Annotated in this window: 53 protein-coding genes and 2 riboswitches; of the genes, 7 read left to right on the top strand and 46 right to left on the bottom strand. The window is 55.9% G+C overall.

Features of this window, described 5'->3' with window-relative positions; genetic code table 11:
- Positions 1 to 46: 46 nt before the first annotated feature.
- From VLY20_07510 to VLY20_07495, 4 genes are all read right to left on the bottom strand, one after another.
- Positions 47 to 610, bottom strand: a complete 564-nt coding sequence (locus VLY20_07510) for a YaeQ family protein (GenBank protein ID HUK56489.1) — start codon at positions 608 to 610, stop codon at positions 47 to 49.
- A gap of 399 nt (positions 611 to 1,009) precedes the next feature.
- Positions 1,010 to 1,840: an ABC transporter permease gene (locus tag VLY20_07505; protein HUK56488.1), complete on the bottom strand. Its 831-nt coding sequence runs from the start codon at positions 1,838 to 1,840 to the stop codon at positions 1,010 to 1,012.
- 239 nt (positions 1,841 to 2,079) lie between these two features.
- Entirely contained in the window at positions 2,080 to 3,003 is a 924-nt protein-coding gene (locus VLY20_07500) for an ABC transporter permease (protein HUK56487.1), read from the bottom strand.
- On the bottom strand, positions 3,000 to 4,592 hold the full coding sequence (locus VLY20_07495) for a peptide ABC transporter substrate-binding protein (GenBank protein ID HUK56486.1): 1,593 nt from the start codon (positions 4,590 to 4,592) through the stop codon (positions 3,000 to 3,002). The genes VLY20_07500 and VLY20_07495 overlap by 4 nt, the downstream gene beginning before the upstream one ends.
- Positions 4,593 to 4,869: 277 nt before the next feature.
- Between VLY20_07495 and VLY20_07490 the strand changes: the two genes are divergently transcribed.
- On the top strand, positions 4,870 to 5,829 hold the full coding sequence (locus VLY20_07490) for a D-glycerate dehydrogenase (GenBank protein HUK56485.1): 960 nt from the start codon (positions 4,870 to 4,872) through the stop codon (positions 5,827 to 5,829).
- Between the two features lie 7 nt (positions 5,830 to 5,836).
- Here the strand turns inward: VLY20_07490 and VLY20_07485 are convergent, their stop codons facing one another.
- From VLY20_07485 to VLY20_07475, 3 genes are all read right to left on the bottom strand, one after another.
- A complete protein-coding gene (locus VLY20_07485; GenBank protein HUK56484.1) occupies positions 5,837 to 6,655 on the bottom strand; it encodes an AAA family ATPase in 819 nt (272 codons plus the stop codon).
- A gap of 15 nt (positions 6,656 to 6,670) precedes the next feature.
- Complete coding sequence (locus VLY20_07480) at positions 6,671 to 9,637, bottom strand: tetratricopeptide repeat protein (GenBank protein HUK56483.1); 2,967 nt, start codon at positions 9,635 to 9,637, stop codon at positions 6,671 to 6,673.
- Between the two features lie 189 nt (positions 9,638 to 9,826).
- Positions 9,827 to 10,036, bottom strand: coding sequence for a cold shock domain-containing protein (locus VLY20_07475; protein HUK56482.1), 210 nt, complete (start codon positions 10,034 to 10,036; stop codon positions 9,827 to 9,829).
- 245 nt (positions 10,037 to 10,281) lie between these two features.
- On the opposite strand from VLY20_07475, the gene VLY20_07470 reads away from it, so the two are divergent.
- Together VLY20_07470 and lptG are read left to right on the top strand one after the other, a co-directional pair.
- Positions 10,282 to 11,409: an LptF/LptG family permease gene (locus tag VLY20_07470; GenBank protein ID HUK56481.1), complete on the top strand. Its 1,128-nt coding sequence runs from the start codon at positions 10,282 to 10,284 to the stop codon at positions 11,407 to 11,409.
- A gap of 14 nt (positions 11,410 to 11,423) precedes the next feature.
- Entirely contained in the window at positions 11,424 to 12,506 is a 1,083-nt protein-coding gene (gene lptG, locus VLY20_07465; GenBank protein ID HUK56480.1) for an LPS export ABC transporter permease LptG, read from the top strand.
- A 65-nt stretch (positions 12,507 to 12,571) separates the two neighbouring features.
- Here the strand turns inward: lptG and VLY20_07460 are convergent, their stop codons facing one another.
- From VLY20_07460 to VLY20_07400, 13 genes are all read right to left on the bottom strand, one after another.
- The gene (locus tag VLY20_07460) at positions 12,572 to 14,617 is read right to left on the bottom strand and encodes a monovalent cation:proton antiporter-2 (CPA2) family protein (GenBank protein ID HUK56479.1); all 2,046 of its coding nucleotides are present in this window, start codon (positions 14,615 to 14,617) and stop codon (positions 12,572 to 12,574) included.
- Between the two features lie 75 nt (positions 14,618 to 14,692).
- Positions 14,693 to 15,205: a hypothetical protein gene (locus tag VLY20_07455; protein HUK56478.1), complete on the bottom strand. Its 513-nt coding sequence runs from the start codon at positions 15,203 to 15,205 to the stop codon at positions 14,693 to 14,695.
- Positions 15,174 to 15,389: a DNA gyrase inhibitor YacG gene (locus VLY20_07450; protein ID HUK56477.1), complete on the bottom strand. Its 216-nt coding sequence runs from the start codon at positions 15,387 to 15,389 to the stop codon at positions 15,174 to 15,176. Before VLY20_07450 ends, VLY20_07455 begins: the two co-directional genes overlap by 32 nt.
- Positions 15,390 to 15,458: 69 nt before the next feature.
- Positions 15,459 to 16,061, bottom strand: a complete 603-nt coding sequence (locus VLY20_07445; GenBank protein ID HUK56476.1) for a cob(I)yrinic acid a,c-diamide adenosyltransferase — start codon at positions 16,059 to 16,061, stop codon at positions 15,459 to 15,461.
- A 19-nt stretch (positions 16,062 to 16,080) separates the two neighbouring features.
- On the bottom strand, positions 16,081 to 18,132 hold the full coding sequence (locus tag VLY20_07440; GenBank protein ID HUK56475.1) for a TonB-dependent receptor: 2,052 nt from the start codon (positions 18,130 to 18,132) through the stop codon (positions 16,081 to 16,083).
- 33 nt (positions 18,133 to 18,165) lie between these two features.
- Positions 18,166 to 18,388, bottom strand: a riboswitch (cobalamin riboswitch).
- A gap of 28 nt (positions 18,389 to 18,416) precedes the next feature.
- On the bottom strand, positions 18,417 to 19,133 hold the full coding sequence (locus VLY20_07435) for an energy transducer TonB (protein HUK56474.1): 717 nt from the start codon (positions 19,131 to 19,133) through the stop codon (positions 18,417 to 18,419).
- 2 nt (positions 19,134 to 19,135) lie between these two features.
- A complete protein-coding gene (locus VLY20_07430; protein HUK56473.1) occupies positions 19,136 to 19,957 on the bottom strand; it encodes an ABC transporter ATP-binding protein in 822 nt (273 codons plus the stop codon).
- A 26-nt stretch (positions 19,958 to 19,983) separates the two neighbouring features.
- The gene (locus VLY20_07425; protein HUK56472.1) at positions 19,984 to 21,024 is read right to left on the bottom strand and encodes an iron ABC transporter permease; all 1,041 of its coding nucleotides are present in this window, start codon (positions 21,022 to 21,024) and stop codon (positions 19,984 to 19,986) included.
- A 1-nt stretch (position 21,025) separates the two neighbouring features.
- Positions 21,026 to 21,943, bottom strand: coding sequence for a cobalamin-binding protein (locus tag VLY20_07420; GenBank protein ID HUK56471.1), 918 nt, complete (start codon positions 21,941 to 21,943; stop codon positions 21,026 to 21,028).
- Positions 21,944 to 22,036: 93 nt separating this feature from the next.
- Positions 22,037 to 22,205, bottom strand: a riboswitch (cobalamin riboswitch).
- Positions 22,206 to 22,292: 87 nt separating this feature from the next.
- Positions 22,293 to 22,943, bottom strand: a complete 651-nt coding sequence (locus VLY20_07415) for a riboflavin synthase (GenBank protein HUK56470.1) — start codon at positions 22,941 to 22,943, stop codon at positions 22,293 to 22,295.
- A gap of 99 nt (positions 22,944 to 23,042) precedes the next feature.
- Positions 23,043 to 24,341, bottom strand: a complete 1,299-nt coding sequence (locus tag VLY20_07410; protein ID HUK56469.1) for a diguanylate cyclase — start codon at positions 24,339 to 24,341, stop codon at positions 23,043 to 23,045.
- Positions 24,338 to 24,766: a hypothetical protein gene (locus VLY20_07405; GenBank protein HUK56468.1), complete on the bottom strand. Its 429-nt coding sequence runs from the start codon at positions 24,764 to 24,766 to the stop codon at positions 24,338 to 24,340. The genes VLY20_07410 and VLY20_07405 overlap by 4 nt, the downstream gene beginning before the upstream one ends.
- A 38-nt stretch (positions 24,767 to 24,804) precedes the next feature.
- Positions 24,805 to 26,019, bottom strand: a complete 1,215-nt coding sequence (locus VLY20_07400; protein HUK56467.1) for a hypothetical protein — start codon at positions 26,017 to 26,019, stop codon at positions 24,805 to 24,807.
- Between the two features lie 190 nt (positions 26,020 to 26,209).
- Here VLY20_07400 and VLY20_07395 point away from each other — a divergent pair, with 190 nt between their 5' ends.
- On the top strand, positions 26,210 to 27,340 hold the full coding sequence (locus VLY20_07395) for a geranylgeranyl reductase family protein (GenBank protein HUK56466.1): 1,131 nt from the start codon (positions 26,210 to 26,212) through the stop codon (positions 27,338 to 27,340).
- 39 nt (positions 27,341 to 27,379) lie between these two features.
- On the top strand, positions 27,380 to 27,586 hold the full coding sequence (locus VLY20_07390; protein HUK56465.1) for a DUF2892 domain-containing protein: 207 nt from the start codon (positions 27,380 to 27,382) through the stop codon (positions 27,584 to 27,586).
- Positions 27,587 to 27,644: 58 nt separating this feature from the next.
- On the opposite strand, the gene VLY20_07385 is transcribed toward VLY20_07390, so the two are convergent.
- The 8 genes from VLY20_07385 to VLY20_07350 all read right to left on the bottom strand — a co-directional run bounded on the left by VLY20_07385 (position 27,645) and on the right by VLY20_07350 (position 37,877).
- Positions 27,645 to 28,817 carry an MFS transporter gene (locus VLY20_07385; protein HUK56464.1) on the bottom strand — a complete coding sequence of 391 codons (1,173 nt, stop codon included), beginning with the start codon at positions 28,815 to 28,817 and terminating at the stop codon, positions 27,645 to 27,647.
- A gap of 16 nt (positions 28,818 to 28,833) precedes the next feature.
- On the bottom strand, positions 28,834 to 29,217 hold the full coding sequence (locus VLY20_07380) for a hypothetical protein (GenBank protein HUK56463.1): 384 nt from the start codon (positions 29,215 to 29,217) through the stop codon (positions 28,834 to 28,836).
- 60 nt (positions 29,218 to 29,277) lie between these two features.
- On the bottom strand, positions 29,278 to 30,168 hold the full coding sequence (locus tag VLY20_07375; protein ID HUK56462.1) for a complex I NDUFA9 subunit family protein: 891 nt from the start codon (positions 30,166 to 30,168) through the stop codon (positions 29,278 to 29,280).
- Positions 30,165 to 31,277 carry a bifunctional diaminohydroxyphosphoribosylaminopyrimidine deaminase/5-amino-6-(5-phosphoribosylamino)uracil reductase RibD gene (gene ribD, locus VLY20_07370; GenBank protein ID HUK56461.1) on the bottom strand — a complete coding sequence of 371 codons (1,113 nt, stop codon included), beginning with the start codon at positions 31,275 to 31,277 and terminating at the stop codon, positions 30,165 to 30,167. The genes VLY20_07375 and ribD overlap by 4 nt, the downstream gene beginning before the upstream one ends.
- 155 nt (positions 31,278 to 31,432) lie before the next feature.
- Positions 31,433 to 34,258: a pyruvate, phosphate dikinase gene (ppdK, locus tag VLY20_07365; GenBank protein ID HUK56460.1), complete on the bottom strand. Its 2,826-nt coding sequence runs from the start codon at positions 34,256 to 34,258 to the stop codon at positions 31,433 to 31,435.
- A gap of 35 nt (positions 34,259 to 34,293) precedes the next feature.
- Entirely contained in the window at positions 34,294 to 34,803 is a 510-nt protein-coding gene (locus tag VLY20_07360) for a hypothetical protein (protein HUK56459.1), read from the bottom strand.
- Between the two features lie 21 nt (positions 34,804 to 34,824).
- Positions 34,825 to 36,987 (bottom strand): glycine--tRNA ligase subunit beta, encoded by a 2,163-nt coding sequence (gene glyS, locus VLY20_07355; protein ID HUK56458.1) that lies wholly within the window; start codon positions 36,985 to 36,987, stop codon positions 34,825 to 34,827.
- The gene (locus VLY20_07350; protein ID HUK56457.1) at positions 36,987 to 37,877 is read right to left on the bottom strand and encodes a glycine--tRNA ligase subunit alpha; all 891 of its coding nucleotides are present in this window, start codon (positions 37,875 to 37,877) and stop codon (positions 36,987 to 36,989) included. Before VLY20_07350 ends, glyS begins: the two co-directional genes overlap by 1 nt.
- 152 nt (positions 37,878 to 38,029) lie before the next feature.
- On the opposite strand from VLY20_07350, the gene bioA reads away from it, so the two are divergent.
- Positions 38,030 to 39,406 carry an adenosylmethionine--8-amino-7-oxononanoate transaminase gene (bioA, locus tag VLY20_07345; protein HUK56456.1) on the top strand — a complete coding sequence of 459 codons (1,377 nt, stop codon included), beginning with the start codon at positions 38,030 to 38,032 and terminating at the stop codon, positions 39,404 to 39,406.
- Positions 39,407 to 39,427: 21 nt separating this feature from the next.
- On the opposite strand, the gene VLY20_07340 is transcribed toward bioA, so the two are convergent.
- From VLY20_07340 to VLY20_07330, 3 genes are read right to left on the bottom strand one after another with little or no spacing between them, the layout of a single operon-like run.
- The gene (locus tag VLY20_07340; GenBank protein ID HUK56455.1) at positions 39,428 to 39,592 is read right to left on the bottom strand and encodes a hypothetical protein; all 165 of its coding nucleotides are present in this window, start codon (positions 39,590 to 39,592) and stop codon (positions 39,428 to 39,430) included.
- 32 nt (positions 39,593 to 39,624) lie between these two features.
- Positions 39,625 to 40,239, bottom strand: a complete 615-nt coding sequence (locus tag VLY20_07335; protein ID HUK56454.1) for a helix-turn-helix domain-containing protein — start codon at positions 40,237 to 40,239, stop codon at positions 39,625 to 39,627.
- On the bottom strand, positions 40,236 to 41,201 hold the full coding sequence (locus VLY20_07330; protein ID HUK56453.1) for an AAA family ATPase: 966 nt from the start codon (positions 41,199 to 41,201) through the stop codon (positions 40,236 to 40,238). The genes VLY20_07335 and VLY20_07330 overlap by 4 nt, the downstream gene beginning before the upstream one ends.
- Positions 41,202 to 41,352: 151 nt before the next feature.
- Between VLY20_07330 and VLY20_07325 the strand changes: the two genes are divergently transcribed.
- Entirely contained in the window at positions 41,353 to 41,994 is a 642-nt protein-coding gene (locus tag VLY20_07325; protein HUK56452.1) for a DUF3047 domain-containing protein, read from the top strand.
- A 132-nt stretch (positions 41,995 to 42,126) separates the two neighbouring features.
- On the opposite strand, the gene VLY20_07320 is transcribed toward VLY20_07325, so the two are convergent.
- The 15 genes from VLY20_07320 to VLY20_07250 form a co-directional block, all read right to left on the bottom strand.
- Positions 42,127 to 42,375 carry a hypothetical protein gene (locus tag VLY20_07320; GenBank protein HUK56451.1) on the bottom strand — a complete coding sequence of 83 codons (249 nt, stop codon included), beginning with the start codon at positions 42,373 to 42,375 and terminating at the stop codon, positions 42,127 to 42,129.
- Between the two features lie 110 nt (positions 42,376 to 42,485).
- On the bottom strand, positions 42,486 to 43,112 hold the full coding sequence (gene pncA / locus VLY20_07315; protein ID HUK56450.1) for a bifunctional nicotinamidase/pyrazinamidase: 627 nt from the start codon (positions 43,110 to 43,112) through the stop codon (positions 42,486 to 42,488).
- A gap of 18 nt (positions 43,113 to 43,130) precedes the next feature.
- Positions 43,131 to 43,925, bottom strand: a complete 795-nt coding sequence (locus tag VLY20_07310) for a DUF3108 domain-containing protein (protein HUK56449.1) — start codon at positions 43,923 to 43,925, stop codon at positions 43,131 to 43,133.
- On the bottom strand, positions 43,906 to 45,327 hold the full coding sequence (locus VLY20_07305) for a sugar transferase (protein ID HUK56448.1): 1,422 nt from the start codon (positions 45,325 to 45,327) through the stop codon (positions 43,906 to 43,908). The genes VLY20_07310 and VLY20_07305 overlap by 20 nt, the downstream gene beginning before the upstream one ends.
- A 4-nt stretch (positions 45,328 to 45,331) precedes the next feature.
- Positions 45,332 to 46,084: a WecB/TagA/CpsF family glycosyltransferase gene (locus VLY20_07300; GenBank protein HUK56447.1), complete on the bottom strand. Its 753-nt coding sequence runs from the start codon at positions 46,082 to 46,084 to the stop codon at positions 45,332 to 45,334.
- 55 nt (positions 46,085 to 46,139) lie between these two features.
- Positions 46,140 to 47,321, bottom strand: a complete 1,182-nt coding sequence (locus tag VLY20_07295) for a glycosyltransferase family 4 protein (GenBank protein HUK56446.1) — start codon at positions 47,319 to 47,321, stop codon at positions 46,140 to 46,142.
- Positions 47,318 to 48,136: a polysaccharide deacetylase family protein gene (locus VLY20_07290; protein HUK56445.1), complete on the bottom strand. Its 819-nt coding sequence runs from the start codon at positions 48,134 to 48,136 to the stop codon at positions 47,318 to 47,320. The genes VLY20_07295 and VLY20_07290 overlap by 4 nt, the downstream gene beginning before the upstream one ends.
- Positions 48,133 to 49,248, bottom strand: coding sequence for a glycosyltransferase family 4 protein (locus VLY20_07285; protein HUK56444.1), 1,116 nt, complete (start codon positions 49,246 to 49,248; stop codon positions 48,133 to 48,135). Before VLY20_07285 ends, VLY20_07290 begins: the two co-directional genes overlap by 4 nt.
- Before the next feature lie 3 nt (positions 49,249 to 49,251).
- Entirely contained in the window at positions 49,252 to 50,742 is a 1,491-nt protein-coding gene (locus VLY20_07280; GenBank protein HUK56443.1) for an oligosaccharide flippase family protein, read from the bottom strand.
- Positions 50,743 to 50,756: 14 nt separating this feature from the next.
- Positions 50,757 to 51,587: a methyltransferase domain-containing protein gene (locus VLY20_07275; GenBank protein HUK56442.1), complete on the bottom strand. Its 831-nt coding sequence runs from the start codon at positions 51,585 to 51,587 to the stop codon at positions 50,757 to 50,759.
- 200 nt (positions 51,588 to 51,787) lie between these two features.
- The gene (locus VLY20_07270) at positions 51,788 to 52,729 is read right to left on the bottom strand and encodes a GDP-L-fucose synthase (GenBank protein HUK56441.1); all 942 of its coding nucleotides are present in this window, start codon (positions 52,727 to 52,729) and stop codon (positions 51,788 to 51,790) included.
- A 39-nt stretch (positions 52,730 to 52,768) separates the two neighbouring features.
- The gene (locus VLY20_07265; GenBank protein HUK56440.1) at positions 52,769 to 54,010 is read right to left on the bottom strand and encodes an O-antigen ligase family protein; all 1,242 of its coding nucleotides are present in this window, start codon (positions 54,008 to 54,010) and stop codon (positions 52,769 to 52,771) included.
- Positions 54,011 to 54,263: 253 nt separating this feature from the next.
- The gene (locus VLY20_07260) at positions 54,264 to 55,667 is read right to left on the bottom strand and encodes an undecaprenyl-phosphate glucose phosphotransferase (protein ID HUK56439.1); all 1,404 of its coding nucleotides are present in this window, start codon (positions 55,665 to 55,667) and stop codon (positions 54,264 to 54,266) included.
- Positions 55,660 to 56,817, bottom strand: coding sequence for a glycosyltransferase (locus VLY20_07255; protein ID HUK56438.1), 1,158 nt, complete (start codon positions 56,815 to 56,817; stop codon positions 55,660 to 55,662). Before VLY20_07255 ends, VLY20_07260 begins: the two co-directional genes overlap by 8 nt.
- A gap of 20 nt (positions 56,818 to 56,837) precedes the next feature.
- The coding region (locus VLY20_07250; GenBank protein HUK56437.1) for a glycosyltransferase family 1 protein at positions 56,838 to 57,671 on the bottom strand (834 nt) is incomplete at its 5' end.

Below are 57,671 nucleotides of genomic sequence, written 5' to 3'. Positions count from 1 at the left end.
CGCCACGATGCAAAAACCGCCGGTTGTTTTTGCAGAAACCTGAGGGTCACGTTTTACCTTCCATCATCACCGTAAATTTGACCTCCACCCTCTCCTCCCCCTCCCCCATCCACATTTGACCCTCCTGTATTATGCAATTCAATTCCAAGCCCCGCTTTGCAAGCGCGGCGAGGGCGCGGGTGGTTTCGGGGGAAAGATTGATAACGGTTAAATTCTTCGCCCGTTCCAATCCGGCGCGGTTTTCCTCCCACCACAAATCGGCCTTGCGTCCGCCATAGGCATACACGACGACCCGCCCGGCGCGGCGGCAGGCCTGGCGGATCGCGCGTTCATCCGGGAGGCCCGCCTCGACCCACAGCTCGACGGCGCCGGTCAGGTCCTTCCGCCACAGATCGGGCTCGTCTTCTGAATTCGGCCCCGCCCCGAGCCGGCCCTGTGCGAAGGACAGCCGCTCGTCCGCATGCCGCGCGAAGGCCACGATCCGCACCATCAGCCGCTCGTCCGTTTCGGAGGGATGGCGCGCGAGTGTGAGCGCATGGTCGTGGTAGTAGGGCCGGTCCATGTCGGCGATTTGAAGCGCGGCTTTATAAATTGTGGAACTTAAGGCCATGGAATTATCGTGTATCCGAATGCGTCAATTCGGGCGAACACATTTGCACCTAATTCATTACCTATTCAACTCTGTATTACCTATTTCCCCCACCGGGCCGTCTTTCGCCATTGCGCGTTCTGTCCGCGCCCCAGGCATTCCACCCGTGTGGTTTTCGTACGGGCGACGCATGCGTCGCCCCTACGGTGCCCTGATTTATCGGGCAGGGCAAGCCCTGCCTCTACGCCCCCGGGCCCCCTATATATAATAGATGCAGATCGAATATATTCGTCCTTTTCGCGGCCCAAGTTCTGACCTCACGAGGCCTAGGGATGCCATGACGAGCTCAACAACGGATAAAAATTCGGCAGGACAGATGGGTGGGAGTATACAAGAAGCGGCTAAAAAGCTCAAGGGACGCTATCGCGACCGGCGCTGCGGATCGAGGGCGTCGCGTAGGGCGTCGCCCAGGACGTTGAAGGCGACCATCGTGAGAAACAGCACGAGACTCGGAAACAGGATCAGATGGGGATAGAATTTCATCGCGCTCCAGCCCTCGCTCGCCATGCTGCCCCAACTGGCGAAGGGCGGCGCGATGCCGAGTCCGATAAAGCTCAGTGTGGATTCGGCCAGGATCGCGGCCGGGATGCGGAAGGTCAGTGTGACGATCAGCACGCCCAGCGTGTTGGGAAGGATGTGGAGAAACAGAATCCGGTGATGCGACGCGCCGACGGCACGGGCCGCCTCAACGAAACTGAACTCCCGCAGCTTCAAAACCTCCCCGCGGATGATCCGGGCCACCGTGACCCAGCTCACAAGGCTCAAGGCCAGAAAAATTCCCAGGACCCCCCGGCCGATGGTCACCGTGATGAGAATGATCAGCAGGAGATCCGGCAGCGAATAGACCAGGTCGACGAGCCGCATGAGAAGGTTGTCCGTCCTCCCGCCCACGTAGCCCGAGACGGCGCCGTAAACCGTGCCGAACAGTACGGCGAACAAGGCCGTGAAGATTCCCACGGACATGGACATGCGCGCGCCGTAAAGCAGGCGGGAGAAAAGGTCCCGCCCGAGACGGTCCGTCCCCATCCAGTGCTGCGGGCCGGGTCCCTGCAGTATGGAATGGGTGTCCTGTTGATCGAACGGATACGGCGACAGCCACGGGGCGGCCAGCGCGGCCAAGCCGATCAGCATGATAAAGCCGGCGCTGAAGATGATCCTTGGATGGGATTGAATGAATCGCTGAACCGTCATAAGAATTCTCTTGTACGCAAGCCGGTCCCGGACAGGCCGACCGAGGCTGTACCCATCGGCTCCAACGGCTTTCGTTTGACCCGGCTAGGCTCGGCCGCTCAATTTTCCGAAGGGGCTCGACGGAAAATTGACCCTGCGGGCCGCGTCCTTCGCCAAGCCGGGTAGCCCAAACGTAAGCCGAGTCGCCTCATGGACCCAGCCCCGTTCGGCCTGTTTATGATGGCGCGCCCCACCACCCGCTATTGATCCTTAATCCGCATCCGTGGATCAAGCCACATGTAGGCCAGGTCCACGACGATATTCGCCGCAACGATCAGGACGGCGTAGACCAAGGTCACTCCCATGATCAACGGATAATCCCGGTTCGTCACGGCCGTGATAAAGTACCGCCCCATCCCCGGGACCGAAAAAATGAACTCGACCACGAAGGACCCGGTCACCAGGGTCGCCGTCAAGGGACCCAGGAAGGACACCACCGGCGTGATCGAATTTTTCAAGGCATGTTTTAAAAGGACCCGCCCTTCGCCGAACCCGTTGGCCCGGACCGTCCGGATGAACTCTTTATCGAGAATCTCAAGCATGCTCGACCGTGTCAGTCGCGCGATATACGCCGCCGGAAGCAAGGCCAGGGTGACGGCGGGAAGCACGCTGTAGCGCCATCCTTCCCACAGCGCCGCGGGAAACAGATGAAGCCGGTAGCTGAAGATCATGATCAGGAAGGTCCCGATCACGAAATTCGGGACCGAGATTCCGATCGTGGCCAGGAACATCCCGGCGTGATCCGCCCAGGAGCGCGGACGAGCGGCGGCGACGATCCCGGCGCCGACGCCCGCGATCACCGAGATCAAAACCGCCCAGAGGCCGAGCTGCGCCGAAACCGGCAGGGTATCGCGAATGATATCATCGACGTTGCGGCCTAAATATTTATAGGAGGGGCCGAGGTTTCCGCGAAGGAGATCCCCCAGATACAAAACATACTGCGTTAAAACCGGTCGATCCAGATGGTATTTCGCGTCGACATTGGCGCGGATTTCGGGCGGCAGCGATTTTTCCTGGTCGAAGGGTCCGCCCGGAACGACGTGCATCAGTATGAAGGTGGCCGTGGCCACCAGCCACAACACCGGGACTCCCCAGGCCAACCTTCCCAGGATAAAGCGGATCACGGCCTCTCCAGATGAACGTTCTTGAACTCGAGCAGCTCCAGTGCGTTGACCCGAAGTCCCCGCACGTACGGCTTGATCACCCAGTTCTGCGTGGCGACAAAGAGCGGCATGATCGCCGCGTCCGTTTCCAGCAGAATCCGCTGCGCCTCGTCGTAGGCCGCCTGCCGCCGGTGCGGATCGGGCTCGGCCGCGGCCGAACGGATGAGCGCATCGTAGCGGTCGTTTTTCCAGCGAGTCCGGTTATTTCCACTGGTCGAGGTAAAGAGATTCATGAAGTTATCCGGATCGGGATAGTCGGCCCCCCAGCCCAACCGGAACAAGGGCGGCGGGTCGGTCTGAAGCTGTTTTAGATAGACCTTCCATTCCTGGTTGTCCAGCAAAACCTCCACGCCCAGGTTCCGTTTCCACTGCGCCTGAAGGTTCTCGGCGATCAGACTGTTCTCCGGAGCGGTATTAAAGGCCGCCGTGACGGTCGGAAAGCCGCGTCCGCCGGGATAACCCGCATCGGCCAGCAAGCGGCGCGCGCCTTCGGGATCGAAGGGCAGGCCGAGGGCGGGGTTGTAGTACGGCATGCCCGGCGGGATCCAAAAGGAGGCCGGGATCTCTCCGCGTTTTAAGATCGCCGGGAATTCCCTTCGGTCGACCGCCATCGAAAAGGCACGACGGACCCGCGGATCGCTGAAAGGGGGTTTCAGAACATTGAAGCCGTAATAATACCCCCGCAGAATCGGCGCGGAAACATACTCGGTCTTCCCCCGGTAGGCGGACATCGCCTCGGGCGGCAGGGTGGCCATCTCCAGATCGCCGGTCTCATACAGGGTCAAGGCGGTCGCGGTTTCGTTGACGACGAACATCACGATCTTTGAAAGCGCGGGCCGTTCACCGTAATAATACGGGTTGGGCCGCAGGGTGAGCTTGTACTCGTGCCGCCATTCGTCAAGCATAAAGGGCCCCTCGGTGACGAGATGGCCGGGCTCGGTCCACCGCTCGCCGAATTTCTCGACGACGTCGCGGCGCATCGGGAAGGTGACCATGAACGTGGTGATGCTCGGGAAGAAAACGATCGGCTTCCGCAGCCGGACTTCAAGCCGCCGGTCGTCCAGCGCGCGAACGCCGACCGAATCCGGACGGTCGGTTTTTCCGGTATTGTAGTCCTCCGCGCCCTCGATATCGTATAGGAAATAAGCATATTCCGCCGCGGTTTTCGGATCCAATAGGCGCTTCCAGGAATACTCGAAATCTCCGGCCGTGACCGGTTTCCCGTCGCTCCAGCGGGCGTCCTCGCGAAGGTGAAAAAGATAGGTCCGGCCGTCCGGCGCGACCTCCCAGGAACGGGCGACGGCGGGCCGCGGCCGGAGTTGCTCGTCGTACTCCGTGAGGCCTTCCATGAGGTTGATCAGGACGTCGAACGAAACGCTGTCGGTGGCGAGATTCCAATCGAGCGTCGGCGGCTCGTTGGAAAGCGTCATTCGAAAGGTCGATCCGTCCGGAACCGGGGGAACGCGCGCGACCGGGCGGACGATAAGCCCCGCCGACGCAAAAACCAACGCCAACGCAACGGCCCATTTGATCCGGTTGTGATTGATCATCACGAGTGATTGCAAACCCGCGGCTGATTATATATGATGACGCTTTAAAATACTAATACAAGGATCTTTTATCCTGTTCCATCGGCGGGTCCTGTCCTTCGGCGGCTCCATCCGGCTTTACCGGTGGATAAAGCGAGGATCTGGCTTTGCCGGTCCGAGCGCGGGGCGCGGGGGCGCCTGCCTGCCGGCAGGCGGGTCGGAGGACGCGGAATCTATTCTTCGCACGGGCCCCCATGGATCATGGCGGCGACGCGAGCCCCTTCAAAGAGGAGATTGAATGAAACCCGGCGTCTTTCTCACGCGCGTTTTGCCGACGCCCGTGATGCATCGGCTGAAAACGCTGTTTGATCTGAAATACAACGTCCGCGACCGGCCGATCACAAAAGCGGAACTGATGCGCGGCCTTCGGGGGAGACCGGCGCTGATCTCGATGTTGTCGGATCCCGTCGATGAGGAAGTGATCGGCGGCCATCCCCGCTTGAAGGTCATCGCGAATTATGCCGTCGGTTATAACAACATCGATCTGAAAGCGGCCGCCGCGCGGGAGATCGTCGTGACCAACACTCCGGGCGTGCTCACGGAGGCCACCGCCGATCTGACCTGGGCCTTGATCCTGAGCCTCGCGCGGCGCGTCCCGGAAGCCGACCGGCTCGTACGGACCGGCCGATGGACGGGATGGAATCCCACCCAGCTTCTGGGAATGGAGGTCTCCGGAAAGACACTGGGCATCATCGGAATGGGCCGGATCGGACGGGCCGTGGCCGAAAGAGCCGCGGGCTTCGGAATGCGTCTGATCTATCACAACCGCCGGCGTCTCCCGCCGCCCGTCGAGAAAAGATTCCGCGTCGCCTACCGGCCGCTCTCCCGTTTGCTGGCGGCCGCCGATATCGTCAGCCTGCATGTCCCGCTCGCCTCCGAAACCCGCCACCTGATCGATCGCCGGGCATTCGACGTCATGAAAAGCACGGCGCTTCTCATCAACACGGCGAGAGGTCCCGTGGTGGACGAGATGGCTCTGGCGACGGCGTTGAGGAAGGGAAGAATCGCCGGGGCCGGGCTCGATGTTTTTGAGGAGGAACCCCGTGTTCAAAAAGGCCTGTTGAACCTGCCCAATATGGTGTTGCTCCCCCATCTCGGCAGCGCCACGGTCGAGACCCGCATCCGAATGGGATGGATGGTGATCGAGAACATCCAAGCGGTCCTGAAGGGAAAACCGGCGCCCAACACGATCCGATAATCGCGGCCTATTTGTTGACCAGTTTCAAGTCGACCGCGATTTCGCGTATCATGTCGTGGTCGATCCGATCCTTCTTCCGAAGATAGCCTTCCAGGAGGGCGTTGTCGCAGAGTGTGTTGATGAGGCGGGGGATGCCTTTGGCAAATTGATGAACCGCCGAATAGGCCGATTTGGTGAAGAGGTCCTTTTTGCAGCCGGCGATCTGGAGCCGGTATTTCATATAATCCTCGGAAGATCCTTCCGTAAAGGCCTGGAGATGATAGCGGATGGCCACCCGCTGCCTCAAGGGTTCATCGAGCGCCAGATGCTGGTCCACCTCCGGCAGGCCGAATAAAATGAAGGTGATTAATTTATGACCGTCCAATTCAATATTGAGAATACCGCGAAACTCCTCCATGACCTCCTTGGTCTGGAGCATCTGCGCCTCGTCGATCAGGACGACGGCTCTTTTCTTTTTATCATGAATCTCCGCCAGGCGGTTGTACAACTGTCCGAGCAGGTCCGTTTTACCCTCGGCCGGTTTCTCGACGCCCAACTGAACCGAAATTTTTCGAAGAAGCCATTCGGAGGTGATCGAGCTATGGATAACAATCAGAAGGGCGGATTCGTAGCTGCTTTCATCCAGCTCATCCAATAGCCTTCGGGCCAATGTGGTTTTTCCGGCTCCGACATCCCCGACCAGAAGCGCCAGGCCTTTCCTCTGCTCGGCCGCGTATTTGAGCCGGACCAGCGCCTCCGCGTGCTGCGTGCTGTTGTAATAAAACCGATTGTCGACTGAAGTTGAGAATGGCTCTTCTTTGAGATTGTAATGGTCAAGATAGCTCATCGCGCGGCGTCGTCCTTAAAGATAAGATATCCGATCCTTCTTCTTGGAGTCGTCTTTTAAACCGTCCCGGCCGGCACCTTGGCCGCTTTGCGCCTTGGTGGCCGGAGACGAATCGCCGAAAATCCGCTCCATCATGGCATCCACATCTTCATCTTCTTCATCCCGTTTTACCGGAGTTGCCGACGCCTTCCGTTTAGGTTTTCCAAGCATCCCTTCCAGATGTTTAATCCGTTGGGCAGCGTCTTTAAAATTAGGATCAACCTTCGCGATCTCACCGAATAGGGCCAGGGCTTCTTCCGGTCGCGATTCCTTCTCATAAAGGGCGGCCAGGTCGTACCGCAGCCATTGGCCCTGAGCCTCGCCGCATTGAGGGTCTGAAAGAGCCCGTTCCAGAAGCTTGATCGCCTCCGAATGATTGCCGTTCTCCTGATGGCATGCCGCCAGCATGTTGCATGAATCAATGAAGCGTTCCGGCCCGTTCATGGCCTGCTTGAATTCGATAATCGCTTCATTCAGAAGCCCCATTTCCTTGTAGGCGATTCCCAAATTATAGTGGGTCTCGTAATCGATATCATCAACTTGCACCACCTCTTTCTGGAATTCCGAAAAGATGCTGTCAAGTTGCTGGCTGACCGACTCTTCTTCCTGAACATCACCGGACGAACCTATTTCAAAATCATCTTTTACGATATCGTCTAATGTATCGGATACATTAACAAAATCTTTATTGTGGTCTTTGTCTTCTCGTGAAGGTTTGGCCACTTGATCGGAATCTTTCTGCCTTTCCTCGGTCTCCTTCAAAAGTGATTCCAGGTCAATGGTATCATCTGTTTCATTTACCGCGTATTTGGAAGCCTTGGCGGACTCCTCCGTTTCATGGCTCATGAAAGGAGCGAAGGACTTATCCAATTCTTCATCCAACAGACGCTCATCGGCCGATTTTACTTTGACCGGTTTTGACTCCATGGGCGTTTGTGCCGCACGATGGATTTCCTTTTCAGGTTTGGTCGGAGGGGGCTCGGCGACGGCCTCGGCTTCCTGGAGGACCTTGGTTTGTTGGGATTTCAGTGCATTTTCCTGAACCTCTTCCGTTGCGATGGCATCGAGTTTCTCCTTCACGGGCGAATGATCCGGTTTCTGAGCTAAAATAAGCTCGTACATTTTTTTCGCCTCGTCCCGAAGGCCTTGTTGATGATAGAAATCGGCCTCGGCCATTTGTTCGGCCACCCTTTCCCGCTCATGAAGCGAGGGAGAGGAGAGTCCGACCTGAACGTCTTCATGCAATTCGGATTCCGGTTTAACCGACTCGATTTCGGATGCAGCTGGAGCCGAGTCATGATCGACGAGCTCTTCGGCCAAGATCGCCTTCATCCTGCCGCTGTCCAAGATCGGGGCCAGGTTCGTCGCCTCGCGGATTCTTGGATTCTCCGGGTCAATGCTTTTCGCCTCGTCCAGAACGGCCATGCGACGTTCCATATCGCCCGCTTTTTTGTAGATTTCCATTAAGAGAAAGCATTCTTCCACGGCCTTTTCGGTCTGTCCTTCGTTCTTGTATATTTCCTTGAGTTGCTGGTGGGCCATTTCATTTTCAGGGTCCATCGCAAGAATTTGGTCCAGTTGTTCGATGGCCTTCTGCGATAAGCCGTATTTTAGATAGACCTCGGCCTCGGTGAAAAGGCTCTGTAGCGCGGCCGGATCAACGATCGGAGTCGGCTCGGCGGAAGGCGCATCGACTTCCGAGTCGGTCCGCATCTCAACGGCCTCCTCCGATTCCCGCGCTATCGGAGGGACGGTCGGATTGATCGGAGGATTCATTTCGGGGAGAACGATATGGGGCTGAGACGCTTCCGTAGCTTCAAACGCATGCCGCAAGCGCCGGACATCGCGGTGCTCCGGTTCAAGCCCTTTGATCTTTCCGAATAACTCCCTGGCCCGCGTCGTTTCTCCGGAAGCCAAGTCTTCATCGATGACGTGAGCATATGCCGAAACGGCCAGATGGGGATTTCCGCCGCGATCATAGGCCTCGGCAAGCAAAAGATGGGCTTCGACCCGATCCGGATCCGTTTCAAGATAATCCTTCATCAACTTGCCGGCCTGCCCGTATTCGGTTCGGTTCATATACCCTTGAACGGCCGTCTTAAACAAGTTGAAGGCCTCATCCATGTTCCCCGTCTTCAATACGACCGTTCCGAGTTTATGGGGACCCAGGGGATCGTCCGGATTCTGCTCAATGAATTGATCCAAGAATTTCCGTGCATCGTCCAGCCTGTTTTCGTTGATTAAAGCGTCAATCTTTGAAAGCAGATGCTCTTTGGAAATTAAACCCGATTTTGAAGGGGCTTCTTCGGGCAAGGCGTCCTTGCCTATCTGCTTGCGGGCGGCTTCATTTTTGGGATCCAGTTTTAAGACGCGTTCAAAAAGATCGTGGGCTTCCTTGACCTGGTTATTATTTAGATACGATTCGGCGACCTTTAAGTACTCGGCAACAGCCTCTTGTTGCAACCCCTCTTTTAAACAAAGATCCGACAATTTCAAACGAATGGTTGTATTGGTCGGGTCTAAATTAGCAATTTTTCGGTAAACCTCAAGACCCCCACGGACATCTCCATCCTGGATAAATTGTTTTGCGGCCGAAAGATAGTCTTCAACCGCATTACCGACCAATCCTCGTTCGGCGTTGAGATCGCCCAATTTGACCATGATGTCCAATCGCTGGGGAACCAATTTGATCAATTTCTTGTAGATCGCGATGGTCTTGAGAGCAAAACCGGCGGAACGGAAAACTTCTGCTCCCTTCAGGTAGGCATCAACCGCTTTGGAAAGGTCGTTTTTCTTGAGTAATAGATCCCCGATGGTATTGTAAATATTGCCATCATTGGGAGATTCAGAGATGAGTTTCTGCCATTCATCTATGGCCTTATCTATCTGCCCTTTCGCCATGTAGCGCTGGGCATTTTGCACTATCGTCGCTTTATCAGCCAAAATCAACCTCGGGTGACACTTTTTTTAAAGAATACCAGAAGTTAGTATGGAAGTCAAACAACGGAAGAGTCTGTCGATTCAGGGGGAATAGGCAAATTCAAGAGGGCCGGCAATCCATTCTGCTGTAGAGGTAAACCTGTAAGAAGAAACGGTTTCTTCAAGATATTTCTTTTTAGAAATCCAGATCTGTCAAGGAGTTAGACGAGTCACATTCGCAGCCTGAGGTCCTTTCGTGCCATCAACGACATCAAATTCAACCGCTTCCCCTTCCTTCAAGGTCTTGAATCCTTCGCCTTGTAACGCGGAATAATGCACAAACACATCCTTTCCATCGTCTAATTTTATAAACCCAAATCCTTTGCGGTCGTTAAACCATTTCACCGTGCCTTTGCTTTTCACAAGCCCCCCTTTCTTTACGCGGACGTTATGAAGTAACTATACGAATAAAAAAACCGCGGCATGGATTTCCCGCGGTCTTGTTGAAGCCTCACGCCATTTTTTTTCCACAAAGGACGACAATATTTTCTAAATAAATACTGCAACCCGGTCATAATTAACACAGTCATTTTTCATTGTCAAGATTTTTTTCCGGCGGTGATTCGGATCGTCTTTACAAATCCCGACAATTTCGATATAAATGAACCATGTGGAAACTTCTGGATCGCTACGTCTTTTTCGAACTTCTGACCCCCTTCGTGCTCACCCTATCGGCCTTGATGATGATCCTGCTGATCGAACAAATGGTGCAGTTGACCGACCTGTTCATCAACAAAGGGGTATCCTTTTCGACCGTCGGGAAAATATTTGTCTATCTCCTTCCCACCTTTCTGGTCATCGCCATTCCCATGGGCGTTTTGATCGCAACGATCATCAGTTTCTCGCGTTTAATGGCGGACCATGAAATTACCGCCTTGATGGCCAGCGGTGTCAGCCTGTCCCGATTAGCCTTTCCGGTGCAAGTTTTCACGGTCCTGACCTTCGCCTTGACGTTCAGTCTGTCCGCATGGGCCCAGCCGTGGGTTGGCCACTCGATGAAGTCGGCCGCCATGGATCTGTTGAAACAGGAGTTTTCGTTGGGGCTCGAGCCCGGCATTTTCAACGAGCCCTTGGACAACATGATGATCTATGTCGATGACATGCCGGAGCCCACACGGCTGAAAGGCATCATGATCTACGATCTGAGGGATTCGGCCCAGCCGGTTCTGATTTTGGCGCAGGAAGGGACGATTCTGAGCGACCCGACGTCGGACATGGTCGGCCTTCGATTGCTCAACGGCAGCCAACACCGTGAAAGCGGCGATCCGTCCCGCCATCAATGGATCACGTTCAAAAAATACGAATTTAAACTGGATCTGGCGGCCATCGCCAAGCGCTCATCCGAAGACACCGATACCTCAACGAGAATCCAGCAGATCAAGGCGAAAATGACCGCCGCTCAAACTCTGGATCGCAGCGAGCTGAGAACGCTGGAGGAATATTATAAAACCTATTCCTTTCCCTTCTCCTGTCTGATTTTCGGGATGATCGGGATTCCTCTTGGATTGGTGATTAAACAAGGCGGCCGTCTCGGCGGTTTTGCGCTCGGCATCGCCATGGCCCTGCTTTATTATCTGTTCATGATGGTCTCGGATTTCCTGGTTACGTCCCTCTTGTTGCCCCCGTTGATCGCGGCATGGGCGCCGAATATACTTATGACCCTCCTCGCGATCTTCTTTATTGCGGGACCCAGCCGGGGGCTGTTCATCCAATCGCTTCGGCCCGGCGGGCGATGAGGGAGGCATTCACCATGCCTATTTTACTGAAATATATCTTCCGCGAATATATCAAGATCCTGCTCCTCTGCCTGGCGATGCTCGTCCTGGTCTACACCACCATCGACTTTTTCAGCAAGATCGGACGGTTGATTCAGGAGAACGCTTCATTCCCGCTCATTCTTTTATACTTCGGACTTAAAATCCCGAAGACCGTTTTTGATGTCGCACCGATCGCCATGCTGGTAGCCACACTGATTCATCTGGGTCTCCTTTCCAGGCACAACGAAATCGTCGCGATGAAAAGCAACGGGGTTAGCCTGCTCTATGCGACCGCGCCGATACTGATCCTCGCATTCGCACTCAGCCTTTTTCTTGGTTTGTGCAACCTTTCCTTCGTTCCCCTGACAAGGCAAAAGACGGACTTCGTACGTTTTGTAAAAATAAAAAAGTTCGCCGAGCAAGCCTATTACGGTCAAAGCCAGCTCTGGTTGCGCGACGGACGTCACACCTTTCTCAATATTCGTCTGGCCGATCCGATCAACCGCGTATTGCACGATGTGACGATTTACAAGGTTCGAGACGACTTTACCCTGGAAGAACGGATCGAGGCCAAACGCATCCAATACGAAAACGGAACGTGGACCATGTATCAAGGTCGGGCCCTCGACTTTTTAACGGATGGGAATATGACTGAAAGCTCTTTTGAAAAACAGACGGTCGCGCTGGAGCGGAAGCCGAAAGAATTTAAAGGTCTGGACATCGACACCGATAAAATGAAGTTCAAGGAGCTCAACCGATACATCAAGCTCCTGGACAAGGACGGCTACGACGTCCGACGTTACCGGGTGGATCTTTATAACAAGGTTTCCCTCCCTTTTGTCAATTTCGTGATGAGCTTGATGGCGATCCCGTTCGGTTTGGTGGAAACAAGATCACGGGGAATCGCGCGGGGAGTCGGCATCAGTCTGTTGATCGGCAGTTGCTACTGGATCGTTCTTTCCATTGCGCTCGCGCTGGGCCACGCCGGATTGATCCCGCCGTTTCTGGCCGGCGGGACGGCCAATGTTCTCTTTCTCGCGGTCGGACTTTACCTGTATCTTGGTATCAGGCAGTAATCCCGCAGCGGGGGGTGTGCTTTCACGTTGGTTCGGAAGGGCCATTTCAGGAATCCCGATGGTTCTCATGCCGATGGGGCGGGGTTTCCTCCGTCGGGTTCCGGCGGCATCGTGCGACCGCGATCGCCTTCATCCAGATAGATGATCGCCTGCTTTATCACCTCCTGAACGCCGGCCAGCACTAGGACGTCCTCCGCTTCCAGAATGAACGATCCGCCCGGATTGGATCGGGTCTCTCCTTCTCGAATCACGGCGACGATGATCGCGCCGGTGCGAACCGGCAGCCCCAGCTGGGCCAGACTCTGACCGACCGCCGGCGAATCCGGCAGCAGACGATGCCGGAACACTTCGACTTCGGGCGGGAGGATCTCTTTCGTGATCATCGGCTGGATCGCGGCGCGTGTCAGGCTGGAGTAACCTTCCCGCCGGATTTCGTCCTGTTTCAGCGTAATCTGTCCGCGAGGAACCCCGTGTCGGTTGAGGACGAGCCCGGCGATCTCGACCGAACTTTCCAGTTCCTCCGGCACCACGTCGTTGGCGCCCAACCGGTACAGTTCGTCCAGGTCCCGGACGTAGCGCGAACGTGCGATGATCAGCAACGACGGATTCGCCTGTCGGGCAACGTGCAAGGCCCGGCGCAGCGCAAACGGATCCGAGAGGGCCAGCACCAGCGTCTTGGCCGTGTCGATTCTCAGATGACGGAGCACTTCGGGCCGCGTGACATCCCCGAAATAAATCGGAATATTTTGGGCGCGGCCCAATCGGACCAGATCCCCGTGGATATCGACCGCGACATAATGAATCCCCGCTTCCGTCAGGGCCTTCGCAAGATTTTGGCCGTTAAAACCATATCCGGCGATAATGACATGTTCCTTCATCGCCAGATCCTTGGGCTGCAAATTGTTCATTTGCCGGGTTCCGAACAATCTCCGGAGAGGACGGAAGGATTCGGCCCGATCGGACAGCGGCGGCCCCAGCCGGATGGCAAAGGGGGTGGCGACCATGCTCAGGATCGAAATCGCCAGAAAAAGTTGATACGGTTTCTCGCCCAGCACGCCCTGATCCTGTCCGAATTGGGCCAGGACGAAGGAGAATTCCCCGACCTGGAACAGCGCGAGGCCCACCAGGGCCGCGACGCGGATGGGATACCCCATGACCAGGGTTACCCCGCCCGCGACCAGTCCTTTGAGAATCATTACGGCCGCGGCCGCACCAAGAATCAGGACGGGATCGTTCACCAGAATGCGAAGGTCAAGCAGCATCCCGATCGAGACGAAAAAAAGACCGTTGAAGCTGTCCCGAAACGGGGTCACTTCGGCCAGCGCCTGATGGCCGTATTCCGACTCCGAAATCACCAGCCCGGCGATGAACGCCCCGATGGCCAACGAAAGGCCGATTCGGGATGTGAGCCACGCGATCCCAAGACAAATAAGGATCACGGCGATCACAAATATTTCCCGGTTCCGGGTCCGGACAACCCACATCAGAAGCTTCGGCGCGACCCATCGCGCGGCCAGGAGGAGAACTCCAAGCAGAAGCACCATCTCCACCAGGGTGAGGAGGATCGCGCCTGTTGATTCCGACCTTCCGTTGCCGTTTCCCAAAAAAGGCGTCACCAACATCATCGGGACCACGATGAGATCCTGAAAGATCAGGATCCCGACCGAAAGCCGGCCGTGCGGCGCGTCCAGTTCGTTTCGGTCCATCAAAATTTTCAGGACGATCGCGGTGCTGCTCAGCGCCAACAGACATCCCCAAAAGATGCCGGCCTTGATCGATTGCTGAAGACCCAAGAAGACCGAGGCCGTCAGGACGATCGTGAGGCCGACCTGAAGCGCGCCCCCGCTCAGAGCGAAGGCGCGCACCTGCGACAGCCGCGCCAGCGAGAACTCCAAACCGATCGTGAATAAAAGCATGACCACGCCGATCTCGGCGAGAACCCTCACCTGGCCCACATCGTCGATGAGGTTCAGACCGTAGGGTCCCACGACCACGCCGGCGATCAGGAATCCGATGATGGAAGGAAGCTGGATGCGCTGGAAAATCAGGACGACGACGATGGAAAACCCGAAAATGACCACCAGATCCTGGAGAAATTCGATAGGAGGCATATCCTCTGACTCTGGACCCGCCGGCTCGCAAGGGCCTTCTCCCCTAGACGAACAGGCCGCGATTCGGCGGGGCCATTACTTTATCAGCCGCTTCAGATAAAAAAACCTCGCGTTAAAGAAACCCGCCATCGGGAGAAAGACGACCGAAAGCACATTTAATTTGGGGGTGTAGATGACGATCAGGCCCGCGAAAGCAAGCCAGCCGATGAGATACAGATAAGGCACGGCCCAACGCCCGGGATGTTCGACCTTAATCGGATCCCCGAGCTTTTTGAGTTGGCGGGACAGCCTTAACTCGGCCCGCCGCATGCGGTCGGCAAAATAGTCCGGATGCGTATTGTAAAGATAATGTTGATAGCCGGCCTGGAAAAGTCCCACAACCAGACCGGACGACAGCAGAATCAGACTGTCGATGAGAAGTTCCGTCAAGGGCCGGCCCTTGAACATCAAATAGAGGAGGCTCCCGTAGCCCAGGATCAGCGAGATCAGTCCAATCAGCGCGGACGAGTAGACCAGCGAGCTCTTCAGATAGCGGGCGGCCTGCCGGTGCTCCTGCTCAGCTTTTTTGACGGTGATGAATTTCGGCATCGGCGGTATCGGACGGCGCGGGTTGGTCGGACTGTTCGTCGGCTTTGTTTTCGGTCTTGATCCGATACTTTTCAAGCGCCCAGTTTCCCAGATCGGTCATTCGGCAGCGCTCGGAACAAAACGGTCGAAACGCATTGCTTCTCCATTCCACCGATTTATGGCAGATCGGGCATGGGAGTTTCATGGAAGAATTATACGGCAACAGGGTCCGCGTTGCAACAGTTGTCCGGTCGATGTAAAAAACCGAAAAGGATCACCCTTTCGATGCGGAAGGGCGCTCCCAGAGCGTCTCCCGTTCCCCCCCCGCCCGGCCGATCCAACGGGCCAGCACAAAAAAGGCGTCGCTCAAACGATTCAGATATTGAAGGATCGTCGGAGCCACCCCTTCACGGGCATCCAGCCGAACGCAGAGCCGCTCGGCCCGACGACAGATCGTCCGGGCCAGATGAAGAAAAGCCGTGACCGGATCACCGGCCGGCAAGATAAACTCTTCCAGCGGTTTTAGTTCCCTCTGACAGGCGTCCATCAACTTCTCGAGATGGCTCACTTCGTCGGACGTTATCTTGGGCATGTTCCGGAACCGCTTTTGATCCCGGGGCAGTGTCGCGAGCAGCCCTCCGATATCGAAGAGGCGGTTTTGAATACGGTGGAGTTCGGTCTCAAGCTTCCGGGCCTGGGAAAGCCGCTTCATCCGCGGCCGGTTGAAGGCCCGCACGACGCCGACGGCGGAGTTCAGTTCATCCACGGTCCCATAAACTTCGATGCGCAGATGATCCTTAGAGATCATCTGTCCCCCGGCCAAACGTGTTTTCCCCTTATCGCCGGTCCGCGTGTAGACCCGTGTGATTCTCATCATTCCCCCTTCGCCTCCTTCGCTAAAATCGGATGGTCGCTCCGCCGATGTAGTTTCGCTCCGGAGCCGGATTGAACCCGATCCGGCTGCCGAACGGAAACCCTCCCACCCCTCCGAAATCATCGTACTTACGGTTCAGAAAATTGTTTATCCCGAAAAAAACCTCGCCGTAATCGGCCCGATAACTGTACTTCGCGTCCAAGACCGAATAAGCCGGAAGTTTCTCCTGCTGATTGGCCAGGTCGTTGGCGAGGATCCGATTTCCGACGAATCGGCCCGTCACGGAGAGAATCGAGCCTTGATCCTGCCCCCAGTCCATCGTGACGCTACCCGCGTGTCTCGGAGTAATCGGCAGATGACTCCCGTCAAACGGACCCTGTTGAATTTCGGTCCGGGTAAATGCGTAGCTCCCTCTGACGCGAAACGTCGGAGAGGGCCGGACCGCGGCCGAGGCCTCGATTCCTTCATGCCTCACCTCGGGAACGTTTTCATTTACACCGAATGCCGAAGCGCCGATCGCCGGAGGGACAAAGAGAATTTCATTTTTTACATCCGTCCGGAAAAGGGAAAGGGTCCCTTCGAAGGCCGATCCGGCCTGAATTTTTTCTCCCGCCTCGTACGTGGTCGCCCGCTCCGGATCGAGTTCCGGCGTCACGCCGAAAAGTCCGGTCAGTTCGTCCCGGTTTGGAAAGCGGAAGGTTCTGGACCAGGACGCGAACAGACTCGTGGAAGGCGAGGTCAGGTAGGTCAGGCCGACCGTCGGGCTCCACACGCGAAAGGACCGATTCCCGGACGCTTCGCTCATCGCACTGGCCGTCAAGTCCGTCGTCGCCTGCGAGAACGTAAACCGGGACCAGTCCATCCGGCCGGTCGCATTCAGGGTCAGCGCGGACAGAATCGGAAGCTCCTCGCTTGCGTACGCCCCGATCAACCGGCGCCCGTAATCCGTATTTTCAACCGTGATGAACGGGAAATTGGGATCGGGATAATCGTTAAAGCTTTTCGCCCGGATGGCTTCCTTGAGCAGATCGGTTCCCAACAGGAAACGATTTTCGCCCCCCGCAATCGGACCGGTGATTCGATACTTTCCGGAGAGCGCCACCGACCGGCTGTCGTCATCCAGATTGGTCGAACCCGAATTCGGAATGGTCGTCAGCGATCCCTCGCCGCGAAGGGTTTGGCCGGCCGTCAGCTCCATCCATTGATTCCGATCCAGATACGAATCAAACGCCAGATCGATCCGCCCCTGGTTGGTTCCCGCATGATCCAGAGGGGTCACCGAGCCGCGCCGGCCGACCGTATCGATCTCGTCCTGCGTGAGGCTGCCGGGCAACAAATAATCATTGCTGATATAAGCGGACCGCAAATGAACCGTCGAAAAATCGCTGATCTTATAACTCAGGTTTCCGATATAATTCGACGCCCGGTAATCGCTGTTCTCGCGGTAACCGTCGCTTGTTTCATAGCCGCCGTAAAGATAGTAACCGAAGGCCCCCGAGGTTTCGGAGAGAGCCGCCTTGCGTTTTGAGAAGTCATAGCTGCCGCTTTCATACGACAGGTCCGTATAAGCCTGTTTCGCTCCGGTTTTGGTGATAATATTGATCACGCCCGCGATCGAGTTGTCTCCGTAAAACGACGCGGACGGGCCGCGGACGATCTCGATCCGATCGATGGCCTCAACCGGGATCGAGGCCCAGTCCGGGTTGCTGGTGTCGACCAAGTTGGCGCGACGGCCGTCGACCAGGACGAGTATCCGTCCGCCGTTGCCTCCGCCGTTGTTGAATCCTCGTCCGTCGATGATCATGCCGGACGGCGCGGACCCGCTGGTGTTGGCGACCCAAAGTCCGGCCTCGGTCCTGAGCAGATCTCCGGCGTTCGTCGCGTTCGTCCCGCGGATGTCCTCCTGCGTGATCACGGTGACGTGGGACGGAACCTGGAGGACCTTCTCTTCCTGCCGCGTGGCCGTGACCACGACCGGGTTCAATTCCAACGTGCCGGCGGCATCCTGCGCCGTCGCCGTAAGACCCGTTCCCAACAATAACCCCGTCAAGATTCCCGCACAAACAAATTTCATCCTGCACCTCCTTCCGGTTGCGAAAAGAATGCGTGGCGTTTATATCGGATGGATCGGTCTCCTGACTTGCGGATCGTTCTCCTCCCCGCCTTCCCGTCTCTTTGGAAGGGCTTCTGTTGTCCCCTCCCAACCCGTTCTCAAGACAGTGGCATACCCGGGGATTCGTCCCCGCTCACAGTGGCGGCCCCGTCTCCGATTCTTCCTCGCCTAAGCTCGGAATCACGGAGTTCCCGGAATCCATCCGACCGTTTTAAATCTTATAACAAGCCTCCTTTCGTTCTCATTCAGGGTTGATTCAGTTGAAATACCAGCGGCACCTGAACCTGAATCTTTTTATTCCATGAAACGGGCCAATGAGAAAAACGCCCCACCCGCCTCACGGTTTCGACGGCTTCTTCATCCAGAATGCTCGATCGAGACGATTCGAGGAGCCGGATATCCTGCGCTTTTCCTGCGGGATCGATCATGAATTGAACGCGGACCGTTCCTTCTTGGCCTTCTACCCTGGCCAGCCACGGATATCGTTTGGCCTCCTCCAAACGATTTTGAACGTCTTGAAGGAAGCGCGATAACTCATCGGACCTTAGGCCCCCCTCCGCGGTCGGCTCAATCCGGGCCTGCGCGTTCTCAATCAAAGATGACCCGCTCGAGATCGGCCGCTGCTCTTCCGGCGGCGTTTTCACAATCGGCACAGGGACCGTCTCCGATACGGTCGCTTGATTCTCCATGTGCGAGCCGTCTGGGGTTGCAGGCTCACCCGGCACGGAGGATTCCGGTCGAACCGGCACAACGGTCGGCAACACGGGTCGACCTTCAAGCGGTTGCAGGGTCTTGGCTTTGGCCGGACGGTTTTCAATCGGATCCGCCAAGCGGACCTGCACCACGGAAACGGCCGGACGAGTCGGCGGAGGATTTAATAAAAAACAGAAAAGCAGCCCGCCGATCAGTAGATGAAACCCGACCGAAACCGAAACAAATTTCCAAGAAATTCGATTTAACATTCTCATACAATGGAAGGGGGCCGCGGAATTCGTGCCTCTTTCCAATCCGGGATCACGGTGACTCTCGGACGACCGGTTGTCGGGTGCGCATCCACCAGAGTTCCGCAACGATAGACCTCTTCGATCACCCGTTCCGTCAACACGTCGGATGGCGTTCCCAGTCGAATGATTCTTCCCTTGTTTAAAAGGAGCAACCTCCGGCAAAGCTGGGCGGCCATGGTCAGGTCGTGCGAGACAACCACCACCGTAATTCCGTCGTCCCGATTCAGTTCCCGAAGCAACCCGTAAATCCCGGCCTGATGGTGAAGATCCAGAAACGTCGCCGGCTCATCCAACAGAAGGACTTCCGCCCGCTGGGCCAAGGCGCGGGCGATGATGACGCGTTGTTTTTCCCCGCCCGACAGGTCGGTGAAAAGCCGGTGGGCGAATGAATCCACGCCCATGCGTTCCATCGCCGACCGGGCGATGCGGTGATCCTCCGCGCTCTCAAAGGCCCATCCTTTCAAATAGGGATAGCGTCCCATCAAAACTATCTCCAAAACGGTATAAGAAAACGCGATGGAGTGATCCTGAGGCACCGTGCTCACCCGACGGGCCAGCGCGCGGGGCGGAACGGTCGAGAGGTCATCCGACCCCAGCCGGACCTCGCCCTCCGCCGGCCGTTGATGCCGTCCCAGAATCTTCAGCAGGGTCGTCTTTCCGGAGCCGTTGGGGCCGATCAGACCGACGATTTCTCCACGCTCGATCGTCAGATCGACGTCCTTCAGGACCCACTCCGTTTCGTACCGAAAACCCACCCCCTTTAATGTATACATGGAAGACATCTCGGGGTCGTGACCTCCTTCTTGAATCATGCGCTCCAATATCTCGATCTTCCCCTCCAGAGAAGGAAAAGGAAAAAAGGCCCGCCGCAGAGCGCCGTAATCACCCCGACCGGAATCTCGGTCGGCGAGATCAGCGAGCGGGCGATCGTATCCGCCGCCATTAGAAAAATCCCGCCCCCCAAAACCGAGGCCGGAAGCAGCAAGCGATGATCCGGCCCGATCACCATCCGAAGGACATGCGGAATCATGATGCCGACAAAGCTGATCAGCCCGCTGACCGACACCACGGCCCCCGTCAACAAAGCGGAAGCGAAAAAGGCGACCCGCTTCGTCCGCTCGGCATCCAGACCGAGGGTGACCGCCGTCTCATCCCCGAGAGCCAGCAGGTTCAACCCTCTGGCCGATTTGAAGAGCACAACCATGCCGGCCAGCGCGTACAAGGCCACCACGGCCAGCGCTTTGAAATCAAGAGATCCCAGATTCCCCATCAACCAGTAAACGATCCCCATTACTTTATCTGCGTCCACCATGTACGTGATGAACATGATCACGGCCGAGAGCATGGCGTTGATGATCACCCCGCCCAGCAGGAGCGTCTGAACAAAAATCCGGCCGTGAACGCGGGACAGGCGATAGAGAAAAAACAGCGTCAGAAGTCCGCCCGTAAAACCGAAGAGCGGCGAGGCCGTCGTTCCCCAGAACGTCACGCTGAGACCCGACAAAAGAAAACAGACGACGCCCAAGGCCGTCCCGCTCGAGATGCCGATCACAAAGGGATCGGCCAGAGGGTTGCGAAGCAAGGCCTGAAGGGTCACTCCCACCATCGCCAGCGTCCCCCCCACCAGTCCGGCGAGCAAGACGCGCGGCAGACGGACATCCAAGAGAATGGCGCCCTTGCCGGGGTCCACCGCGCCTCCCGATCCCGGTGAAAGTCGGGAGGCGAAAATCCGGACGGCTTCCGCCAATGCAATCGGCTCCGTACCGTGGAGAAGACAGATCAGAACCGTGATCATCCATCCCAGCCCCAGGAGAGAAAGAACGGATAGCCATCGTTTGAAGGTGAGCATTTCATCGCCCCGATTCAAAATCGACGGTCGGATGAAGCAGCCGGGCCAGTTCTTCCAGCCCGTCCATGATTCTCGGCCCCGGTCGGTTTAAAAGATCCCGATCGACCTTGTAAATTTTTCCGTCCCGAACGGCGGACAGAGAAGACCATCGACTCCAATACCCCTTCTCTTGATCGGACAGTCGGCGATCGGCGTCCATGGCCAGGATGATCACCTGCGGGTCCTGCTGAATCACGTATTCCATCGAGAGCATGGGGTAGGCCTTCTTCAGTCCCCCGGCGATGTTGATGCCGCCCGCATCACGGATCAGATCATTGAGGTAGCTCCCTTTTCCGATTGAAATCAGGGGTTCCTTATCCACCACGTAGAGAAGGCGGGGCGAGGAAGCCGCCCGCACTCCATTTCTAATCCAATTCAGCCGTTCACGAAGCTGTCGAACTTTTTCCTCGGCCGTTTTCTGAGCGTCGGCGATTCTGCCCAAAACAAGGATCGTTTCGAAAATTTTTTCCAAGGAAGAGGGATCGACCACAAAATACGGAATATGAAATCGCTCGAACCGGGTCAGATTATCTTGTTGGTACGATCCTGCAACGCCGACCACCAGGTCCGGCTTTAAGGAAAGGACTCTTTCGATGTTCGCATTCAACCCGCCCACCTTGGCTTTGGACAAGGCCTCCGGCGGGTAGTTGCAGTAATCCGTAACACCGACGATTCGATCTTTGAGGCCGAGAGAAAAGAGAATCTCGGTCAGGGCGGGCGCCAAGGAAATAATCCGGTCCGGGGACTTCACGAGCCGGACCGAACGGCCCAGATCATCCGTCACGACAAGCGGTTCGGCTTGGATAGGAGAAAATGCGAGGAATACGGAGTAAACGTTGAAGAGAAAAAGAAGAACAGCAAAGACGACTTTAGAACGCATAAAAGATCCTCAAAGGCCAAATACCCAGCCCTTGAGGATTGCACCCTGCTTCTTCACCCTAAGGTGAGCCCGTTTCTCTCTTGTATCGAAAGGAAACGAGCCGCGCATTCAGGCAGGTCTTCTGGCTTGTGGATCGTCCTCCGCCCGCGTCTTCCCATCGTTGTCGGACAGTGACTTTAATGCGGGCATCGTCCCCACTCACAGCGGCGGGACCGCCCCCGATTTCAACGGGGTTCCCTTGGCCTGAATGTGTTATGTGACGCTATCTATAACAGACAACGGAGGGGTTTGTCAACCGTAGATCCCGCCGGTCCGCCCGCGGAATCACCCCGCGAGCGCCGTCATGGCACTATAGTAATCCTCGACGCCTAAGATAGTCCCGATCGACTTTTTGCGGAGATTCTTCCGAACCGCGTTCCTGAAGAAGGCGTTCCAAATATTTTCCGATCAGATCGCACTCGATATTCACACGGCCGTTGACGCCCTTTAACCCGAGCGTGGTCGCTTTGGCGGTGTGGGGAATAATCGCGACCTGTATATCCCGGTCGGATACCTGATTGATCGTCAGGCTGATCCCGTCCACGGCAATCGATCCTTTCCTGACGCAATACCGCAGCAGGTCCTTCGGGATTTCGATTGTGAAAAAGATCGCCTCGTCCTCCTGGCGGCGGTCCCTGATCCGGCCGACGCCGTCGATATGCCCGGTCACCAAATGACCGCCGAGGCGGCTGTTGACCCGAACGGCGCGCTCCAGATTGACGGCATCCCCCACGTTTAAGGAATCCATGTTGGTGATGAGGAGTGTTTCGGGCGAGACATCCGCCGAGAATTCCCCTTCACTCTTTTCCGTCACGGTCAGACAGACCCCGTTCACGGTGACGCTGTCCCCCAAGGCCAAATCCTCCAGGACGGCTTTGGCCAGGATGGACAATCGGCCGGACTTCTTATCCCGGTTGAAAGCCCGGACGACGCCCATCTCTTCAATGATTCCGGTAAACATGAATCCATCATACCAAAGATTGTTTGGAGCTGTCAAAACCGGGCGGGATGGTGCTGGATGGTAGTTTTCGAGCGACGAACGTCCGTCGATGAGGAAAAATCAACTGAGCATTCCGATCTTGTTCTTGCCCGTCCTCTTCGCATGATAAAGGGCGTCATCCGCCGACTTGATCAGTTTCAGCAGATCTTTTTCCCCCTTCACGCTGGTGGCGACGCCCAGACTGATCGTCAGTTTTCCGGACGGTTGCATCTCTTCATGGGCGAACGGGTACTGCTCCACCGCCTGTCTCAACCCCTCTGCAATTTTCAGAGCGGCGGTGTGGTTTGTTTCGGGAAGGATCACCATGAATTCTTCTCCGCCGATTCGGCAGACGAAGTCCACGCTCCGGACGTGTTTCTTCAAAATCACCGCCAGGCTTCTTAACAAATCGTCCCCGGTCAAGTGCCCGTGGGTATCGTTGTAAACCTTAAAATCGTCGACATCCACAAGAATAATGGAGATGGGATGGTTGAACCTCTCGTTTCGTTTGACCTCCTCACTTAATTTCTCCATGAAAAAGCGGCGATTGTACAGACCCGTCAATGAATCGGTGATGGCCAGTTGCTGGGTCAGCTCGATTTTTTTATCGAGATCTTTCTTCATGCTGGAGATGGATTCTACCATCTGATTGAATTCACCGGCCAGATTTTCAATTTCATCTTTGGTCTTGATCGTCAATCGGTAATCCAGGTTGCCCTGACCGACGGTCTGCGCGCCCCGATGGAGATCCAAGATCGGCCGGATCACGGACCGCGAAAGGTAGATCGAGAGCAAAATAAAAAAAAGCACGGTCGTTCCCAAGCTTCCATAGAAAACGAAATTAACCCTCTCACTCCTGGATTGTGCGTCGTGAACCATTCGAAGCATTTCTTGTTCGGAAAGATCATGAAACGCGTCCGCTTTTTTAATCAAACTCCCTGAAAAAACGGTCGCCTCTTGAATCAACTGCGCGTCCCGCGGGTTTCCAACGGGCCGATCCGTAAACAAAATTGTGACCAGCATCTCGCTCAACCGGAGAACATCGTGGTTCAGCGCGCCGGACAACATTTCCCATCGATGGTCTCCGTGATACGTTTGGAGTTCTTTAATGATCTGAGATATCTCGTTGCTCAATTGGTCGAAATTATCCCTTTCCTTGACATCGCCCGAGATCAGATAATTGTTGGCCGGCTGAAGGAACATGTGGAGGAGCAACTGGAGATGATCCGTCAACTCGACCTTGTGCGCTTCTCGCTGGACGTCTCCCATCCTCACCTCGATGTCTTGCACCTCCAGCAGAATAATGCCCAAGCAGACGATAAAAATAACGCTGAACGCGAGAAACGATCCGAGCAACTTTTCCCGAATGCCGAGCTTCACGGTTGTACATCCTCGATGATGTAAATAATCTGAACGTCCGGCGACCCGTTGATGAATTCCTTGGGCACATAACCGATCGTCCATGGATCCTCATGGACGGCGCCGATAATCTCTGCGGGATCGCCTTTAACGATGGGCGGCGTCAAACCTTCCTGAAACAGTTTCTTGACCCAATACAACTTGTAGTCCTTGGAGGTTAGACCGACGACACCCAAGAGGAAGACGTCCTTCACGTGCCCCTCGGCATACTGGACCGGCCGGATCGGCATCCCTCCCGAAAACCGGATTTCACCGAGATAAATCCCCCGGATGTCCACCTTGGAAAGATGAGTCAACGGGCCATCCTTTTTCACGATCACGGCGACCTGTTCCGCCCGTAGATTCACGGGAGAGCACAAAAGGCAGCCCGCAACCAGGATACCCATGAGGATGCCGCGCTCATTTAAAAATGAGAGGATCGGTTTTAAAAACTGAAAGCCCACTGCGCCTCCAGCACGTTGAACGTCTTGCTTCCTTCCTTTGCGTCGCGGCGGAACTGAAACTTCAGTGCGCTTCTCAACTCGTCGATATCGAACCGCACGCCGGCGATCTTTTGATTACGATCCGTGTTGTTCTCAAGCTCCATAAAATAGGGATCGTTCGGATTCACATTCAGCGATTCGTATCGGACGTACGGCGTGAAGTCACGGATGACTTTGTATCCCAACTGAATGTAGTAGGCATCGGCGTGTTTCTCCAGATTCGCCAGTTCGAAATACTCCGTAATAAATTCCATTTTGTCGTGAATGTAAGAAAGATCGCTTCCATACACACGCTCGTCGACGTTTTTGATATCTTGGATGCCCATTCGGTCCACCGTGCCGAAGACTCCGAGGGTCAGTCCCGGCAATCTATCCGGTTGAAGCGACAGCCGCAAAGCGATCTGCTTCGCAGCATTATTATCCGCCGTCACATTCGGCACCAGTTTCTTGGTGTCGGGATTGATCTGATGACCGTTTCCGACATCCAACATGTACATCCATCGAAATCCCGGACGATTTTGAGATCCCGAAAATTCCAGCCCGACGATATGAACCGGGAGAACTCCCCCGTCATCCTCAAAGGCCAAGAAAAAAGGACGGTCGACCGTAAGAAAGAGCAGCTTTCCATGGTGATAGGTGTTATTCCAGAAACCGATCGCCGTATGCTGTCGGCCGGCCCGTATGGTCAGGAGATCATTGAACGTATACCCGACCCAGAGCCTCTCAATCTCAACATCACCTTCGCCGGGGGCCTGATCAAAATCAAAATTCATCTCGGATAAAAAGGTCAGCCGCGGCCCGATCTGGACCGTGCTGTAGAGGTCCAAGGGACCTAATACAAAGGCCGGATGGGCTTCCCCTCGATCTTTTGTGACAAAATTCACATCGCCGTAAGCGCCGAGATTCAAGCCGAACTGCGGATGGAGTTCCTCCGTGGCTTCGCTTTCTTCAAGCATCTCTACGCGCTGGCGCAGTTGATTTATTTCATCCTGCTGGCTGTTGGTTTTGGATGATTGGGCCAGGGTGCCCACCAGGGTCCAGTCGGGCTCCCCCGCATAAGACGGGGTCGTTTGAAGGAGAAGGAGAAGAGCAGAACCGATAAATAATGATTGTTTTTTAACGAGATAGCGCATTTTGCTTGGCCCAATGTAATGCACGTCCTCACCTCCTCCCATTATGATGCTGTTGGGCTACAATTTGCCTGCAGTTCCAATTAGTTTAAGTATAGCAGACGCATGAAAAACCTCTCCCGGACAACAATGGTCGAGGCTCTTGTCGATCCGAACAGAAGTTGACGCGATTGATTGTGCGACCGTGACCCTGGTAAAATCCCTGCGGGGGCGATGCATGATTCATGATACCATCATCATCGGAACCGGTCCGGCCGGATCCACCGCGGCTTTTGAACTGGCCCGCCGCGGCTATCGTGTGCTCGCCCTGGAGAAGAAAAGCCATCCCCGATACAAGGTCTGCGGGGGGGGATTGTCGGCTCGACTCGACCATCTGCTCGGACGACAATATCATGCAACGGTAGAGAAGACCGTCACGCGACTGGTGATGACCTGTAACGGCAAAACGCCCTTCGAGATCTCCTTCGACGCGCCGTTGGCGTACATGACCATGAGGAGCCGGTTCGATGCCCACTTGATGCACCAGGCCCAAGAGGCAGGATGTGAACTTCGCGAGAACGAGCCGGCCGTGGAATTAACCGCTCTGGAAAATTCGATCCTCGTGAGAACATCCAACGGAGACTACGAAGCACGCACGGTCATTGGAGCGGATGGGGCCCCCAGCCGGGTGGCCAAAACCCTCTTCCCCAATAATGCCGCGCTTTTGGGGGCGGGCCTGGAAAGCGAAGCGGCTCCGGCGCCCGGTCGATCCTGGTCCGGCGATTCCGTTCTCATTGATATCGGCATCATCCGACAGGGCTACGCCTGGGTCTTTCCTAAATCGGATCATCTTTCAAGCGGAGTGGCTACGTTCCACCGGACCCGGCTAGACCTCCGCTTCCATTACGACCAACTCGTCCGGGCTCAGCCCGTGCTTCCAGCGTCTCAACAAGAGCAGACGGCCGGTCATCTCATTCCGCTTTTTTCACCAAAAACAGTATCCCTCGTCGGCCACCGTGCCGTCCTGGTTGGGGATGCGGCCGGAATGGTGGATCCTTTCCTGGGAGAAGGAATTTATTACGCCGTTTGGAGCGGCCGGTTGGCGGCTGAGGCTATCGCAGGTTTCATGAAAAGGGAAACGCCGTTGGCCCGCTACGGTGAGACGGTCCGGAATGAAATCTATCCCGAACTTCATGCCGCTTCCAGAATCGCCTCCCTCGTCTATCGCTTTCCCCGCCTGCTTTTTAATCTGACGGCCGATCATCCCCAATGGCTTAAGGAATACGGAAAGGTGCTCCAGGGCCGGTTGAATTACCGTGGTCTGTGGAAGCGGGGTCTCGATCCACGCAACTGGATCAAAAGGTTGTAATCCTGCCGGACTGTTTTTATTGATTGAGAGGAGGAATACATGAAGAAGAACGTCGGGGGTCTTGACCGTCTTTTCCGATTGTCCGTCGGTTTCGCATCGGCCGCTTTCGCTTACACGGCCGATGATATGGCGCTTCGCCTGCTGTTGGGACTCGTGGCCGTGCTTGGAATCGGAACGGGCCTTCTCGGCTACTGTCCGATTCATGCCATGCTGGGATTTAACACGGCCGAAAGAAAGGGGAAGTAGATATTCATACGTCCGGACCGCCGGAATCCAAGGGAGCGAGGCAAGTCCTTATCCTGTTTCAAGCCTGCCGGACCGACGCGGCGAACAGGATGGTCATCCCTAAAAGGAGACCCCCAATCACGCTGAAGGCGCTTGTGTAGCCGGAAAGCCCGATCATCAAGCCGGTGAGGATCGGTCCGCCGGCATGGCCGATATCCATGATCGTTCCGAAAACGCCCATCGCGGACCCCAGAGACTCCCGTTTGCATAGATCCGTCACCATCGCGGAAGTGGATGATCCGATCACGGCCTCTCCGAAACCGAAAATCAACGATAGGAAAAGGAGACCGAGGAGTCCTTTCGTCCATGGGAGGAAAAACATGGCGGCCGCGCAGATGATTTGGCCCGCTATGATCGGCGGTTGACGGCCGATGCGATCCGAGAGACGGCCCATGACGGGCTTGGCCAAAATCGAAGCGATTCCCATCATGCCGAATAAAAGCCCGACCTCTCCGGCATTCAGTCCGACACGGATCCCATACAATGGAAGAAAAGCCATCAGGGAGCCCGAGGCGGTCATCAAAATCGCCTCCATCCCGCTTGTCACGAGCACCCGATGATCGCGCCCCAGTTCCCGGAGTCCTTGGAAAAGAGCCGAGACGGATTCGTGTCGTACCGATATCGACGATCGATCATCCGGAAGCTTCAGCATCACAAACAGGACGATCAAAACGACACCGATAACGGCGCAGACCGAAAAGATCTGCTGGAATCCGGACCAGACGAGGAGGTATCCGCCGATCATCCGCCCCGACAGCCGGCCGGCCTGGCTGAAGGAGGCATACCAGCTCAGGGCCTCGCCCCGTCCTTCACGAAACAGGTCCGCCACGATGGCCATCGCCACCGGAGCGAAGACCGCCGTGGCCAGACCGTGAAACGTTCTAAGGAGCACGAGCTGCCAGACTTGGTTCACTCCAAAATAGAAATAGGGAGCGAGAGCAAAGGCCGACAGCCCGATAAAGAGGAGCCGACGACGGCCGAGGAGATCCGACAAGGTCCCCGCCGGAAGCTTGAGCAGGACGCCGGTTAGGGTTGAGGCACCCACGATCAAACCGATCGCTTCCGGACGGGCTCCGAGCCGCTCCGCAAAAAGCGGAAGCAGCGGGGATCGAATCAAATCATAGCTGACGAATGCAAGAAACCCGATGAGACAGAGGAGGCGGAAGGATGATCCGAAATCGGTTTTGGCCATAATGAATGGACGGACTTCAGAAGCGGACGGTCAGTATGCCGATGGAACCGATCACCTCGTTCGGCGCCGGGCCCGTCGGGCCGGATACCAGCATCGGGGTCGGAAGATGGAAAACCAGCCGATGATCGTCGAGCTCGGCCAATGAATGGCTGATCGTGACAAGCCCGAAGGTCACGCCCGCGAACACGCCGATCGCGGCGCCGTAGCTGAGATAGTTCAGGTGATCGCCCGGATGGTTCCGGAGAGCGAGGGCTGCGCCACCTACCAGGGCGCCGGCCAATCCACCGTAAAACCCGTCTTTGAAAACCGTCTCAAAACTGTTTTCATCCGCCACCGCCCGAGCCGGACTCATCCAGCCCGCGAGACACACGAGCAGCAATACCGGGATTAACTTTCGCATCGAACCCTCCTTTTGATATTGCCATGGCGATCTGCGGCCGCCCGATGGGGACGCTCACGGCTACGGTTTCACAAATTCCCGAACCCCTTCCTCAAAATCCTGCAGTTCCAAGCCGAAGTCTTGTACCGCATCGGTCGGATCGCAGATATTGTCTTCCTGCAGCATGATCAACTGCTCCCGTGTAATCGGCGGATTCGGCAACAGCCATTCCGAGATCAACGCCCCCGGTTTGACCCAAGGAACGGGGATGTGGACGGCTTTTTTCTTTTTGTCGAGAACACGGGCGATGATTTGATAGATCTGGTTGTAGGTCAAACGCCGGGGTCCACCGAGCTCGTAAATCTTTCGGTAGCTCAATTGATTTCCAACCGCCAATGCAAAACAGGAGGCCACATTCCGGACGCTGATCGGCTGGATTCGGGACTCCCCCCGACCGATGACCGGGACGACCGGAGCGGATTGGATGATGCGGGCGAGGAGGTTAACAAATTGATCTCCGGGTCCGAAGACCACCGAAGGACGAAAAATGGTCCAGTCCAGACCGCTCTGGATCACGGCCTGCTCTCCTCGATATTTGGTTTGATGGTAACGGCTGGGCGCGTTGGGACGACTGCCCAACGCGCTCATATGAATGAACCGCCGAATCCGGGCCTCCGCCGTCGCTTTTAAAAGGTCCTCTGTTCCCTGAACGTGAATTCGCTCAAACGTCGATCGTCCTTTCTCGACGATGATCCCGACCAGATGAATCACGGCCTGGCATTCTTTCACACCGGCCGCCAGTCCCTGCGAATCGTTCAGATCCCCCGAATACAACTCGACGTCAGGCGGCAGAAGGCGCCTGGCCCGCTCGGCATCCCGGACCAAGCAGCGGACCTTGTGTCCGACTCCATGAAGCTGGCGGACAATCTCCCGGCCGACAAACCCCGTGCCGCCGGTCACGAAGATCTTCACAGATACCCCTCCAGCATGAAATCATCGCCGACCCGCGTCATCGAAAGGTCACGGATCGGGAGGACTTCTCCCGGCCCGTCGGTCACCGGTCCATCCACGACGCCGACGGCGTCTTTGCGTCCGACGACGATCGGCGCGATGAACCAGACGAGTTTGTCCACGATGCCGGAACGAAGGGCCGAGGCGTTCAACTCGCCCCCGCCTTCGATCAGAACGCTGGTGATCCCGATTTCGCCCAATCGACTCATCAGCTCCGGAAGGCTGACACGACCGTTCTGATCCTTGACGATCCAGACCGTCGCGCCCGCCCACTCGATCGCCCGTACCCGGTCCGGATGGGCACGGCGGGTCGTAGCCAGGATGGTTCCGGCGCATGATTTCTGCGTCAATAGACGAGCGGTGGGAGGAATCTTCAATGTGCTGTCCACAACGACGCGGACCGCGTCGCGTCCTTTTATTTTGGGAAGGCGGGTCGAAAGCCGCGGATCATCCGTCAGAACGGTATTGATTCCAACCAGAACGGCGTCCGACCCATTTCGGAGACGATGTCCTTCCCTCCGGGCTTTCTCCCCCGTGATCCGCGTGGCGGAACCTTGCTCAGAGGCGATCTTTCCGTCCAGGCTCATCGCGGTTTTCGAGATCACGAACGGCCGGCCGGTCGTCACGTACTTGACATAAACCTCGTTGAGCCGTAACGCTTCCCGTCTTAAGACCCCTTCCACGACTTGAACCCTTGCTCGCCGCAGCATCGCGATCCCCCTTCCGTTCACCTTGGGATTGGGGTCCCGCATCCCGATGACGATTCTTCGGATCCGACGTTTGATGATGAACGGAACACAGGGCGGGGTGCGTTTATCGAGATGGCAGCAGGGTTCGAGGTTCAGATAGAGCGTGGCGCCCGTGGCCCGGGGACCGGCCTTTCTCAAGGCGACGGCCTCGGCATGCGGTCCGCCCGCCCGGCGGTGATGCCCTTCGGCGACGATCCGTCCGGACTTGACCACGACGGCTCCGACCATCGGATTGGGGCTCGTCCGGCCCGCCGCCCGTTCCGCCAATTCCAGCGCCCGGCGCATGAAGGTCTCATCTGCTGTAAGAGGATTTTTCGACATACCCTGCGCTTGTTATAAGCGAAGAGGCATCAAGAGTCAAGCAACTTAAAATGCTTGCTGTTCAAGTTATACCACAGCAGGAGTTTGACGGACGCAACCCAAGAAAGGGATCAGGCAGAAGATCGATTATGGTGCGGGGTCGATGACGATATATTTCAGATCCGCTTCTCCCTCTTTTTCTTCTTATCATTTTTCAACACCGCGTGCGCGGCGGCCAGGCGCGCGATCGGAACGCGGTAGGGCGAGCAGCTCACGTAGTCCAGGCCGATTCGATGACAGAACTCGATCGAGGCCGGATCGCCGCCGTGCTCCCCGCAGATGCCGAGTTTGATATTCTTCCGCGTGTTCCGTCCGGCGACGGCCGCCAGACGCATCAGATAACCGACCCCCTCTTGATCCAACGTGGCAAACGGATCGAACTCGATGATATTGGCCGGTTGTTCCGTAATGACAAATCCGCAGGAACGGCAGGTGTTCGTTTTCTTGTCGACCTCCGAACTGTGGCAGTTCGGGCAGAGATCGGCCGTCGTCATATAAAATTGGATGAACTTGGCGGCGTCGTCCCTTGAGAATCCGTAAGTGGTCTGGGTCATGTCGTTTGTCCCAAAGGAAAAGAACTCGGCCTCTTTCGCAATCTGACCGGCCGTCACGGCCGCACGGGGCAGTTCGATCATTGTGCCGACAAGGTATTTGAGCTTGACGCCGTATTGTTTGATGACCTCATCCGCGGTTTTTCGGACCAGGTCCTTCTGGGCCCTCATCTCGGTCACCATCCCGACCAGCGGGACCATGATCTCCGGAACGATCTTTTTCCCCTCGCGCGCGATCTCGCAAGCCGCCTCCATAATGGCGCGCACCTGCATTCGCGTGATCTCGGGCATCGTAATACCCAATCGGCATCCCCTTAAGCCCAGCATCGGATTGAATTCATGCAGTTCCTCCACCCGCGCCAGGAGCTTCCGCTTTTCCTCCAGTAGGGCTCGATCACCACGCGTGGCCTCCAATCCGGCGATTTCCACCATCAACTCTTCGCGCTTGGGAAGGAATTCGTGCAGCGGGGGATCCAGCAGCCGGATGGTCACCGGATAGCCCTGCATTTTGTGATACAGGCCGAGAAAATCGCTCTTCTGAAGCGGCAGAAGTTTGTCCAGATACTGCTCCCGTTCCTCGCGAGTCCGGGACAGGATCATTTTCTTCATAATGGAGATGCGGTCCTCCGCAAAAAACATATGTTCCGTGCGGCACAGACCGATCCCTTCGGCGCCGAAGCCTCTCGCGATATTGGCCTGATCCGGGATGTCGGCGTTCGCCCGGATGCGGAGCCGACGGACCCGATCGGCCCAGCCTAGGATCGTGGCAAAGTAACGATACTTCTGCGATTGATGCGGCTTCATTTTTCCCTGAATGACCTGGGTCACCTCGGAAGACACGACGGGAAGATCCTGCGCGTAGACCTGGCCCGTAAAACCGTCGATCGAAAGAGAGTCTCCTTCTTTAAGCGTGGCCGGGCCGATCTTTACGGTCCGCTCAGCCTCGTTGACTTCGACCGCCTCGCACCCCGCCACGCAGACTTTCCCCATCTGCCGGGCCACAACAGCCGCATGCGACGTCATGCCGCCTTTCGCCGTGAGAAATCCCATCGCCGCGTCCATGCCGTGAATATCGTCCGGACTGGTCTCGCGCCGCACCAGGATCACGCGCTCGCCGTCTTCCCGCATTTTCACCGCCTTGTCCGGCGTCAGGACGATCTTGCCGGCCGCCGCACCCGGACCGGCCGGCAGCCCCCTTCCGACCGGACGGGCGGCTGATTCCGATTGGGAATCGAAGATCGGATAGAGGTACTGGGCGATCTGATCGGGCGAGACGCGAAGAATCGCCTCTTCTTTTGTAATCAGTTTTTCCTTCACCATATCGACCGCGATCTTGACGGCCGCCAGCCCGGTGCGTTTTCCCACGCGGGTCTGGAGCATATAGAGCTTTCCTTCCTGAATGGTGAATTCCAGGTCCAACATGTCCCGGTAATGGCGCTCCAACTTCTTAAAGACGCGCAGCAGATCCCGGTAGGCCGGCGGCACCGTCTTGGCCAAGGCCTCGATCGCCAGCGGCGTCCGGATTCCGGCCACGACGTCCTCTCCCTGCGCGTTCATCAGGCATTCGCCGAAAAACCGCCGCTCGCCGTTGGAAGGATCCCGCGTAAACGCAACACCGGTTCCGCTGGTGTCGCCCATATTCCCGAAGACCATCGCGACGATGTTGACGGCGGTGCCCCAGCCGTCCGGGATTCCTTGGAGACGGCGGTACGTGACGGCGCGGGCGCCGAACCATGAATTAAAAACGGCGTCGATCGCCATCTTGAGCTGCTCGAACGGATCGTCCGGAAATTCGCGGCCCGTTTCATGCTTCACCAAATTCTTGTATCGGGCCGTAAGGGATTTCATGTCCTCGGCGCCCAGGTCGGTGTCCAGCTTCGCCCGCTTTCGTTTCTTTTCCTCGTCCAATAGATGCTCGAACTGCTCCCGTTTTATTTCCATGACGATGCTTCCGAACATCGTGATGAAGCGGCGATAAGCGTCGTAGGCAAACCGTTCGTTTCCGGTCCGTCGAATAATCCCTTTGAGGGTCTGCTCGTTCAACCCCAGGTTGAGCACGGTGTCCATCATCCCCGGCATGGAAGCCTTGGCCCCGGATCGTACCGAGACCAGCAACGGTCGTTCGGAATCGCCGAAGGTCATTCCCATCGCCTGTTCGACATCTTTGAGATTTCGAAGCGCCTGCTCCCACATTCCTTTGGGAAACCGCTTTCCGTTTTTGAAATACTCAACGCAGGCCTGCGTGGTGATTGTAAAACCGGCCGGCACCGGTATTCCCAAGCGAGTCATCTCGGCCAGGCCGGCGCCTTTGCCTCCGAGGAGGTCCTTCATGTCGCCGCGCCCCTCGGCCTTGCCGGTCCCGAAATAGTAGACGTATTTTTTCTGTTTCACAGACGCCTCCTCCTACACGCCGTTGCGGCCTTGGATTATCCCGTCGTCGGGGTTCCAGTCGATTGGTTGGTTGACGGTTCAAGTCCCAATCGGACCCGACGCCTCTCGATCAAATTCTTCTGGACCCGTTTCCCGATCACGAGTAGAAAAGCCAGGAAGAGCATCGTTCCGATCAACGGGAAATTGACCTTCCACTTGTGCTGCGAATGAATCTTACCGTCCTTATCCTTCACAATCACCAGATCGGACACGATCAGTTTATGGGTGTTTCCGCTCGGATCGCTCGGATCGAGCCATTCCACGCAGAATTGAGCCCGGTCTTTTTCACCGACGGTTGTTTCCAACCATTCGGTCTTCAAGCAGATATGCCGGTCCGGCCTAAAATATTTGCCGCTCGACCCCAATTCATCGAGATCAACGTTGGCGAACCGTAAGCCGCCGATGAAGAGCAACCCGCCGATGAACACCAGCACCCACGTCACCCGGCGGGCGTAAATCCGCAACTCCAGCCGAAGACGGCCGTCATCCATGGGGGGTGCCGACATCTTGAACCTGCCCGAGGGAAATTATTTTGCTTTTGTGCCTTCGTCCACCATGACCCGCGTAAAATCGCCGAATCGGGAAAAAAGCTCCGTAATCCCGAGCAAGAGAGCCAAACGATTCTTCTGGAGGGACGGATCCTTGTCCATCACCATGACGGCGTCAAAAAAAGCATCGATCGGCCGACGGAGTTGCGAAAGCGCCTGAAGCGCCTGAAGGTAATCCCGTTTCCGCATGAATTCGGTCGCTTGTTTCTCGATCTTCAGATAGTCCCGATGCAGCGTTTGCTCTGCGGATTCCCGAAGCGCTTCCGGCTGAACGGCCCCCGCAAAGCCGGGAGGTAGAATGCGCGAAGCCCGTTTGAAAACCACGATCAACGGATCGAAATCCGGCTGTCGTTGAATCGCCGTCAGGGCGACGAACCGCAGATACAGGTCGAGCGGATTGTCAAACGGACGGCACAGCACCGCGTCGGCTAAATCGGCGCGGAACCCGATGCCGTCCCGCGGCGCCTGGCCGAAGCGCCGCCTTAGATAGGTCTCCATCCGCTGGGAAAGAAAACGCTCCAATCCATCGCGAATCGATTTGGAGCTCTTTTTCAGGGAAACGCCCCGATCCGCGTAAAGGCCGGCCGAGGTCTCAATCGCCTTTCCGAGCGAGATGCCGGCGAAGGCTTCATCCAGAAGCACTTGAACCAGGCCCAAACCCTGCCGCCGGAGCGCGTAAGGATCCATCGAACCGCTGGGCGCGAGGTCCACCCCGAAAAACCCGACCAGCGTGTCGAGCCGGTCGGCGACGGTCAGGAACTTCCCCGTGATCGTCCGGGGCGGGTTCGGGTCATCGGCGTGCCTCGGGAAATAATGCTCCGAGATCGCCTCGGCCACTTCCGATTCTTCTCCTTGGAAACGCGCGTACTCACGGCCCACGACGCCCTGCAGACTCGGAAATTCACGCACCATACCGGTCAGGAGATCCGATTTGCACAGCAGGGCCGCCTTTTCAATGCGGCCGACTTCCCCATCCGATCTGCCGGATTCGCGCGCCAACCCGGAAGCGAGCTCCTTGATGCGCTCCATCTTTTGGTGAACGGTTCCGAGCTTCTCATGAAAAATAAGCCCCGTGAGTTCGGCCCTGCGCTCGTTCAAGGTCCGCTTTTTGTCCTGCTCAAAGTAGAACCGGGCGTCCTCCAGCCGGGCCCGAAGAACCCGCTCGTTGCCGGCCCGGATCAGGTCCGGCTTTTGGGTCTTGACGTTGCTTACAAAGAGAAAATAAGGCAGCAGCGAACCGTTTTTATTCAAAAGATGGAAATAACCCTGGTGTTCCTTCATGACCGTGATCGGGACCTCGGAGGGGAGATCGAGATATTTTTTATCAAAGCCGCCGAGCATTACGACCGGCTCCTCGGTGAGAAAGACGGCCTGCGAAAGCAGGTCGGGATCCTCCGCCATGCGGCCTTTCTTGTGCTGTGCGAACCGCAAGAGCTCCTGCCGGATCAACTGTTCGCGTTCGGCCGGATCCAGGATCACGTGATGTCGCTTCAGATCCCGGCAATAGCCGTCCCAATTTCTCACCGGAAACGACCGGTTCGCCATAAAACGATGGCCCCACGTTCGGTTGCCGCTGGCGAGACCGGCCAGATGGAAGGGAACGATCCGCCCGTCGAGCAGGGCGAGGATCCGTCGTATGGGGCGGGCGAATCGCACACCCTGCCCGTCCCACCGCATCGTCTTTGGAAATCCCAAGGATGAAACCAAGTCGGGCAGCAGCGCTTTCAAGACGCGAGTCGAGGGGAGGCTCGGCTGCTTTTGAACAACGCAGACGTAATCCCCTTTTTCGGTTTTTTTGATCGTCAGGCCATCGACCAAAACGCCGTGGGCTTTTGCAAACCCGATCGCGGCCGCCGTGGGCCGTCCGTCGGCCGCGTAAGCCGCCGACCGGGGCGGGCCGGTCACTTCCGTGACCTGCGTCACCTGGCGTGTCGGAACGCCGGTGGCGCGGACAACTAGACGCCGCGGAGTGGCGAATGTCTCCACCCGATCGGCCGGAATTCTCGCTTCGGAAAGCATTCGGACGGCCTTCTCCTTCAACTCGATGAGCGCCGTCGGGAGAACCCGCGACGGGATTTCTTCCGTCCCGATCTCCAAAAGCAACTCGCTTTCGCGCTTTGAGGTTTGACGCGCGGGCCGCATCACGACCGCACCCGAACGTCGGATTTGGACAGCAGGGGGTACCCCAGCGCCTCACGGCTCTTGCAATAAGCCTCGGCACATTGTTTGGCCAGATCACGCACTCGGGCAATGAGGCTGGCCCGTTCCGTCACGCTGACCGCGCCCCTGGCGTCCAAGAGATTAAAAAGATGGGATGTCTTAATGCAATAGTCGTAAGCCGGGAGCGGCAGGCCCGTCGACAACAACGCCCTGCATTGGGACTCCCACCGGCCGAAAACTTCACGGATGTCCTTCGGGTCGGTCAGCTCGAAGTTGTGTTTGGAGAACTCGATCTCGGTCCGGTGATGCACGTCACCGTAGGTCACCGCGGCGTTCCATCGCAGATCAAACACACTGTCGACGCCCTGGAGGTACATCGCGAGGCGCTCCAGGCCGTACGTCAATTCGACCGAGACCGGCGAAAGTTCGATCCCCCCGACTTCCTGGAAATAAGTAAACTGCGTGATCTCCATTCCGTTGAGGCGAACCTCCCACCCCAGTCCCCAGGCGCCGAGGGTGGGCGATTCCCAGTCGTCCTCGACGAACCGGATGTCATGAATCCGACCGTCGATGCCCAGTTTCTTGAGGCTGTCGAGGTACAGGTCCTGGACATTCGCCGGGGAAGGTTTGAGGATGACCTGAAACTGATAGTAATGTTGCAGACGGTTTGGGTTTTCACCGTAGCGACCGTCCGAGGGTCGGCGGGTGGGTTGGACATAGGCCGTCTTCCAGGGTTCCGGACCGAGAACTCGGAGGAAGGTGGCCGGATGAAAAGTGCCGGCCCCCACTTCCAGATCATAGGGCTGATGCAAAACGCAGCCCTGACGAGACCAATAGTCCAGAAGAACCGAAATGATCTCTTGAAAAGTCAACTTTCACCTCTCCGCCTGCACCCGGAATCATGGATTGATAAGTTTGCATAGAAGCAAGTAAAATTAACAAAATTATGGCCGTATTGTCAAGACGAATCACGGCCGAGTCCGAGGCTTTACGGGTCGCCGGCCATACAGTATAATGGGGGCCTATGAAAAAGACATCGAGCCGGAATCGGGACCGAATTGAAAGCCTGGAAGAGGAGGCACGGCGCTACATCTGGCATCCCTTTACCCAGATGGCCGAATGGGAAAAGGAACCGCCGCTTATTATTGAACGCGGAAAGGGCGTTTATCTTTACGACGTTTACGGGAAACGATATCTGGACGCTGTCTCATCCATCTGGGTGAACCTGCACGGCCATCGAAAAGCCGCGCTGGACCGCGCGCTGAAAAACCAGATCGATAAAATCGCCCACTCCACGCTCCTCGGCCTGACGAACCGGCCGGCGATCCGGCTCGCGAAGAAACTTGTGACGCTGGCTCCGCCCGGATTGACGAAGGTTTTTTTCTCGGACAACGGCTCGACCGCCGTGGAGGTCGCGCTCAAGATCGCGTTGCAGTACTGGCGCCATCGGGGAAAGGCACGCAAGACAAAATTCTTGTCGCTGAACAACGCCTACCATGGTGACACCATCGGCTCGGTCAGCCTCGGCGGGATTGAGTTGTTTCACGGCCTCTATTCGCCGCTTTTATTTCCGACCTACAAGGTCGGCGCTCCGTACTGCTATCGATGTTTCCTAAATAAAACCTTCCCGGAATGCCGCCTGGCCTGCGGGGATGAAGTCGAGAGGGTTTTGTCCGAACATCATGATGAGATTGCGGCCGTGGTTATCGAGCCGCTGATACAGGGCGCGGCCGGAATGTTGACCTGGCCGCCGGGATACTTAAAACGGATCCGTGACCTCTGCACGCGTTATCACAGTCTCTTGATCGCGGACGAGGTTTTCACCGGCTTCGGGCGGACCGGAACGATGTTTGCCTGCGAGCATGAAGGAGTAACCCCGGATCTGATGGCCGTCGCGAAAGGTCTCACGGGAGGCTATCTGCCGCTGGCGGCCACGCTGGCGACTCGGGAAATCTATGACGCTTTTTTAGGCGGGTACGGGGAATTCAAGACCTTTTTTCACGGCCACAGCTATACCGGCAATCCGCTCGGGTGCGCGGTCGCATTGGCCAGTCTTGACGTCTTTGACCGGGAACGGGTCCTGTCGCGACTCCGACCCAAGATCAGGGCGTTGGCCGATGGATTGAAACCGCTCTGGCGTCATCCGCACGTGGGGGATATTCGTCAAATCGGTCTGATCGCGGCGGTGGAGTTGGTTAAGGATCGGCCCACGAAAGAACCGTATCCTTTGGAAGAGCGATGGGGCTATCGCGTGGCCAAGGAGGCCTTAAAACGCGGAATGATCCTCCGGCCGCTTGGAAACGTCGTTCCGCTCCTGCCGCCGCTGTCGGTCACGATCCCTCAGTTGAGAAAGATGATTTCGATCCTTGACGAATCCATCGGGGTTGCCGCGGGAATATAAGGGAACGGCATACGGCCCATCCTACGCATTTTTCTTTCCAAACAGTTTACACCGCCAGCAGACCACCTTAATCGCCATGGACTGAATCTCGTCCGGAACCATCAAAAAGTAGCCCTTCCAGAGCTTTCGACCGCACAGATCACAATGGGACGTTATGACATAGAGATCTTCCGAACGTTGCGACATCGGGTCCCCTTTTACACCAAGGCTGCAGAGATTTATGCCGGTTCAGAGCGCTTGGCCTGCTCCACCAAGAACAAAATGCGGTCGGCCACCCGACCGGCGTCGAGGTCCAAGAGACGCGCGTATTGCAGAACGTAGCTGCGAAGGTAAACGGCCGGCGGCAAAGAGCGAAACTGATTTTTCTCCAAGAACTCCAAATAGGTGATGTTGATCCGGGTCCGGCTTGCAATCTCCTGGAGCGGTATCCCGCGCCGCTCCCGAATCTGCCGGAGTTCCGTCCCGGTCATGGATTCAATATCGGCCGGGTCCGATTTCTGGACGGGAGAATTTTGAGAATCGGGTCCGGGAATCGACGACACGGCCCCGGCCGGGTCGGAACCCGACGGATTCGGTTTGGAGGGACCGGCCGATCCCAACACGTCCTGATCGTATGCCCTTCGTCGGTTTTCATCCGAAAGCGTCTCGTAAGCCAGATGGACCTTTCGGACAATCTCTTTGCGTTCCTCCGAATCAAACAACGAATAGGCCGCCAACGACTGATCGCCGTACGTCTTTTTGGCCAACGCATAGGCCTGGTCGATCTGCGCGCGCGTCGCGTGAATCGGGATCTCGAAGATCTCGTAAAAGTTTTGTTCCCGGATGGGCTTCATCGCCGAGGAGCGGTGTCCACCAGGTAATCCAAGGTCAACTGGGCGTGGCCGACCAGGTTGGCGGCGACTTTCTGGATTCCACGGGCCGAGTTGGACAGGGGATACTCGGTCAACATCGGTCGTCGACGTTTCGTGGCCTGCCAGACATGGTCGTCGTACTCCACATGGCCGACATATTCCACGGTGATGCCGAAATACTTCGTGCAGGAGCTGCGCATCGAGAACCCGAGGGTGATGTCGTCCTTCGACCGGACCTGGTTCACGACCAGTTTCGGCCGGAGACCGTACATCTCTTTTTTCAGCAGCTCGCCGACCGCCGGGTCCATGCGGGCCACCCGCTCGATCAAATCGTAGGGCGTTTTGATTCCGTACTCGTTCTTCTGATCCATCGCCTTTGCAATGATCTCTTTGACGGCGTCCTCCCTCGCGATCTTCCGAAACCGACGGTAAAAAACGCTTTTAATGAATCGGTAGACGTTTTCGATCGAGGTCGGCTCGGGCAAAACGGCGAGGATGCCTTGGTCGGCGATCAGAAAGAAATCCAGGATATTAAACGACGTGCCGGCCCCCAGGTCCAGAATGATATACTCCATATCCAATTCCTGGATCTGGCGAAGGAGGCGCATCTTCTGGGCATGCTTGGGGTTGGCCATTTCCAGAATGTCCTGCGCCCCGCTGATGAGGCTTAAGTTTCGGATGCCGGTTGGAACGATGGCCTGCTCGATTCGCTTGATGCGTCCGGTCAGGAGATCCGACAGCGTGGCTTCCGGATAATCGATACCCAGGCAGGTGTGGAGATTGGCGCATCCAAGGTCGGCGTCGATCATGAGAACGCGCTTCCCTTGATTGGAAAGAGCAATCCCCAAGTTGGCGGCAAGGAAGCTTTTACCGGTGCCGCCTTTACCGCCGCCTACCGCCCAGATTTCGCCTCTGGATAGATTGGCCGAATCCCGAAGCTGCATTCCCTCAGTCTTTCATCATCCCGATTGACGATGGGGTTACTTTTACACGAATCCATGGAATTTATCAAGTGTTTTCTTATTATTTTTGAACATGGTATAATTGCGCATTATGCGGCGTCATCCATCTTTACCGTTCCTCACGATCCTTTTATTGACTTCGACGGTTTTCACGGCGGGACTATCGGCCGCTCCGGAGGCTTTGACCGTCGATCCGGTAAGCGCCGGACTCGGGAGCGACGGGCTTCCGGTCGGCTGGGACCTCAAACAATGGTTCGGCGGCGGCCATGATGTCCGGATCGAAAGTGAAAACGGAAAGCCCGTTCTCCGTTTGGTCTCAAAACAAAACAGCTTCGGTATTTACAAAAAAATGAATTTCGATATCCGTGACTATCCCTATCTTTCCTGGCGATGGAAAGCCACGGTTCTCCCGACCGGCGGGGACGTGCGGAATAAAAAAACGGACGATCAGGCGGCGGAGGTCTATGTCCTTTTCCCCAAATTCCCTTCGGCCGTCAATACACGCCTGGTAGGCTACATCTGGGAAAACCTCACGCCAAAGGGCCTGCACGTCACCAGCCAGAAATCCTCCAAGACGCGATACGTTGTTCTCCGGAACGGAACGGATCCCCTCGGTCAGTGGATGTCTGAAAAACGGAATGTCCTTCAGGATTACCGCGACCTGTTCGGAGAAGAGCCGCCCCAGGTCGGAGGGGTGACACTGATGATCGACTCGGACGACACGCGGTCAAGCGCCGAGAGTTATTTTGACGTTCTCCGGTTTGAAAAAGAATAGACGCCCGAAAAATCTTCTTGCACTCCGGTTGGTTCTGTGATAAAAATGACGAAATTTGTCTATCCCTAACTGGAGGGGTTTATGACGAACCGACGGTTGAGAAAGTTGATGCGGAGCGTCTCTGCAACCCGGTTAACCCGACTGGGCAACAAAATCCGCCGGTTTTTTCTTTGCGCCGTCAAACCTCATTATGTCGAACAAATGATCCAGCACCGGGGGGGCGAATGCGTTCAGTGCGGGAAATGCTGCAAGTTGGTCTTCAAGTGTCCGTTTCTCGGGGGGACGGATGAAAACCCGAGATGCATGGTTTACGAAGGACGGCCCAAGCCTTGCGTGGCCTTTCCCATCGACGAGCGCGATCTGGCCGACGTGAATTTCCAATGCGGGTACTTCTTCTCAGACGGAAGGGCCCTCTCATCCGACCTTGTCCAGATCCCCGTTGCAGCCTTTGCTCACCCGGCCCAATCGTCTTCTAACCTTGCCGCCGATCTTTAGACTTCGCCCGTCTTCAACTCGATTTCGGCCAGCGTGACCCTTCCGGCACCGGCCCTTTGCATTTCCCGCTCGGCCTGTTCGCTGTCCGTCGGTTTGACGTTCACCCCCCGCGACGCATCCGCCAGATAAACCGCTTTGAACCCCGCCTTCAACGCATCCAGAACGGTGCTTTTCACGCAGTAGTCGGTGGCCAATCCGCCCACGAAAACCGCTTCGACCCTCCGCGTCGTCAACCATTCGCTCAAGGCGGTCTGCTGAAATCCGGAGTAGGCCTCGATTTTGGGGTTCGTTCCCTTTGAAATAATCGTCGCCTCTTTGGGAAGTTTCAGTTCGGCATGAAACTCCGCGCCGGGCGTATTCCGGACGCAGTGCGGGGGCCAGATCCCGCCGAAGGGTTTGAACGAACAATGGTCGCGCGGATGCCAGTCCCGTGTGGCGACGATCGGGGCGCCTTCGGCCTGAAAGATGCGGATATATTTGTTAAGAAGAGGCACGACCCGGTCCCCTTCCGGAACGGCCAGTGTCCCGCCCGGACAGAAATCGTTCTGCACATCCACGATGAGAAGCGCGGTTCGGCTTGTGATCCTAGGCCGCCCGGTTCGGAAGTTTTTTTCGGTCGGCACATCCACCTCGACGCGGATTCAGGGAACCGGAAGCAACCGCGACGGTTCAACCCGGGTCAGCGTCGCGGTGACGGAACCGATGGCCACCTTCCCGCTCATCCTGACGGGGATCCGGCGGGCATCATCCGTCACCCATAAATAAAGGTCTCCTTTATTCCAGAGAAGTCCATCAAACAGGACGATCGCTCTGACTTTGATCGTCGGAACCGTCCCGATCGCGGTCCGGAGGGTTTCGCTCCCGAGAATCTGAACCTCTAATTTGTAGTTTTTTTTACTTTCGTGGACATCGATAAAGACCGACGATCCCGCGGCCAGATTGGGGACCGTCCTGAAATAGTACAGACAGGAAAGGATGTCCTGGGCCTGAGGCGGGATCTCAAACTTGGACGTCCGACCTTTAAACCGCATCAGGGCCGTATGCTCTTCCTGATCGAACTGAACCTCCTTATACCGTTTGCGGAAACCGTGCCGCTGGTCTACGGTGATTTTATAAGGATACAGCCCCTTGGCGTCAATGATGGACTCGACGCGGTCGTTGACCGGAAAAAAAACAGAGAGCCACTCGTTCGAGGTGGCTGTGGAAACGACTCGGAAAACGTCGCGGCCGTTGAATCGTTCACCGGATTGGGATTCGAGAACGCCCTCCCCCACGGTCAGACCCGCCCAGCTGATGTCGTAAACCAGCCGTTCGCCAAATACAAAAGACGGCGTCACGGACGGGAGCGAGGGTTCGGACAAGGATGCGGCGGCCAGCGGAGAACAAAGGAGGACGGACCCGAGGACAAAAACCACTTTAAGAAGCGCCTTTTCCAAGCAGCACCACCGGAATCGTTTTGAGAAAGATCACAAAGTCCAATTGGAGGGACCAATTATCGATGTATTGAAGGTCCAGTTCCATCCATTTATTAAAATCGACGATGTGACTGCGGCCGTGAATCTGCCAGAGACAGGTCAGGCCGGGTTTCATGCTCAGCCGACGCCGCTGCCAGCGCTCGTACTGGGCCACCTCTTCCGGCAAGGGGGGCCGCGGGCCGACGATGCTCATATCGCCGTTGAGAACGTTGATGAGCTGCGGCAGTTCATCCAAACTCGTTTTTCGAAGAAACCTCCCGATGGAAGTCAACCGGGGATCGCCTTTCATCTTGAAGACCGGTCCGTCCATTTCGTTCAAATGAAGCAACTCGTGCTTTTGGGCCTCCGCATTCCGAACCATCGATCGAAATTTATAGAGTGTAAACCGCCGGCCGTTCAGACCCACCCGTGTTTGCTTGAAAAACACCGGTCCTTTCGATGTGAGCTTAATCGTCAGCGTGATCAGCAGGAACAACGGGAACAGCGCCACAAGTAAAAGTCCGGACACGGCCAGATCGAACGATCTCTTAAAGGCGAGCAGAAATTCATTATAGGGCGTGGTGGTGAACGTCAGCAGAGGGACGCCGTGCAGATCATCCAGATGAATTTTCGCGATCATGTGCGGGAAGAAGTTCACCGCCACCCGGGCGCGAACGCCCAGTTCTTCACACATCAGGAAAATCGTCTCCAGCTCCTCCAACTTTTTCCGGGACACGGCGAAAATGACCTCGTCCACCACCTGATGCTGAAGGATCTCCGAAATCTGATTGACGTGGCCGATGACCGGATACCCTCCCGCTTTGGCCGGCTCGCCGTCGCCGGTATCGGAAATCAGGCCGAGAAGTTTGAAGCCCCAATCTTTGTTGTCTTCCAGGACTTTCGCGATTTCTCGGGCGCGCCTCCCCGTTCCCACCAAGAGCACATTCCTTGTATTCAATTCATTCCATCGGGCCTTCTTGGCGATCACGCGAAGGGCGATTCGTCCAACCGACAAAAATACGAAGGCGGTTCCTCCGAACAGGACGACGAAGAGACGGCTGAGATCATGCTGTTTAAATACAAAGATCGCGGCGCCCAGGAGCAAGGTGCCCGCCAATACGACCTTCAACAGGGCGAGCGGCTCGGTCCAAAGTTTTTTTGTCCGAAAAGATCGGTAAAGCCGGAAGTAATAAAGCAGGAAGGACCAGGTCGGAACGATAAAAAGCAGCAGCCACAGGTACCTGTCGACTTCGACGAGTTTTCCGTACGAATCGGAAAAAAAGGCGTCCCGAACCCAATACGCCAGAAAAAATGCGATCACGATCAGAATCAGATCGCCGAGGTAAACGGAGGCGGCAACTAATTTTGCGCGTTGGCGGAGCATGGATTCAACCGATATATTTTTGCTTCAGAATATACCAAAAAAAAGGCAGATCATCAATCAGATACCTTTTCCACAGTCTTCCCGGCTCCTGATAAAGCCGCCAGGCCCATTCCAACCCGCTTTTCTGCATCCACAACGGCGCCCGACTCTTGTGTCCCGCATGGAAATCAAAAGCGGCCCCTACGCCGATCATGACCGGCACCCTCAAGCGGCCGGAATGCTCCGCCATCCAGAGTTCCTGCTTCGGAGCGCCCAGGCCCACCCACAGGATGTCGGGCGAGGCGGCATGAATGGCTTCCACGATTTCCAGGTCCTGTGCGGGCGTCAAGGGTCGAAACGGAGGCGCGATCGCTCCGACGATCCTTAGACGTGGGAATCGCTCCGTCAGGTTCTTACTCAACGCCGTCAGGACCGCATCGGATGAACCGTAGAAAAAATTTTTAAATCCCTCTTTTTCAGAAACCCCCAAGAGATTCGTCATTAAATCCGGACCGGCGACTCTCTCTTTAATCGGACAACCCAGCAGCCCCGCCGACCAGAGGAGCGGCATCCCGTCGGCCACCGTCAGCCACGATGCGTTCATGACGGCCTTTATTTTCTCATTCCGCCGGGAACAGACCACGCTGTGAACATTCGCCACGCATAGATAACGGCCGCGACGCTCATGGGATCGAATCAACGCTTTGACCGCATCGATCGTCTCTTCCATCGTCGCCCTATCGACCTTTACCCCGAGCAACTTGAGCGGCTGCGGCATGAATCACTCCCCCGTCCAAAATCACTCCCTATGATAATCTCTAATGTTGTCATTATCAACCTTCTTTTAAACCGAGTCGTTCAAACGCCTGCGACAACCGTTCGTAAAACCGTTCCGGGGTATACTGAGTTTTTGCTTTTCGCTCGCCGTGAATTCCGAGTTCTTTGATCCGGTCCGGTTTGGCCCAAAGGTCGTTGATTTTTTCCGCCAAATCGTGCGGATCTCCCGGGTTAAACAGCAGACCGTCGACCCCGTCTTCAATGATTTCGGGCAGTCCGCCGATACGCGACGCGACGACGGGCTTGCCCCAATAGAGACTCTCGATCGCCGAATACCCGAACGACTCATAACTCTCCGAAGGAACAATCGTAAATCTCGCTCCCGAGATACGCGACCATAAATCATCTCCGGAAAGATAGCCCGCCAGACAAACGTTGTTTAGTTTTTGCTCCCGGATATGGCTTGAAACCCGGGCTCGCAACGGCCCGTCTCCTATAATAACCACTTCGATGTGCGGCGACATTTTGGCCGCTTTGAGCAACGTGATCACTCCTTTCTCATGAGACAAGCGGCCGAAATAGACGACATAATCCGCCGGGGAACGCTTGACGGACTCGTTCTTCTCTATCGAAACGAAATGGGGAATGACCCTGACCTTATTTTCCGGAAACCCGTATTGGATCAATTTCGTTTTTAGAAACTCCGATGGGGACACAAAAATATCCACATAGGGCTCGATTAATTTCAACCGGCGATGGATCGCGAACGCGATCGCGTAGACCGCGGATTCAACATAACTGTTCCTGCAGTTGTTCATCACGCCATGGAAGTAATTGCCGTCCCCGCACTTTTCGCAGACACGTCCCTGGGTGAAAAAAAGGCCGTTGATGCAGAGGGGCTTAAAGGCATGCACGGTCAAAATGATCGGAATTCCGTGATCCTTTAATGCCCTCAACACCGATGGCGAGATGAAGGGGTAGAGGTTGTGGAGGTACGCCAATTGGGGAGGGTCGGCCTTGATCATGGATTGAATCGCGGAACGATTGGAACGCGAATAAACCATCTCGAAAGGAAAGGCCAGACGTTGGGTCCAGTTGGCCGTTTCAAAGGCCCGGCTGTATTTAAAAAAGGGGAGAACTGCATGTCCTTTCATCGTCAATAGGTCCGATAAGAGTTCAACGCAGCGGTCTTCTCCGCCTTTCGACCGGTAGAAATTATGGCCGAGCAGGATCTTCATCCGGTGGAAGCCCTGGAATCAGCGACCGGATCGTTATTCATCGCGATCCCTCGACGTTGTTCCGAGACCTCCCCGTTGGTCAAATAGAGAACGCCGGGCCGGTTGGATATGTAGTCGAATAATTCCTCGATTTGTCCCCACAGGTTTAGCTCATCGATTTCCCAGGAATGGCCCCAGAGGTGCCATACGCCCCCATCTCGAATCGCCGTATCGAAAGCCGTTTTGGCCAATTCCTTCCAATTCGATTTTAATTGAAGCCGGAACACATAGGCCCCCAACCCTTCAAAATTTCCGCGCCGGACGGCATTCCGGATATAGGTCATCCGGTTATGCGGGTAAGCCTGTAAGGTGGGATGGATCAAGAATCCGTCCCTCAATGTGAAATGGAACCCATAAATCGTACGGCTGAACTTGAATCCGGCCTCCTTGACCAAGGAGACGATCGAAGCATTCATGCGTCCTCTTGGAAAAGCGAAACCCTTCAGAGAACGGCCGATTAACCGTTCGAGTTGCCGCTTTCCCTCGACGATCTCGTCACGGGCCATCGCCCGACTCAAAGAAGTCAGGTCGAGGTGATTTAAAGTATGTCCCCCGATTTCATGGGACCGGGCCAATGTTCGGATTTCATCCGATTCCATGGTCCGCCGGCCTTCCGAATTTCGAATGGGCACATAAAACGTGCCTTTTAATTTTCGCGCCGAAAGGAGCCGCGACAGTTGAAGATCGCACGGGTGGCCGTCATCCCAGGAAGTCGTAACAATCGGGTGAAGTCGCGGCCCTTGCGTCCTGGAATAAACTTTAGTGCCGATACTCATTTTTTGGCTCCTTGTGCATAGGCAATGGCATCCGTAAATCCTTCCACCATTCGTTCATACGTCCAGTCTTTTATGACGCGTTTCGCATTTTGACCCATCGCCGCCCTTAAAGCGTCATCGGAAATGATCTTGCGCAGCGCGACCGAAAGAGACTGACTGTCCCGCTCGGGAACCACAAAACCGTTGACGCCCTCCTGAACCAAACCGCCGACTCCGGCGCCCACCGCATCGGTGACCACCACCGGGGTTCCCTGGTTCATCGCCTCGTTCACAACCAGGCCCCATGGTTCCTTGAACTCGCGGGTCGTGATCGAGGGCAGGACGAAAACATCCGCCAAGGCGTAATATTTATACAACTCGGAGTTCGGGACTTTGCCGACAAACACAAAACAATCCAAGCGGTTTTCCACGCACTGTTTTTCCAACGCTTCTTTTAGAGGGCCTTCTCCGACCAGCATCAGACAGAGGCCATCATCCTTCAATTGGGCCACCGCCTCGATCAAATAGGAAACGCCCTTTTCTTCCACGAAACGGCCGACGAAAAGAACGACCTTTTTTCCGGCCGCAGCGCGGGCTCCGCGGATCGTCGAAAGCGCTTTCGCAGGGACCGCTTTAGCGAACAATTCGTTATCGACGGACTGCCAGGCGATGAAAATTTTCCGGGGTTCCACGCCGTGCGACTCCAGATACTTTTTACCGTGTTCCCCGTAGACCACAACCGCATCCGAATATTTGAATATCCATTTTAAAACCGGCATCGAAAACCTTCGGAAAAGCGTTTGAGGCGTGTACCACATGGAATGCCAAAAGATGAATTTTTTTCGCATTAACTTGGCCGTTAGAAAGGACAGGAGTGTAATGTACTTCCCGTTGCTGCACTTAATCACAACCGGATAGTTTTGGGTGAACAAGCGCATAAGAATTTGAGCCGTGGTCAAATAGTGAAACCGTTCGGCGTCGCTGACGATTTCCAGATGGCTTACCCTGGAGTCCTCCGGTCTGCAGTAGAAATAAAAATCGACATCGTACCGCTTGGCCAAACCTTGAAACGCCTTGACACGGTAAGTGGGACAGAGGTTCGTAATAAAGGCGATTTTTACCGGCTCATTCATCGTTCATTGTTCTCGTCGTTTTAGAATCGCCTTCGCGATCAATGCGCCGCGAAGCCGGAGGTGATGAGAAAAATAGAAGGCCCTGTTTCGTTCCTCATCGGTAAAAAATCCCAACCCGTACAACGCCACGGGAAACAGCGCGATCAATCCCGTTCTCAGGACCAGGTGGGGAACCCCCTCGGACATAAAAAACCGCCCGGTCATGAAAAGAATCACCCCCACCAATAAGATCTTGCCCAGGCGATTAAACTCAAACGGTATGGGATAATACCGTTGGGCTATCAGCCCCTGACAACCCGAGACCACGATAAAGGTCAATAGCATCGACAAAGCCGCCCCCCAAGCACCGTACAACCGGACCAGGATCGTATTGGACAGGAGATTGACGATAATACCGGCCCCGTAGATGTACGGCATCACCCAATTCCGGCTTTTCAGGAAAATCCCGATGGAGAGAACATAAAATAACCCGTACACGAGCAAGGCCAATACCAGAATCGGGTACACTTTCGTTCCGCTTTGGTAACCCTTGGTCGTGAAGATCAGAAAAATCTCGGGCAGGAACAGAGTCAGGATCAGGAAGCTGAAGGCCGCACAGAATAAGTAGTAGGTGGCGACCCTGGCATAAATGAGAGGCGCATTATTTCTTTTACCCAGCTCAAACATGATCGGAAGCCAAGCGGTGCCAAAGGGTTGAATGAGCAACAAATTTACAAAACCGGATAGTTTCTGGGCGATGGCGTACACGCCGACCTCACCGAGGGATGAAAACAGATTCAAAAAATAGCGCCCGGAAAGATTAATCCAGATGATGGCCAGTCCGGCGGGTAGATAAGGAAGACCGTAGGCCAACAACCGTCGAATTCTCGGCCAGGAATGGTCGAACGTGAATCGATTTCGGTGGCCCCACAACAACACGCCGCAGACCAACACATCCCCGACCAATCGCCCTCGTAAGATTCCCTCGGCTTTTTCGTTCATTCCCACCACAAAAACGACCGTGGCCATGAGTCCTAAACCTACTTGAAGAAGAGAGGCCGCTAAATACCGGACCGCCTTCTGTTCCGCCCTGTAGATGGCAAGGAACAAGGCCCAAATGGATTCAAAGAAGACGATCAGCCCGATGTAAACAATCAAATGCTCCGGCACGCCGGCGAATAGGCCGTTTGAAATGGGACCCGCCAGCGCGATAATAACCCCGGAGAAAATAAATGAAGTTGTCGCCAAAAATATCAAGACATTATTGATAAGATTAATTTTGGAAACCGAGTCATCGGCTTCGGAGTAGCCTTTCAGCAGGGAGACGTTAAAACCCAAACCGTATACCGTCACAAGAAACTGGAGTGCAATCTCAAGAAGGGCATAGGTTCCGTACTCGTTGGGAAGCAAATAGCGCGTCACGATGGGAATGAGGATGAAACCCACGGCACCGTTAAGACCGGCCCCGGCCCCGTAAATAACGGTTTGCCGCGTTATATCCCGAAAAACAGTCACACGAACCTCACGGGTCATTTCCTCAAGGGCTTGTTTAGGATCGGAACACCGTTGGAACAGGCATAGGCCGCCCCGCACGCAACGCACTCCACCCGGTTCGACTCCCAGCGAAAAGAGGCCTTGCACAAAGGGCAGACCAGGATCTCCCGAAGGGCTTTGGCTTTCCCGCGCAGAAAAGACGGACGGATCCGATCGAGGGCCTTGTAAAGCTTGTAAGCGAAGATCTCGCGATGGCTGGTTCGCCGGCCGATGAGCTCGTCCGCGATCTTGGGGTCGTGATAATTAAAATAGCATTTCTCCGAGGGAGGAATGATCCGGAAAAATATCCTATCCCGCCAGTAATGACGCGTAAAGAAAACATCGATCTGTCTGGACATCAGGTATCCGCACAGCTTTCCATTTTGGGCGACCAGCCGCTCGTAAAGTTTTCCCAGAAGGACATTGGAGGCTTCCTTTTTCTTGACGACAAGACCGTCCCCGTCGGAAATAACGAACCACCGATGATACTCCCGCGGTTCCATCAGGGCTTCCCATACTTCGGAGGGGGTCTCGATATATCCCGCCTTTCCCACGCGGGACAATTCATTTAAAAATTTCCCCGGATCCTCCGCATGTTCAAGGACGTGCGAGCAAATAATAAAATCAAACGACTTGTCCGGGAACGGAAGGGACTCCCCGTCGGCAATGACCAGAGGCCGCCCTCCCGTGCGGATCCCGCCGCCCCTTTCCAGGTTTTCGAGGTGTTTGTCGCACAGGATATTCGATCGGGGGTAAGGGTTATGTCCGCTTCCGATCTCCAGGACGAGATCGCCCGGTTGAATGCCTTTGATAAATGAGCGGCTCACACTGGCTCCTGATATGGTTTAATGCGAAATCTCCAGGTTCCGATGTTGGAATACTGAAAACCTTCTCGGCAAGAAAGGGTGTCGCAACGGTAACGCAACGTCTTCGAGAACAGACGGCGCGCTCGGCCCCGCAAAGGACATTTACGTCATGGAAGGATTTTTTTCACCCGACCGCTTCTTGCATATTGACGGCAAGAGGATCAGCCCGCCTTATTTTTTCGATACCACTCAATCGTCCGCTTTAAGCCTTCATCGATGCCGAGGCCGGCTCTGAAACCAAATTCTTTTTCGGCCCGCGTCGTATCCAGCATCCTTCTCATCTGACCGTCCGGCTTCGACGGATCCCACCGGATCTTCCCCGTAAACCCGGTCAGAAGAGCGATCCGTTGAACGAGATCCCGGATTGAAATCTCGAAACCCATTCCCAGATTGACCGGCTCGCTTTTGTTGTACCGCTCGGCCGCCAGGAGAATACCCTCCGCCGCGTCCTCGACATAGAGGAACTCCCGGGTCGGCTCGCCGGTCCCCCACACCACGATCTCCGGCTCCCCGTTACGAACCGCTTCGATGCATTTTCGGATGAGTGCGGGGATCACATGGGAGGTGTTCGGGTCAAAATTATCCCGTGGGCCGTACAGGTTGACGGGCAGGAGAAAGATGGAATTGAATCCGTATTGCTGCCGATAGGCCTGGCTCTGCACCAGAAGCATCTTCTTGGCCAATCCGTACGGGGCGTTGGTTTCCTCGGGATAGCCGTTCCACAGGTCGTCCTCCTTAAAAGGAACCGGAGTGAACTTGGGATAAGAACAAATCGTGCCGATCGCAACGAATTTCTCCACCCCGAAGAGGCGCCCCTGTTCCATCATCTGAGCGCCCATCATGAGATTGTCATAGAAAAATTTTCCCGGGTTGGCCTGATTGGCTCCGATCCCGCCTACCTTGGCGGCCAGGTGAATCACCATGTTGGGGTCCGCTTCCCGATAAAGACGACGGACGTTTTCGGGTTGAACAAGATCACAGTCGGCGCTTCGCGGCACAAAGACCTTTCGACAGCCACGGCCCGCTAATTTTTCAACGATACGGGATCCCAGAAACCCCGCCCCGCCCGTGACGATGATTTTTTTATTTTCCCAAAAGCCCATGGTCCCTTACCGGGGGAATGAACCCGTGATTTACAACGGTTAAGCCAAGGCGGCCTTGGAAACGACGGACTTATCAAAGGCCGCGGCTTCTTGGAGGCCCATGTTCTGCGCCATCATGCCCAATCCCACAACAAACCACATCATCGCATCCACTTCGCTGTCCCCCAAGTTGTATTCAAACAGACCGGCGACATGGAAGCCCACAAGCGCCCCGATCGCCCCGATGGTCACACCGCGGACAAAAGGATCGGCGGACGTCATCGCCCGCCGGATCATCATGCGGAAGAACGCATACCACAAATAAAGATAGGCCGCGAGTCCGATCAATCCGCTTTCAGCCGTGATCTGAAGCAACGTGTTATGGGCGTGGGAATGCGCCCCAGCGCCGGTGCGATCGCGATACCGATCAAAAACCGTCGTGAAGTTGCCGATGCCGACCCCGAGCAGGCTGTGATCTTTTATCATCTCGAGCGTCGCACGCCAGATTTCAAACCGTTCCACCGTGCTGCCTTCATGAATCTTCACCGTACTGACGGCCCGTGTCCGAAATCCCCGATCGGCCACGGACAAGAGAACAACGGTCAGAAGAAGGCCGGCTACGAGAACGATCATGGTCCTTCTCTCTTTGAACAGCGCAATCGCAAAAAATCCGGCCCCGAGCCCAACCCAGGCGTTGCGGGTAAACGAAGACCAGACCGCGCAAAAAAAGACGAGCACCGCGCCGGCCAGAATCCAACGGGTCCGCCCCCGGGCCCAAAACAGGAGAAGACCCGTCCCCAACAGCCCCAACAAAAGCATCTGGCCGGAGAACGTCATGTAATGGTCGAAGACTCCCGATGCCCGCACCTGGCCGTCAATCTTAAAAATCCGTTCGGCGCCGCCGAACCGGAAAAGATCGAGCCCGCCGCCGACGTGCTGCGCGATGCCGTAAATTCCGTTCAGTGCGGCGGATCCGAAAAGGGTCCAGATCAGACGACGCGCCAGAGTTTGATCGGGCACCCATTTCACGACATAGAGATAAAGTACGATATGCCAAAGCGCCAAAATATGAAGGATGCTCCGGCCGGGGTTCACGCCGAAGAGGGCGGCGGCCAGCACCGCGGATAGATAAATCAGGATGGGGCGATCCAGGGAAGTATGGACCCACGGCTCTCTCTTTATTGCATATTGATAGCCCCACAGGAGGATCAGGATTCCCAGACAAACATGGACGGCCGCGATGGAAAGAGGAAGGCTCAACACCAGGGCGTATAGAAACGGCTCGATTCCCAATTTAGTCACTAAGCCCGTTCAGACTCTCTAACCGTTCATCAGTTGTCGCTCCGGCGCTTCATAAACCCCGGGGTCGTTCGCTTGACCGCTCATTCATGGCACGATTCCCGCCAAGCCCCAAGGGCTCCATGCCATGGCAATAGCAATTAAATATAACGAATTAATGGAGGTAAATCAAGGGTTTTTTGAATCGGACGGCTCAAATAACAGTTCGAATGCGAGGAAAGAACACCAAGGAAACAGCGAGTAACTTTTAATCCCCTCAGTAGGCGTTTTTGTTGATGAGACCTTTCCAGAGCGTCAGCCACATGATTTTGAGGTCAAGTCCGAGCGACCATTTCTCGATATACTCGAGATCACATTTTATCCGTTCTTCCAGGGACGTGTTCCCGCGCCAGCCGTTCACCTGGGCCCATCCGGTTATTCCGGCCTTGATTTTATGCCTCAACATATACCGGGGAATCGCCGTTTTGAACTTCTCCACAAACTCCGGACGCTCCGGCCTCGGCCCTACGATGCTCATCTCCCCCCTGAGCACATTGAAAAACTGGGGCAACTCATCCAGACCCGTCCAGCGGAGCCACCTTCCCACCGGGGTACGCCTTGGATCGTCCGCGCCGGTCCAGACCGCGCCGGTTTCCTTTTCCGCATCCACGCGCATTGAGCGGAATTTCAGGATTTCAAAGAGCCGGCCGTCATACCCCATCCGTTTCTGGCAATATAAAATCGGACCGGGTGATGTCAGCTTAACGAGCGCCACGAGGACCAGCATCAAAGGCGACAACAACGTCAGGATGGTGAGAGAAAACAGAATGTCGGTCGCCCTTTTCAAGACCTGGTTCCAACCGTACAGGGGGGTCGCCTGAAGCGTGACCAAGGGAAGACCGTCGAACAACTCGGCCTGCCCCCGAACCGTCATGAACTGGAGGAGATCCGGAACGATTCGGACATCCATGGTCTGGCCTTGAAGAAAACGGAGAATCTTTTCGGCATGAGTATACGCATCGTGTGGAAGCGCTACAAAGATATGGTCGACCGTTCGGTCCCGCAGGATCGCAGGTAATTCCTCATAGGTGCCCAGAACCTTGATTCCCCGCAGCTCCCGGCCGACTTTTTCATCCTTCCGTGTCAGATAACCGATGATCTCGATTCCCAGTTCGCGATGACGACGAAGCTTGCCGGCGAGTTCCTGAGCCAGCGGTCCGGCGCCTACAATGAGGGCGTATCGCAGATTGCGTCCCCTCCTGCGGAAAAAGCGGAGAAGCTCGCGGAAGCTCCAGCGGCTGAGGGTCACCAACACAATGCTAAATCCCCAGAACAACAAAAAAACCAGCCGGGAATACTCAAACTGTCTTAAGAAAAAACTCAATGTAACGACGACCAGTACGGCGAAGCTGCAGGCCTTGGTGATGTCCCAGATCTCGGCCAGGTGAGAAGACATTCGGCGGGGCCGATACAGGTCAAAGGCCTTGAAGACAAAGCCCCAGACGATTAGTATCGCCGGCAAGAGGGCCAGGTAAGGCTCAAAAGACGGCCGGCCTTTCGTAACCGGAATTTGATCCGCATAAAAACGGAAGGCATAGGCCCCCCACCATGCGCCCGAGATCAGGGCCAGATCAACTATGAAAAGGAGGGCTTTAAAAAACTCGCTGTACTTTCTAAGCATGCTGCGCCTTCTTAAATTCCCCGTACGTCTCTTGGATATACCGATCGATCTTTTCCATGAACTGTTGGCGATCGAACATCCTTACATGTTCCCGGATGCGGTCGGGATCGAACGCGTCCCGGTGGGATTCAAAATAACGCACCGCTTGCATCAAAGCCTGGGGCGTCGGATCATAAAAAAACAGGCCCGTGGGATGGACGGCTTCCGACGGACGAGCTCCGGCTCCCGGCGTTTGCAATGGAATCACGGTCTCCAGGACGCCGCCCCTGCCGTAGGCGATCACCGGTTTTCCGCTGGCCATGGCCTCCAAGGGAACGATCCCAAAATCTTCTTCTCCCGGAAAAACGACGGCGCGACAGGCGGCGTAGGCGTCCCGAATATCCGAGTCCGATTTCCAACCCAGAAAATCGACGGTCGGCCCGGCCATGGACTTGAGGCGTTTCTCATCCTGACCCGTTCCGATAATCTTGAGCGGTTGTTTTAACCGGTTAAAAGCCTCGACGGCCAGATCCACGCGTTTATAGGGGGCGAAGGCCGTCACCATGAGATAGAATCCGTCATCCCGACGGGAGGATGAGAAGGCCCGAAAATCCACGGGCGGAGGGATGACATCCGCCGTCCTTCCATAGCAACGCCGAATTCGTTCCGCCACGTGGCGGGAGCTTGCGATGAAAGCGTGAACATCGTTATTGGAAGCCGCGTCCCATCGTTGAAGCCAGGGCCGAAAGAGCCGCATCCCCTTCCGCGCCGGCCACCCGGAACGACCTTCCCCGAAATAAGCTTCGTGCTGATCCCAAATGTAACGCATGGGAGTATAGAGATACGCAACGTGACAGGACCCTTTCCGAACCCGAACCCCTTTTGCCACGCAGTGGCTCGAGCTTAAGATCAAATCATATCCGGAAAGGTTAAAAGATTCAATGGCCAGGGGAAAGAAAGGAAGATAGTAACGGTAGGCTTGTTGGTTGAACGGGAAACGTTGGATGAAACTCGTTACAATGCGATGCTTCTCAATCTTGGCCGAGACCGTTCCGGGGAAATGCAACAGCGTAAAGAGATCCGCTTCAGGAAACAAATCGCAAAAGGCCTCAAGACACCTCTCCCCTCCCCGCATCACGGTCAACCAGTCATGTATCAGCGCAACTCTCATAAAGAAGACTCAACCCTTCGTTATCCACCCGTGTTCAGAACACGATTATAAACGTCCACCGTTTGCCTCGCGCAGGCTTCCCAGGTAAACTGCCGGGACCTTTCCAAGCCGAGTTTGCTCAACAAGGCCCGATGAGAAGAATCCTCGATCACGCGCTCCATTTCATCCTTAAGCCTTTTCACGTCCCGGGGCGCCACCAACACCCCGGCCGGACCGACCACTTCCGGAAGCGACGAGACATCCGATGCAATGACGGGGGCGCCGCAGGCCATGGCTTCGAGGGGAGGAAGACCGAATCCTTCATACAGGGAGGGGTAGACAAAAACAGTCGCGCCGCTGTAAAGCGACGGGAGGTGCGCTTTGGAAACATACCCTGTGAGAATCGTCGACGATGCGATACGATGCCGCTTGATTTCCTCGTCGAGGTCCTCCATCAGCCAACCCTTCCCACCCGCCAGAACCAGGGGATAAGCGGATTGGATTTTTTTCGGCAACTGCGCATACGCTTGCAGAACCGCCGTTATATTCTTCCGGGGTTCCAACGTTCCCACGTACAAGATGTAAGATCCGTACGCAAGACCGTAATGAGAAAGCACGGCGCGGGCGGTTTCCGCCGGCACGGCGGCAAAACTGTCATCCACTCCGAGGTAGGTGACCGTGATTTTATCGGGTTTGATATTCAGATGTTCGATCATTTGGCTTTTTGTGGCTTCCGATGTCGTGATCATGTGAGCCGCCCAGGGCAACCTTTTGTAAAAGTACTTCTCAAAATACCGCCTTCGGTTCTCCGGATGCGTTTCAGGCCAAAGCAAGATGGAAAGATCAAAAACGGTATTAATGATCGGGCCTTGAAA

The sequence above is a fragment of the Nitrospiria bacterium genome (assembly GCA_035517655.1).
GTDB lineage: Bacteria > Nitrospirota > Nitrospiria > JACQBZ01 > JACQBZ01 > JACQBZ01.
The sequence above is the reverse complement of the archived record's forward strand: the minus strand, read 5'-3'. Positions and strand labels throughout refer to the sequence as shown.

Coding starts and splice junctions, on each gene's coding strand:
- VLY20_07260 (HUK56439.1), bottom strand. CDS start 55,667: ATGCTTAGAAAGTACAGCGAGTTTTTTAAAGCCCTCCTTTTCATAGTT.
- VLY20_07420 (HUK56471.1), bottom strand. CDS start 21,943: ATGCGTTCTAAAGTCGTCTTTGCTGTTCTTCTTTTTCTCTTCAACGTT.
- glyS (HUK56458.1), bottom strand. CDS start 36,987: ATGCGGCCCGCGCGTCAAACCTCAAAGCGCGAAAGCGAGTTGCTTTTG.
- VLY20_07270 (HUK56441.1), bottom strand. CDS start 52,729: ATGGGCTTTTGGGAAAATAAAAAAATCATCGTCACGGGCGGGGCGGGG.
- VLY20_07300 (HUK56447.1), bottom strand. CDS start 46,084: ATGCCGCAGCCGCTCAAGTTGCTCGGGGTAAAGGTCGATAGGGCGACG.
- VLY20_07415 (HUK56470.1), bottom strand. CDS start 22,943: ATGTTTACCGGAATCATTGAAGAGATGGGCGTCGTCCGGGCTTTCAAC.
- VLY20_07440 (HUK56475.1), bottom strand. CDS start 18,132: ATGAAATTTGTTTGTGCGGGAATCTTGACGGGGTTATTGTTGGGAACG.
- VLY20_07360 (HUK56459.1), bottom strand. CDS start 34,803: ATGTCGGCACCCCCCATGGATGACGGCCGTCTTCGGCTGGAGTTGCGG.
- VLY20_07495 (HUK56486.1), bottom strand. CDS start 4,592: ATGATCAATCACAACCGGATCAAATGGGCCGTTGCGTTGGCGTTGGTT.
- VLY20_07485 (HUK56484.1), bottom strand. CDS start 6,655: ATGAGCTATCTTGACCATTACAATCTCAAAGAAGAGCCATTCTCAACT.
- VLY20_07490 (HUK56485.1), top strand. CDS start 4,870: ATGAAACCCGGCGTCTTTCTCACGCGCGTTTTGCCGACGCCCGTGATG.
- ribD (HUK56461.1), bottom strand. CDS start 31,277: ATGTCGAAAAATCCTCTTACAGCAGATGAGACCTTCATGCGCCGGGCG.
- VLY20_07470 (HUK56481.1), top strand. CDS start 10,282: ATGTGGAAACTTCTGGATCGCTACGTCTTTTTCGAACTTCTGACCCCC.
- VLY20_07460 (HUK56479.1), bottom strand. CDS start 14,617: ATGCCTCCTATCGAATTTCTCCAGGATCTGGTGGTCATTTTCGGGTTT.
- VLY20_07445 (HUK56476.1), bottom strand. CDS start 16,061: ATGATGAGAATCACACGGGTCTACACGCGGACCGGCGATAAGGGGAAA.
- VLY20_07430 (HUK56473.1), bottom strand. CDS start 19,957: ATGTCTTCCATGTATACATTAAAGGGGGTGGGTTTTCGGTACGAAACG.
- VLY20_07335 (HUK56454.1), bottom strand. CDS start 40,239: ATGAAGCCCATCCGGGAACAAAACTTTTACGAGATCTTCGAGATCCCG.
- VLY20_07305 (HUK56448.1), bottom strand. CDS start 45,327: ATGCTCCGCCAACGCGCAAAATTAGTTGCCGCCTCCGTTTACCTCGGC.
- bioA (HUK56456.1), top strand. CDS start 38,030: ATGAAAAAGACATCGAGCCGGAATCGGGACCGAATTGAAAGCCTGGAA.
- VLY20_07295 (HUK56446.1), bottom strand. CDS start 47,321: ATGAAGATCCTGCTCGGCCATAATTTCTACCGGTCGAAAGGCGGAGAA.
- VLY20_07435 (HUK56474.1), bottom strand. CDS start 19,133: ATGTTAAATCGAATTTCTTGGAAATTTGTTTCGGTTTCGGTCGGGTTT.
- VLY20_07505 (HUK56488.1), bottom strand. CDS start 1,840: ATGACGGTTCAGCGATTCATTCAATCCCATCCAAGGATCATCTTCAGC.
- VLY20_07380 (HUK56463.1), bottom strand. CDS start 29,217: ATGCGAAAGTTAATCCCGGTATTGCTGCTCGTGTGTCTCGCGGGCTGG.
- VLY20_07290 (HUK56445.1), bottom strand. CDS start 48,136: ATGAGTATCGGCACTAAAGTTTATTCCAGGACGCAAGGGCCGCGACTT.
- VLY20_07510 (HUK56489.1), bottom strand. CDS start 610: ATGGCCTTAAGTTCCACAATTTATAAAGCCGCGCTTCAAATCGCCGAC.
- VLY20_07395 (HUK56466.1), top strand. CDS start 26,210: ATGATTCATGATACCATCATCATCGGAACCGGTCCGGCCGGATCCACC.
- VLY20_07330 (HUK56453.1), bottom strand. CDS start 41,201: ATGCAGCTTCGGGATTCGGCCAATCTATCCAGAGGCGAAATCTGGGCG.
- VLY20_07255 (HUK56438.1), bottom strand. CDS start 56,817: ATGAGAGTTGCGCTGATACATGACTGGTTGACCGTGATGCGGGGAGGG.
- VLY20_07285 (HUK56444.1), bottom strand. CDS start 49,248: ATGAATGAGCCGGTAAAAATCGCCTTTATTACGAACCTCTGTCCCACT.
- VLY20_07405 (HUK56468.1), bottom strand. CDS start 24,766: ATGGGTATCCTGGTTGCGGGCTGCCTTTTGTGCTCTCCCGTGAATCTA.
- VLY20_07340 (HUK56455.1), bottom strand. CDS start 39,592: ATGTCGCAACGTTCGGAAGATCTCTATGTCATAACGTCCCATTGTGAT.
- VLY20_07425 (HUK56472.1), bottom strand. CDS start 21,024: ATGCTCACCTTCAAACGATGGCTATCCGTTCTTTCTCTCCTGGGGCTG.
- VLY20_07390 (HUK56465.1), top strand. CDS start 27,380: ATGAAGAAGAACGTCGGGGGTCTTGACCGTCTTTTCCGATTGTCCGTC.
- lptG (HUK56480.1), top strand. CDS start 11,424: ATGCCTATTTTACTGAAATATATCTTCCGCGAATATATCAAGATCCTG.
- VLY20_07385 (HUK56464.1), bottom strand. CDS start 28,817: ATGGCCAAAACCGATTTCGGATCATCCTTCCGCCTCCTCTGTCTCATC.
- VLY20_07455 (HUK56478.1), bottom strand. CDS start 15,205: ATGCCGAAATTCATCACCGTCAAAAAAGCTGAGCAGGAGCACCGGCAG.
- VLY20_07450 (HUK56477.1), bottom strand. CDS start 15,389: ATGAAACTCCCATGCCCGATCTGCCATAAATCGGTGGAATGGAGAAGC.